This is a genomic window from Streptomyces sp. NPDC058373, assembly GCF_042723275.1.
Taxonomy (GTDB): domain Bacteria; phylum Actinomycetota; class Actinomycetes; order Streptomycetales; family Streptomycetaceae; genus Streptomyces.
Map to the genome: position 1 here is coordinate 1 of NZ_JBHXJE010000001.1, position 55411 is coordinate 55411.

The following is a 55411-nucleotide window of genomic DNA, read 5'->3' on the forward strand; positions in this document are numbered from 1 at the left end:
CTGATCGGGGCGGGCACCTGCTTGGTCCTGCGCATGATATTCGCCGGGGCGGTGGGCGTGGGAGCACCCCGCGACTGACCCGCCCGCCTCGCGCCCGGGCCTGGCTGTGCGCCGGGCCCGGGCGCGGCACTTTCGTCCTCAGGCTCAGGGAGCGGGATCCCCCTCGCAAGCCCCCGCGTAGTCGGCGGTGGGCGCGATCGGCGTGATGATGTCGATCAGGACACCGGCCGGGGCCGCCACGACGAAGTGGCGTCGGCCTGAGTGCTCGCCACGGGAGCGGAGTTCCGGTCGTCGCGCACACGTACCGCGTACCACGTGCGCCCTGGCGACGAGAGCACAAAGCCGAGGTTCCGGTTCCAGGAGGCCCGTCCGGGGCGCCGCCGGTACGCGAGCGGCGGCGCAGGACAGCCATGGCGCCGCACGTCAGGCCCCGCGGGCCCGCACCAACGCCTCCAGCAACCCCCGGCGGTCGTGGGTGGCGATGAGGAGCGAGGCCCCTTCGAGGGTGTCCACCGCCAGCTCCTCCATGCCCATCGGGATCCCCCAGGCCCCGCCCACCAGCCTCGGCCGGGTCATGCCGTTGCTCCGGCGCCGCAGCTCCCTCGCCTCCTCGGGGGAGAGGGAGGCCAGGTACGCCCTGAACTCCGCCGGACCAGGCTCGCGTTCGGCCTGCGCCAGGGAGGAGGGGCTCAGGGAGGCGACCGCGATCCGCTCACGGCCGACCCGCAGCTCCCCGCCCTCCAGCCGGATGCGGTGGTAGAGGTACTTGGAGAGCGGCACCGCCAGCAGGCAGACGAGCAGCAGCAGCGACATGCCGCAGACCACCAGCCAGACGGTGAGGTCGCCCGGCAGGAGCTGGAACCCCTGGTACGCGACCCAGACGGCGTAGCCGGCAAGGCAGACCCGCGTCCAGGTCCGGGGCGGGTTCTCGGCGTAGGTCACGGAAAGGTCCACCGAGGGGGCTTCCGGGGACGGGCGCTGACCTGGCTGCTCCATGGCGGGGACTCCTGTGCCGGCCGGGCGGACGGGGAGCGCTCAGCGTACGAACAGTCCGTGGCGGGGCGGTACCCGCCCCGGCCGGGGCCGCCTGCGAGCGTCCCCTCCTCCGGCGACCCCCTCAGTCACGACGAGGAGGTCGGCAGGTCCGGGAACGAGTGATGCTCGTGGGCGATCGCCCAGCGCCCGTGCTCCTTGCGGAGGCCCAGGGTCAGCCGCAGGCGGAACCCCGGGCACTCGGCCAGCTCCTCCGGAGTGCCGCAGCGCAGGAGGGCGTGGGCGAAGGCGACGTCCTCGCCCGCCGTGATGCTGGGGCGGCGTCTGCCGCTTCCGTCCTCTCTGCACTCCGACGGGATGGAGATGGTGCCGTCCGATCTGTTCGCCCTCGTCGGCGAAGCGGGCGGCGTGGAGCAGCTCGAAGCGTGGTTCACGGCTCACTGGGGCGGACCGGGCCGCCGGGAGGGCGGAGTGGGCGGCCTGTCTCAGCGGGCAGTGGGCCTGGAACACGGAGCCGGGCCGCAGCACCCCCGGCGAGGTCATCGCCGAGGTGCTGGGCGTCGCGGAGGCGGGGCTGCCCCGCTGAGCAGGGGGCGGCCCCGGGGGGTCAGCGGTTGATCGCCTGGATCTCCTGGACGGTCACGGCCTGGTCCGCGCCGAACGTGCCGTCGGGCAGGGGCTGTTCCTCGGCGACGCCGGTGCCCGTCCAGTGGATCTTCCAGGTGATGGTGGCCTGGAGCTGGAAGGTGCCGTCGCCGGAGGAGCGGAGGTAGGTGACGCCGCACGGCGGGGTGCGGTCGGCCTTGCCCTTGGCGTAGGGCTCGCCGATGCGTCCGTCGGTGATGGCGCACTCGCCGGAGCCGGGGTGGAGCTCGGCGTCGGCGGTGCCGGGCTCGATGCGCAGGGAGACGGGCTCGGCGGTGGTGGTGGCCTCCATACCCAGCAGAAGCACGGAGGCGGTGACCGAGACGGGCTTGAAGGTCGCGCCGTCCAGCCAGGCCCAGGTGGGCAGGTTGACCTTGGTCTCCACCTCGGGGGCGAGGCTCACCTCGGTGGAGGGGACGCGCAGTTCGGCGTAGGCGAGCTGGGCGAGCATCTCCGGGGTGATGGCCTGGGGGATGTCGGCGGGCGGGTCGTCGTCGGTGTCGACCCAGAAGTACGGCTCCTGGCAGTCGAGGGCGCCGGGGTCACCGATCCGGCCGTCGGGGATGAAGCCGTCCCACCAGTACCCCTCGCCCTCCTTCTCCTTGTTGAAGTCCTTGTAGGGGTTGCCGTTGACGTAGCGGTCGCGCTGTGCGGCGTCCCACTCGGGGCCGGTGGACTCGGCCTCCCAGATGGGCTCCAGCTCGGCCTTCAGCTCGTCGGGGCCGAGGGCGGGGGCGTAGTAGCAGGCCGGTGGCGTCCAGTCGGTGGCGGAGACGACCGGTCCCGCCGCCTGTCCGGAGCCGTTCTTGGAGTGGTCGTAGACGACGGCTCCGGCGGAGGCGTTGATGGTGCCGTCGTCGCCGCTGCCGCCGCCGACCTCCCCCTCCGAGCCGCTGTCGCCGCCGGGCACGATGTCGGCCCAGGCGGGCGCGGAGCCCGCGAGGAGGAGGAGGGCCGCGGCCAGCGCGACCCCTCTGAACTTTCTGCCTATGGCTGGCACTGCTTACTCCCCCGTGTGGAAACGATCTGCGAGGTCTGCCACGTCCCGGCGCCGTTCAGGTCGAGCCGGGTGTTGTAGAAGACGTAACTGTTCTTGCTGACCGGTGTTTTGCTGACCTTGTCGGTCTTGGCGTCCTTGCTGAAACCCTTGCTCTCGTCGGCGCAGAAGGAGAGCGTGGCGGCCTTCTTGCCGTCGAGGGCGACCTTGCGGTCGTAGTAACGGACCTCGCCGGTTACGGTCGCCTCGGCCTTCTCGAACTGGGCGACCCAACTGGCCGCCGCCTCCAGCGCCTTGCCGGTGTTGTAGTGGCCGAGGACGCTCTCGGGCGCGGTGCCCGCGATGACCGCGTTGACCCCGCGCATCCGCTCGGCGCTGTCGGCCAGCACCGCGTCCTTCACGGCGTCGCCGGTCTCGCCGCCCTCGAACGTCATGGTCAGGTCGGCCGGAAGCTCGATCTTCGGCCGGTCCGGGTCCGCCTTCGGGGAGGCGGTGGGGGAGCCGGACTCCTCGCCGCCCTCCTGCCCGGCGCCCGCGATCGGCTTGTCGCCCCCGCCATCGGAGCCCTCGCCCCCGCAGGCGGAGAGGGAGAGTCCGGCAGCGACGGCCAGCGCGGTCACGGCGAGAGGGATGGGGCGGCGGTTCACGGTCGGCTCCCGGAGGGACGAGGACGAAACCTGGGTGGCTGAGAAGGGACCGGGCCCGCGGGGCGGACGGCGGCCGGATCGGCGGGTACTGCGGCGCACGCGCGAGCCGCACGGGCGGCCGAAACCAACCTAGCGGCAGGAGACTTGGTGCCACCAGAGCCGTCCCGCACGGGTGCGCGCCCGCACCCTGTCGCTGGAGGGGACGTACGCCGTCGGCCGCCGGTTCCCCGGACCGTCGCCACCCCCTCCCCCTCCCGGCCGACCCCTACTGAGGTTAGGCTTACCTGAACGCCGACCGGTGCGGCCCTGCCCGAGCCCCTGCCCGGGCCCTGCCCGCACCCCGCACGGCCGTGGACGACGCACCGAGGAACAGGACCAAGGACGCCGAGGGAAGGCCCCGTCTCATGACCACCACGCCCACCGCTCCCGCCCGTACGCCCTTCCGGTTCTTCGGCGTGGAGGTACGCGGCACCCGCCGCCTCTCCCCCTCGCTGGTGCGGGTCACCTTCGGCGGCGAGGAGCTGGCGCTCTTCGAGTCGGGCGGCCGGGACCAGAGCCTCTCCCTGTTCCTGCCGCACCCCGGACAGCGCGAGCCGCGCGTGCCCGTGGAGGCGGGCGAGAACTGGTGGGCGGCGTTCCGGGCGATGCCCGAGGAGGAGCGGGCGGTGATGCGCTCGTACACGGTGCGGGCGCAGCGGCGGGCCGACGACGGGACGACCGAGATCGACGTGGACTTCGCGCTGCACGGCGACAGCGGACCGGCCTGCCGGTGGGCGGCGCACGCGCTGCCCGGCGACCGGGCCGTGGTGCTGGGCCCGGCGGTGACGGACAACGTGTCGGTGCGGTTCCGGCTGCCCGATTCGGCCGACTGGGCGCTGATGTGGGCCGACCCGACCTCGCTCCCGGCCACCGAGGCGATCCTGGAGTGGCTGCCCGCCGGGTTCCCGGTGCGGCTCTGGATCGAGGTGCCGCACGCCGCCGACCGGCGCGAGCTGGCCACGGCGGCCGACGCCGAGATCACCTGGCTGGTCGCGGACGAGGGCGCCCCCTCGGCGGCCGAGGCGGTCCGCGCGGCCGAGCTGCCCGCCGGTGAGCCGTACGTCTGGATCGCCGGTGAGGCGGGCCGGATGCGGACGCTCCGCCGCCACCTGGTGGGCGAGCGCGGTATCGACCGGCGCGCGGTGACCTTCGTCGGGTACTGGCGGGAGGGCGCGAGCGAGGAGCAGTTGCGGGCGGAGGCGCTGGCCTCGGCGACGCGGCGTACGGCCTGAGCGGTTCCGGCCCCGCCTGCCCCGAAGAGGGCGGGCGGGGCCGTTTGCCGTCCGCGTGACTGACGGCACGTCAGGTATGCACACCTTCTCCACGCGCCCACCGCAAACTCCGAACACCCGAGCAAGGGGCGCGAATGCGGACACTTCCGCCGCGATCGAGACCGGAACGTGAACGCCTTACGGCCAACGGCTGTGCATCCGGCCACAGTTGACGGAAATGACCCCCTGTGGACAGCGCGAGATGGAGATTAGGTTAGGCTCACCTAAGTTCATCGCCCCAGCGTGGTGCTCACCCCCCAGGAGCATCACCAGCCCCCTCACCGGGAGGACCGCTCATGAGTCTCCTCGCGCCCAGGTCTCACCTGCTGAACGACCTGAACGTGGAGGCGTACCGTCGCTCCGTCACCGAAGGTGTCGAGCGCGTGGCCGCTCAGTTGGCAGGTACCACCAGCCCGTTCACGGGTGTCACCCCGGCCGCGCTCGCCCCCGTGGTCGACGCCGTCGACCTCGACCGCCCGCTCGGCGACACCGCCGCCGCGCTGGACGAGCTGACCGACGTGTACCTGCGCGACGCCGTCTACTTCCACCACCCCCGCTACCTCGCCCACCTCAACTGCCCGGTCGTCATCCCGGCCGTGGTCGGCGAGGCGGTCCTCTCCGCGGTCAACTCCTCCCTGGACACGTGGGACCAGTCGGCCGGCGGCACCCTCATCGAGCGGCGCCTCATCGACTGGACGGCGGGGCGGATCGGGCTCGGCGAGGGCGCCGACGGCGTCTTCACCAGCGGCGGCTCGCAGTCCAACCTCCAGGCGATGCTGCTCGCCCGCGAGGAGGCCAAGGCCGCGCACCCCACCCAGCTGCGCGTCTTCACCTCCGACGTCAGCCACTTCAGCGTCCGCAAGTCGGCGACGCTGCTCGGCCTCGGTCCGGACGCGGTGGTGACCATCCCCACCGACCGCGAGCGCCGCATGCGGATCGAGGTCCTCGCCGCCGAGCTGCGCCGCTGCGAGGCCGAGGGCCTGGTCCCGATGGCGGTCGTCGGCACCGCGGGCACCACCGACTTCGGTTCGATCGACCCGCTGCCGGAGATCGCCGAACTCTGCGCCCGCCACAACACGTGGATGCACGTCGACGCCGCCTACGGCTGCGGCCTGCTCGTCTCCCCCACCCGGCGCGGGCAGCTCACCGGGATCGAGCACGCGGACTCGGTCACCGTCGACTACCACAAGTCCTTCTTCCAGCCGGTGAGTTCCTCCGCCCTGCTGGTCCGGGACGGCGCCACGCTGCGGCACGCCACGTACCACGCGGAGTACCTCAACCCGCGCCGGGCCGCCGAGGAGCGCATCCCCAACCAGGTGGACAAGTCGCTCCAGACCACCCGCCGCTTCGACGCCCTGAAACTGTGGATGACGCTGCGCGTGATGGGCGCCGACGGCCTCGGCCAGCTCTTCGACGAGGTCTGCGACCTCGCCGGCGAGGGCTGGGAGCTGCTCGTCGCCGACCCGCGCTTCGACGTCGTCGTGGAGCCCTCGCTCTCCACCCTGGTCTTCCGCTACCTGCCGGAGCAGCCCACCGACCCGGCGCAGATCGACCGCGCCAACCTGTACGCCCGCAAGGCCCTCTTCGCCTCCGGTGACGCCGTCGTGGCGGGCACCAAGGTCGACGGGCGGCACTACCTCAAGTTCACCCTTCTCAACCCCGAGACGAAGGCGTCCGACATCGCCGCCGTCCTCGACCTCATAGCCGGCCACGCCGAGCAGTACCTGGGAGAGTCCCTTGTCCACGCCTCTTGAGCGATCGTCCCGCCCCGCCCCCGCCGACAGCACGGCGCCCCGCACCGAGCCGCTGGACCTCCTCGGCATCGGCCTGGGCCCGTTCAACCTCGGCCTGGCCTGCCTCGCCGAGCCGCTGGACGAGGTCGACGCGCTCTTCCTGGAGACGAAGCCGGACTTCGACTGGCACTCCGGCATGTTCCTGGACGGCGCCCACCTCCAGACGCCGTTCATGTCGGACCTGGTCACCCTCGCCGACCCGACCTCGCCGTACTCGTTCCTCAACTACCTGAAGGAGTCCGGTCGGCTCTACTCCTTCTACATCCGGGAGAACTTCTACCCGCTGCGGACCGAGTACAACGACTACTGCCGCTGGGCGGCCGCCCGCCTCAGCTCGGTGCGCTTCTCCACCACGGTCACCGAGGTGACGTACGACGAGCAGAGCGCGCTCTACACCGTCACCACCGACCAGGGCGACACCTACCGCGCCCGCCACCTGGCCCTGGGCACCGGCACCCCGCCGTACGTCCCCGAGCCGTGCCGGGGCCTCGGCGGCGACATGCTGCACAACTCCCGCTACCTGGAGCACAAGGCGGCCCTGCAGGCGAAGAAGTCGATCACCCTGGTCGGCAGCGGCCAGAGCGCGGCGGAGATCTACTACGACCTGCTCGCCGAGATCGACGTCCACGGCTACCAGCTCAACTGGGTCACCCGCTCGCCCCGGTTCTTCCCGCTGGAGTACACCAAGCTCACGCTGGAGATGACCTCCCCGGAGTACATCGACTACTTCCACGCACTGCCCGAGGAGACCCGGTACGGCCTGGAGCAGAAGCAGAAGAACCTCTTCAAGGGCATCGACGGCGAACTCATCAACGCCATCTTCGACCTGCTCTACGAGAAGAACGTGCGCGGCCCCGTCCCCACCCGGCTGCTCACCAACACCGCGCTGAAGTCGGCCGCCTGGGACCAGTCCGAGGGGACGTACACCCTCGGCCTGCGCCAGGAGGAGCAGGGCAAGGAGTTCGAGCTCAGCTCCGAGGGCCTGGTCCTGGCCACCGGCTACCAGTACCGCACCCCCGACTTCCTGGAGCCGGTCCGCGACCGCATCCGCTGGGACGGGCGCGGCCGGTTCGACATCGCCCGCAACTACAGCATCGACACCACCGGGCGCGGCATCTTCGTGCAGAACGCCGGAGTCCACACCCACGCCCTCACCTCCCCCGACCTGGGCATGGGCGCCTACCGCAACTCCGTGATCCTGCGCGAGCTGCTGGGCACCGCCCCCTACGCCGTGGAGAAGTCGATCGCCTTCCAGGAGTTCTCCGTATGACCACCCCCCGCACCGCGAAAGTCCGCCCCGACCGGCTCGCGATACGCCCCCTCGACCTCGACGCCGACGCCGGCCTGGTGCACGGCTGGGTCACCCACCCGAAATCCGCCTTCTGGCTGATGCAGGGGCTCGGCGTGGACGAGGTCCGCACCGAGTACGCCGCCATCGCCGCCCACCCGCACCACGACGCCTTCATCGGGCTGTACGAGGAGTCCCCGGCCTTCCTCATGGAGCGGTACGACCCCGCCCACGTGGAGCTGGCCGGGCTGTACGAGGCGCGGCCCGGCGATGTCGGCATGCACTTCCTGTGCGCCCCGACGGACACGCCGCTGCACGGTTTCACCCGCGCGGTGATCTTCGCGGTGATGGAGTACCTCTTCGCCGACCCGGACACCGTCCGCGTCGTGGTCGAGCCCGACGTCCGCAACGCGGCCGTCCACGCGCTCAACGAGGCCGTCGGCTTCGAGATCGTCGAGAAGATCGCCAAGCCGGAGAAGGAGGCGTACCTGAGCGTCTGCACCCGGGACGCCTTCGAGGCGGCGAGAAAAGCACACGCGGGGGACGAGAAGCAGAAGGAGGAGGCCGGACGATGAGTGAGACCACTCCGACCGACCAGCTCGCCGCCCCCACCGCGCACCTCACCCCGGAGCTGTGGGCCGCCGCCGGGCGCCACCTGGTACGCAAGGGCCTCGCCGAGTTCTCCCACGAGCGGCTGCTGACGCCCGAGCCGCTGCCCGGCGCCGAGCCGGACGCGGACGGGCGGACCGCCCACCGGGTGGTGGCCGACGACGGCGTGACCGAGTACCGGTTCGCGGCGAAACTGCTGTCCCTGGACCACTGGGACATCGCCGCCGACTCGATCACCCGGCACGGCGAGGGGGGCGCCGAACTGCCGCTGGACGCACTCGACTTCATCCTCGACCTGCGGACCGCGCTCGGTATCGGCGACGCGATCCTCCCGGTCTACCTGGAGGAGGTCTCCTCCACCCTCTCCGGCGCCGCGTGGAAACTGGCCCAGGCCCGCCCGAGCGCGGCCGAGCTGGCGCGCGCCGGCTTCCAGGCGATCGAGACGGGGATGACCGAGGGCCACCCCTGCTTCGTCGCCAACAACGGGCGGATCGGCTTCGACGTCCGCGAGTACCACCAGTACGCCCCCGAGACGGCCTCACCCGTCCGGCTGCTCTGGCTCGCGGCCCGCCGCGACCGGTCGACCTTCACCAGCGGGGCCGGGCTCGACTACGACACCCTGGTCAAGGGCGAGCTGGAACCGGCGACGCTGGCGCGGTTCGCCGCCACCCTGGCCGACCAGGGCCTGGACCTGGCCGACTACCACCTGCTGCCGGTCCACCCCTGGCAGTGGTGGAACAAGCTGTCCGTCTCCTTCGCCGCCGAGGTGGCCCAGCAGCGCCTGGTCCTGCTCGGCGAGGGCGACGACGCCTACCTGGCACAGCAGTCGATCCGTACCTTCTTCAACACCAGCCACCCCGACAAGCACTACGTGAAGACCGCGATGTCGGTGCTGAACATGGGCTTCATGCGGGGCCTGTCGGCCGCCTACATGGAGGCGACCCCGGCGATCAACGACTGGCTGGCGCAGCTCATCGCGGGCGACGAGGTCTTCCGCGCCGCCCGGTTCTCGATCATCCGGGAGCGGGCCGCGATCGGCTACCACCACCGGCAGTACGAGCGGGCCACCGACCGGTACTCGCCGTACCGGAAAATGCTGGCCGCGCTCTGGCGGGAGAGCCCGGTGCCGACCCTCGGCGAGGGGCAGCGGCTGGCCACCATGGCCTCCCTGCTGCACACCGACGCCGACGGCGCCTCGCTGGCGGGCGCGCTGATCGCCGAGTCGCGGCTGGCACCCGAGGTGTGGCTGCGCCGCTACCTGGACGCGTACCTCACGCCCGTGCTGCACTCCTTCTACCAGTACGACCTGGTGTACATGCCGCACGGCGAGAACGTCATCCTCGTCATCGAGGACGGCGCGGTGGACCGGGTGATCTTCAAGGACATCGCCGAGGAGATCGCCGTCATGGACCCGGACGCGGTGCTGCCGCCGTCCGTGGAGCGCATCAAGGCCGAGGTGCCGGAGGAGATGAAACTCCTCTCGATCTTCACCGACGTCTTCGACTGCTACCTGCGCTTCCTCAACGCCGCCCTGGCCGGCGAGGGCGTCCTGGACGAGGACACCTTCTGGCGGACGGCGGCCGAGACCGTCCGGGCGTACCAGGAGTCCATGCCGCAGCTGGCCGACAAGTTCGCCCAGTACGACATGTTCGCGCCCACCTTCGCGCTCTCCTGCCTCAACCGGCTCCAGCTGCGCAACAACCAGCAGATGGTCGACCTGGCCGATCCCTCGGGCGCCCTCCAGCTCGTCGGCGACCTGGTCAACCCCCTCGCGGGCCGCTGAGCCCGCGTCCCCGCGCCACGGCGGGCGCCACCCGGGTACGGTCCCCGGGCGGCGCCCGCCGTTCCGTTCGTACCGACCCGGTGGGTGCGCGGGCCGGGGCGGGGCCGTACGGCGAGCCGGTACTGAGAGAATCTGCCGCATGGCGGAGATCACGCAGCGGGACGGTTCCTGGAGCTACGACGACGGGCGGATACGGATCGTGCCGGGCGCCAAGGCCCACCCGGTGCGGCAGGTGCTCGGCGAGGTGGTGGTGCCGCTGGCGGCGGTCGCCGGGGTCACCTTCGAGCGGGACCGCAAGGGCGGGCGGCTCAGGCTGCGCCTGCGTGACGGGGCCTGCCCGGTGGTGCGGGCCGCCGACGGGCGGCTGCCCGAGGGCGCGGACCCGTACCGGCTGGTGGTCGAGGCGGGCCGGGAGGACCTGGCCGAGTACTTCGTGGCGGAGGTGCGCCAGGCGCTGCTGCTGGAGCAGCTCCCCGAGGGCCCGGTGGACCGGTTCCTGCTGCCCGGCCCCGCCCTGCCGGTCTCGGGCGGCGGCGGGGACGGCACGGCCGCCTTCGACGGGCGCGAGGTGCGGCTGACCTGGAACTGGAAGGGCAAGGAGGCGAAGACCTCCGGCGGGCCGACCACCCTGCCGCTCGCCGGCCTCACCGGGGTCTCCTGGGTCCCCGCCCAGGGCCTGGAGAACGGCTACCTGCGCTTCCTGACCCGCTCCGGCGGCGGCAAGGCGGTGGCCGCCGAGCACGACCCGCACGCCCTGGACCTGTGGGGCCTGTCGAAGAAGGAGCACACCGCGGTCCTGGTGGCGGCGGCGGTCCTGGTGGCGCTGGAGGCCCGGGGCGCTCCCCAGGAGGAGCCCGCCCGGCTCGCCAAGGGCGAGGCTCCCGAGGAGCTGCCGGCGGCGCCCGCCGCCCCGGCCGCCCCCGCCGACGACCCGGACGCCCTGTTGCGCCGCCTGCGGGAGCTGGGCGAGCTGCACCGGGACGGGGTGCTGACGGACGAGGAGTTCAGCCTCGCCAAGCAGGCGGTGCTGCGGCGGTTGTGACCGGCCCCCGGCGCCCGCCCCGCCACCGCAGCCGCTGGAATCCCCCATTCCGCCCCACTTCCCCCTCGCCCGTGCCCGATATCGGGCAGGAATGTTGCGAAACCCTGCCGCGCGACCCAGTATCGACCCGTGCTCGAACGCCGTACGACCCATGACGACCTCATCGACCACCTGGTCCGCTCCACGCCGCTGAGCCGCGGCGAGGCCGGCCGGGTGGTCATGGACGTCCTGGCGTACTTCGACGAGACGACCGAGGAGTGCGTCCGCCGCCGCCACCGCGAACTCCAGGCCCAAGGCCTGGGCAACGCGGAGATCTTCGAGCGGATCGCCGAGGAGCTGCCGCGCAGAGCCGTGGCACCCCCGGCGCTCTCCCTGCGCCAGCTGCGGCGCATCGTCTACGGCTGACCGGCATTCCCGGCAGCCCCCGGCACCCTCATGCCGGGACCGTCGAGCACCCGAGCGGGCCCACCGGCCCGTCGGCACACGTCCAGGAGGGGTGAAACCTATGTGCGGAATCGTGGGATACATCGGCCGTCGCGACGACGTCGCGCCGCTGCTGCTGGAAGGCCTCCAGCGACTGGAGTACCGGGGTTACGACTCGGCCGGCATCGCCATCCACAGCAAGTCGGGCGCCAAGTCGACCGGGCTGAAGTCGGTCAAGGCCAAGGGCCGCGTCCGCGACCTGGAGGCCAAGGTCCCCGCCCGCTTCAAGGGGAGCGTCGGTATCGCGCACACCCGCTGGGCCACCCACGGCGCCCCGAACGACGAGAACGCCCACCCGCACCTGGACGCCGAGTCCAAGGTCGCCGTCGTCCACAACGGCATCTTCGACAACGCCTCCGACCTGCGCGCCCGGCTCACCGCCGACGGCGTGGTCTTCCTCTCGGAGACCGACACCGAGGTCCTCGCCCACCTCATCGGCCGCTCCGAGGCCGACACCCTGGAGGGCAAGGTCCGCGAGGCCGTCGGCCAGATCGAGGGCACCTACGGCGTCGCCGTGCTGCACGCCGACTTCCCCGACCGGATCGTCGTCGCCCGCAACGGCTCGCCGGTCGTCCTCGGCATCGGCGAGAAGGAGATGTTCGTCGCCTCCGACGTCGCCGCGCTGGTCTCCCACACCCGCCAGGTCGTCACCCTGGACGACGGCGAGATGGCCACCCTCAAGGCCGACGACTTCCGGACCTACACCACCGAGGGCTCGCGCACCTCCGCCACGCCCACCACCGTGGAGTACGAGGCCGAGTCCTGGGACATGGGCGGCCACGACACGTACATGCACAAGGAGATCTGCGAGCAGGCCGAGGCGGTCGACCGCGTGCTGCGCGGCCGGATCGACGACCGGTTCTCCACCGTGCACCTCGGCGGGCTCAACCTCGACGCCCGTGAGGCGCGCGGCGTCCGCCGGATCAAGATCCTCGGCTGCGGCACCTCGTACCACGCGGGCCAGATCGGCGCGCAGCTCATCGAGGAGCTGGCCCGCATCCCCGCCGACGCCGAACCGGCCTCCGAGTTCCGCTACCGCAACCCGGTGGTGGACCCGGACACGCTCTACATCGCCGTCTCGCAGTCCGGTGAGACCTACGACGTGCTCGCCGCCGTGCAGGAGCTGAAGCGCAAGGGCGCCCGCGTCCTCGGCGTGGTCAACGTGGTCGGCTCGGCCATCGCCCGCGAGGCCGACGGCGGGCTGTACGTGCACGCCGGGCCCGAGGTCTGCGTGGTCTCCACCAAGTGCTTCACCAACACCGTGGTCGCCTTCGGTCTGCTCGCCCTCCACCTGGGCCGCACCCGCGACCTGTCGGTGGCCGACGGCAAGCGGATCATCGCCGGTCTGCGCAAGCTGCCCGAGCAGATCGCCGACATCCTCTCCCGCGAGGACGAGATCGAGAAGCTGGCCGAGGAGTTCACCGAGGCCCGCTCGATGCTCTTCATCGGCCGGGTGCGCGGCTACCCGGTGGCCCGCGAGGCCTCACTGAAGCTCAAGGAGGTCTCGTACATCCACGCCGAGGCCTACCCGGCCTCCGAGCTGAAGCACGGCCCGCTCGCCCTGATCGAGCCGGCCATGCCGACCGTGGCGATCGTCCCCGACGACGACCTGCTGGAGAAGAACCGCGCGGCGCTGGAGGAGATCAAGGCCCGCGAGGGCAAGATCCTCGCCGTCGCCCACGGCGAGCAGGAGAAGGCCGACCACACCATCGTGGTGCCGAAGAACGAGGACGAGCTCGACCCGATCCTGATGGGCATCCCGCTCCAGCTGCTGGCGTACCACACGGCGCTGAAGCTGGGCCGCGACATCGACAAGCCGCGCAACCTGGCGAAGTCCGTCACGGTCGAGTAGCCCGCGCCCGGAGCCACACGGCGCCGCCTGAGTCCGGCCGGCCGCTCGCGGGAGCGGTCGGCCGGAACGGGCGGCGACCGCGCGCGGCGGGCGGCCACCCCTGGTGGACCGGTCGGCCCGGGCCCCGGTGACCGCCACGGTCCGCGCGCCGCACGGTCCGGGCCCGCCCCCGGTCCCGCCGCCCCGTCGGCCGTCACTCCCACGTCGGCGGCGAACGTCGGGCCGCCGCGGCACGCGCGAGGACCCGGCGGGGGGAGAACTACCCGGCGAGGCGGGCCCGCACCCGTGTACGGGCCCGAAAGGCCGCACTGAGTACGCCGGTTGCCCCGGATTCCGGTACGGCTCAGGGGATGACGACGACCGGCCGCCGCGCCCGCCGGGCCAGCCGCCCGGCGACCGAGCCGAAGAGCCGCCCGACCATGCCCTGGCTGGAGCCCACCACGATGGCGTCGGCCTCGTACTCGATGCCGACCTCCTCCAGCTCGTGGCAGATGTCGCCGCCGCGCTCGACCAGGATCCACGGGACGTCGCCGAGGTACTCGGCGCAGGCCAGCTCAAGCCCCAGCACCTCGGTGCGGTGGTCGGGGACGTCGACGAAGACGGGTGGCTCGCAGCCCGCCCACACGGTGGTGGGCAGCCGGTTGGCCACGTGGACGATGATCAGGCCCGAGCCGGAGCGACGGGCCATGCCGATCGCGTAGGCGAGGGCGCGCTCGCTGGATGTCGAGCCGTCGAAGCCCACGACGACGCCGTGCCGGAAGGCCGGATCGCAGGGCTGACGTGTTTCTTCCGCCGCCAGGGGCTGGGCCGAGGGATCGGCCACCTGCCGCTTGCGGTCCGCTGATTCAAAGGATTCGTGACCGGCCATCGGTGTCTCGGCGGGAAGGTCCTCGTGGGGGAGGGACGGCTGACGAAAGGAGTACCGGCTCCGGGGGGAACCCCGGCTCCGGAGGTCGAACGGCGGTACCGGTGGCGCCCGGGGGGAACGACGGCCGGCCGGTGGACCGGCCCGCTGTGTCCGGGAAGCATCTTCCCAACCACTCGCCCCAAGGGTACGGCGCCACTACTCCCGCGGTCAGACCTTGCTCGGCCCGTACCCAGAAGACGCCCGACCCATGCGCCGCTCTCGCGGACCGGCGCACGCCTCCCGCCGGGACGGGCCCGAACCGGCCCGTTACGGCCGCCCGGGCGCCACCGCCGGGCGGCGCGCTGGACGGAGCATGCCGGAGCGGCGCTCCGATCGCAACGGCCGGCCGGCCCCGCCGCCCGGGGGACACGGGGTCCCCGGGGCGGCCCAGCCGGACCCCTCCGGGAGTGACCCGGGCGCGCGCGGGGCGTTGAAGGGAGTACCCGCCGTCCCTGGGAGCACCCCGTGCCCGTCCCTCGCGCCCCTCTCCCCCACCCCGCCGCCCGGCCGCCCCTCCGGCAGGGCGGCCCGGCGGCGCCGGGACGCGGCACGCGGGCGCCGGAGGCCGCCTGTGGGGCCGCGGGAGCCCATCAGGGCCGTTCCGGGCGGCGACCCGCCTCCGCGGCGTCCCACGCCGCCTGCGCGCCCGCCGCCTCCACCGCGGCGCGGGGCGCCGCGGGCCGGAGCTCCTCGGCCGATCCGATGAGCGCGGCCGTGGGGTGGGCGGCGTTCGGCTGCGTCCTCGCGCCGGTGGTCCTCGTCGTCTACGGGGCGTCGGCGGGCGGGGCGTTCTGGGTGGCGCCGGTCCTGGCCGCGGTGACCGGGATCTGCCGGCTGCTGTTGCGCCGGTCGGAGCGGAGCGCGGGGGACCCGGGCGCGCCCCGGCGGGGGTCGCTCCCAGGTGACGGGGCAGGGGCGCACGGGGGCGGTCGGCGGCGCGTTTTTCGTACGCCGGAGGACTGACCGGTTCGCACGCACGCGCCCGTATGTTTTCAGCCAAGTTGACGAACCGTTGCACCAGGGTGGGTGGACCCCCGTCACCCCCGGCACGACCTGCGGCGAAAGGGTCACGCGGCGGCCGCGCACCCTACGGGGACCGGCCACCCGCCGCAGACGCACTTCCCAGTCGCGCCCTGGAGTGCGACGCTTCGTGATCGAATGCTTCACGCCACGTTGCCTTGTCGACATTCCGGCGTCTGCTCAACTGGTCACGGTGGCACCACGGGACACAGTAGATTCGATCATGACTGTCTTATGGCGGGGGACACGCGCAGGACCGAGGGGAAACGTGCAGGAGCGACAGATCCGACAGGACTGGAGTGACACGGCCACCGAGGGGGGCTTAGCGACATGAGCCACGACTCCACCGTCACGGCGGACCTCGCGGGCCGCAAACTCTCCGGGCGGCGCCGCAAGGAGATCGTCGCGGTTCTCCTCTTCAGCGGCGGCCCCATCTTCGAGAGTTCCATCCCGCTCTCCGTCTTCGGCATCGACCGCCAGGACGCCGGCGTGCCGCGCTACCGGCTGCTGGTCTGCGCCGGCGAGGACGGACCGCTGCGGACCACCGGCGGACTCGAACTGACGGCGCCTCAGGGCCTGGAGGCCCTCTCCCGGGCCGGGACGGTGGTGGTGCCCGCCTGGCGGTCCATCACCTCGCCCCCGCCCGCCGCCGCGCTGGACGCGCTGCGCCGCGCGCACGAGGAGGGCGCGCGCATCGTCGGGCTGTGCACCGGCGCGTTCGTCCTGGCCGCCGCCGGACTGCTGGACGGCAGGCCCGCGACGACCCACTGGATGTACGCGCCGACGCTGGCCAAGCGCTATCCCTCGGTCCACGTCGACCCGCGGGAGCTCTTCGTCGACGACGGCGACGTGCTCACCTCCGCGGGCACCGCCGCCGGGATCGACCTCTGCCTGCACATCGTCCGCACCGACCACGGCAGCGAGGCCGCGGGCGCCCTGGCGCGCCGCCTGGTCGTGCCGCCGCGCCGGGCGGGCGGGCAGGAGCGCTACCTCGACAGGTCTTTACCTGAGGAGATCGGCGCCGACCCGCTGGCCGAGGTCGTCGCCTGGGCGCTGGAGCACCTCCACGAGCAGTTCGACGTGGAGACGCTGGCCGCGCGTGCGTACATGAGCCGCCGGACCTTCGACCGGCGTTTCCGCTCGCTGACCGGCAGCGCCCCGCTCCAGTGGCTGATCACCCAGCGCGTCCTGCAGGCGCAGCGTCTGCTGGAGACCTCCGACTACTCGGTGGACGAGGTCGCCGGCCGCTGCGGCTTCCGGTCGCCGGTCGCCCTGCGCGGGCACTTCCGCCGCCAGCTCGGCTCCTCCCCCGCCGCGTACCGGGCCGCCTACCGTGCCCGCCGTCCGCAGCAGGAGCAGCGGCCCGAGCCGGTGCAGCCCACGCAGCCGGTGCAGGTCTTCGACGGGCCGGTCCCGCCGCAGCTGCGGCGGACGCCGCAGGGAGTGGGCGCCCATGGCCATCCGGACCCGGGCAGAGGGGGTCCGGACACCTACATCCAGGGACGCACGGCACTCCCCGGCCCGCGAGAGCGCCCGCTAGGCGGTGTCTGAGAATCCCGCACGGCGTCCGCGGCGTCCGGCAGCCCTCTCGCCGCGCCGGGCGAAGGCCGAGTAGCTCCGCTACGAGGACCTTCGTCCGGCGCACCGGGAGCAGGCACCGGGCGCCGCGGACACCGCACAGGGTTTCCCGGACGCCCCCTATAGGCTGACACGTATGAACGACCGCATGGTGTGGATCGACTGCGAGATGACCGGGCTCTCGCTGGCGGACGACGCACTCATCGAGGTGGCCGCACTGGTCACCGACTCGGAACTGAACGTGCTCGGCGACGGCGTGGACATCGTGATCCGCCCGCCGGACGAGGCGCTGGAGACCATGCCCGAGGTGGTGCGCAGGATGCACACCACCTCGGGGCTCCTCGCCGAGCTGGCCGACGGCACCACCCTGGCCGACGCCGAGGCGCAGGTCCTCGCGTACGTCCGCGAGCACGTCAAGGAGCCCGGCAAGGCGCCGCTGTGCGGGAACTCGGTCGGCACCGACCGCGGCTTCCTCGCCCGCGACATGGCGGCGCTGGAGGAGTACCTCCACTACCGCATCGTGGACGTCTCCTCGGTGAAGGAGCTGGCCCGCCGGTGGTACCCGCGGGCGTACTTCAACAGCCCCGACAAGAGCGGCAACCACCGGGCGCTGGCCGACATCCGCGAGTCCATCGCCGAGCTGCGCTACTACCGCGAGGCGATCTTCGTGCCGCAGCCCGGCCCGGACTCCGACACCGCCAAGGCCATCGCGGCCCAGCACGTGCTGACCTCGGAATAAGGCCCCGCGCAGCCGCCGGAAAAAGGTGGGCGCGAGCACCCCCTCGGACCCTGTACACTTTTTCTCGGCCGGTCGGAAACGACCGGACGCGGTGGGTGTAGCTCAGTTGGTAGAGCACCTGGTTGTGGTCCAGGTGGCCGCGGGTTCAAGTCCCGTCACTCACCCTGTGGCCTCGAGCCCCCGACCTGAGAGATCAGGTCGGGGGCTCGAGGCGTTCCCGGGCCGGCCCCGCCCGTGCGGACCGTGCTGCCGCCCGGCCACCGATGGGCGCGGACGCCCCGAAGCCCCCTCCCAGCCCCCGTACTCCCCGCGCGCCGCCGCCCGATCCACGTCACAGTGGGGAGCAGGCGTGACCGCAGCCCGGTGAGGGCACACCTCAGTCGTCAGGCGTACGAAGGGAGACCGGACGTGAGTGCTTCGCAGTCCGCCGTCGCCGCCGCTCTTCTCGACCGGCACGGCACCACCTACGCGAAGGAGGCGGGGATCACGCTCAAGGACACCCCGCAGCCGCTCTACCAGCTGCTCGTCCTGAGTTCCCTGCTCAGCGCACGCATCCAGGCACCGATCGCGGTGTCCGCCGCGCAGGCCCTCTTCCACGACGGGATGCGCAGCCCGCGCGCCATGGCCGACGCGACCTGGCAGCAGCGGGTCGACGCACTCGGCGAGGGCGGCTACCGACGGTACGACGAGCGGACCGCCACCCAGCTCGGCGAGGGCGCCGAACGGCTGCTGGTCGAGCACGGCGGCGATCTGCGCCGGGTGCGCCGGGACGCGGACGGCGACGAGCAGGCGCTGGTCTCGGGGCTGCGCGAGACCCCGGGCCTGGGCCCGGCGGGCGCGGACATCTTCCTGCGCGAGGCCCAGGCCGTCTGGCCCGAGCTGGCCCCCCGCTTCGACGCCAAGGCCCTCAAGGGCGCCGAACGCCTCGGCCTGCCGAAGGAGTCGAAGCGCCTCGCGCGGCTCGCCGGGGAGGCGGGTCCCGCCGTGCTCGCCGCGGCGCTCGTCCGGGCCGCGCTGGAGAAGAAGGTCGCGGACGACGTACTGGAGCACGCGGGCTGAGGGAAGCGGCACGCCCCGGCACCGCGTCCGGGGAGGCGGGGCGTCTCGCAGAGACGGGCCACCGCGCGCGTCCGCGCACGCGCCCGGCCGCGCGACGAGCCAGGCCCTGCCCGCCTCAGCGTCTAGGTGATGCTGTCTCGCACCGCCTCGTGCGGCTGCTGCGTGCCTGCCCGCGCACTGCGGCTCGGCGGGCACGGCTTCTCCCCCGGAAGCCATGACCGAAACGTCGCCGGGTGCTTCGTGGCCGCCCCTCACCGGCCGGTGAGCGGCAACGGCTGCCGTCCGGCCGAGGTGAGGCGGGGGCATCGCACCCGCCGCCTCCGGTCGCGCTCCCCCGGTACGTGACGCGGGACGACCCCGCCGCCGGGCACGCGCCGGCGCCGGGCGCCCCACGGGGTGCGGGGCTCCCGGCGCCGGTCAGGTCAGGTCAGGTCAGGTCAGGTCAGTAGTAGCGCTGGAGGTGGTACGTGAAGGTACCGGCCTTCTGGCAGCGGAGCACCCACGGGGTGGAGAGCTCCAGCGACGTCTTCTCGCCCTGGCAGGTGAAGGAGGTGCGGTAGGTCGCGAGGGTCCGCCAGGAGGCGGCGGCCCCGATGTCGCCCGCGGTCGCCGAAGCGGCGGTGGGCGCGGGTGAGGCGGCCTGGGCGGTGGCCGGTACCGCGAGGGCGGCGACGGAGAGAGCCGCCACGGCTGCACCGGCGAACCTCCGGTGGAACGTTCCCTGTCTGCGCATGCGTGCTTTTCCCCCAACGTGGTCGGCCTGCGTGAACGGGTGGTCCACGGCCAACCTAAACGGCCCGCCGGGAGGCGGACAATCGGGGCTCGCACCGATTGACCCGCCGGGCGGCGGGCGTTACGGACGGCCCGTCAGGTGGCCGGTCTCGGACGGGCGTCAGGCCGCCACGACCACCTCGGACCGGACCGCGCCGGCCCACTCCACGAGCAACCGCTCGTACGCCGCGCGCTCGGTGGCGGTGAGGCCGCGGCGGCGCATGAGGAGGGCGCGGATCTCGGCGTTCACCACGGCGGCGGGGCGGGGCGCGGCATCCGTACGGGTGTTCATGGGGCCGACCGTACTCCCGGGGTCCGACAACGAACGCCGCTCACTTTGCATGGGGATGGCGGGCCTGCTGGCGCAGCTCCTTCTCCACGGTGTGGCGGTCGAGCCCGGCGGCGGCGGCGAAGTCGCGGACGGCGACGTCGACCTCGGCCGCCGCGTTGAAGTAAACGCGCCGCTGCGCGTCCCGCTCCTCCTCGTCGAGGTGTTCGAGCCGGCGGCCCTCGTCGTCGGCGGAGCGCTGAAGTCTGATCAGGTAGTCGGGGAGTTCCACGCGAGGGATCGTACGGCGGCCGGACCGCCGGGGGCGGGAGGCTGGGGCGCGTGCCCCGTGGCGGGCGCCGCCGGACGGATGCCTCATCCCGAGGAGCGGGTACGGCCGTACGGCGGTTCTGCCCGGCCGGGCAGCGTGCCGCCGCGTCCGCTCAGGAGGACGCCCGCACCACCAGCTCCGTGTCCAGCACCACCTGGCGCCGCCCCCGCAGCCGGGGCGCCCCCGGCCTCCCCTCGGCGATCTCGGCGAGGAGGGCCTCGGTCATGGCGCGGCCCATCGCGGCGGTGGGCTGGCGGACGGAGGTGAGCGGGGGGTCCATCAGACGGGCGACGGCCGAGTCGTCGAAGCCGACCAGGGCGATGTCCTCGGGGATGCGGCGCCCTGCCTCGCGGAGCACCTGGAGGGCGCCGGCGGCCATCACGTCGGAGCAGGCGAAGACCGCGTCGAGGCCGGGGTGCCGGTCGAGAAGGAGGCGCATGGCCTGGCGGCCGCCCTCCTCGGTGAAGTCCCCGGCGGCGACGAGGCTCTCGTCCAGCCGGTACCCGGCGTCGGTGAGCGCCGAGCGGTAGCCGTCGAGGCGGCGCTGGGCGCCGTAGACGTCGAGGCGGCCGCTGATGGTGGCGATGGCGGTGCGGCCCCGGTCGAGGAGATGGGTGACGGCGGCGCGGGCGCCGGAGTAGTTGTCGGTGTCGACCGAGGCCAGCGGCTCGTCCTCGCTGCGGCGGCCGCTGATGACGGCGGGGATCTCCAGCTGGGAGAGGAGGTCGGGGAGCGGGTCGTCGGCGTGGACGGAGACCAGCAGGACGCCGTCGACGCGGTGGGCGGCGAGGTACTGGGCGAGGCGTCTGCGCTCGCGGGCGCCGTCGGCGAAGGTCAGCAGGAGCTGGAGGTCGGTCGGGCCGAGGGCGGCGCCGATGCCGCCGAGGATGTCGGAGAAGTACGGCTCGGTGAAGAAGCGGGTCTCCGGTTCGGGCACGACCAGGGCGATGGCATCGGTGCGGTTGGCGGCCAGCGCGCGGGCGGCGGTGTTGGGCACGTACCCCAGTTCGGCGACGGCGGCCTCGACGGCGGCGCGGGTCGTCTCGCTGACGCGGGGGGAGCCGTTGATGACGCGGGAGACCGTGCCGCGGCCGACCCCGGCGCGGGCGGCGACCTCTTCGAGGGTGGGGCGGCCCCCGCTGCGCCCGTTGCTCCGACCAGCCCTCATCCGTTGCCTCCCAGTAGTGGGCACGCGCCCGTGTCGTACCCCAGGATCGGAGGAGACCGTAACAGCCCGATAACCGACCGGACCTGTGGGCGTCCGGTGTCTTGACACTCCTGCCCGCAGCCGCGACTCTTCACGACATCACGGGTGGGAGCGCTCCCACCCTAGCTGCCACTCCAACACCCGTACATTCCCTGGTTCGACCCGGACGAGCCGACTTCAGCCGCACGCACAGCGGTTGACGGACCGGGACCGGACCGGCGTCAGGAGGAGACCATGCGTACGAGAACCCGTACGGCCCGCAAGGCGGTGGTCCTGGCGGCCGTCGCCGCCCTGGGGACCAGCCTGCTCGCGGGCTGCGCGTCGGACGACGAGCCGGAGGCGGCCGGGAGCGCCGCCGGGTCGGACAAGGGGAAGACCACGCTCACGGTCGGGGTCTTCGGTGCGTTCGGCCTCAAGGAGGCCGGGCTCTACGACCAGTACATGAAGGAGAACAAGGACGTCGTCATCAAGCAGACGTCCATCGAGCGGAACGAGAACTACTACCCGCAGCTCCTCACCCACCTCGGCACCGGCAGCGGCCTCGCCGACATCCAGGCCGTCGAGGCCAACAACATCGCCGAGATCGTGCAGACCCAGGGCGACAAGCTGGAGGACCTCTCCAAGGCGCCCGGCGCCGACAAGAGCGCCTTCCTGGAGTGGAAGTGGGAGCAGGGCACCACCGAGGCGGGCAAGACGGTGGCGCTCGGCACGGACACCGGGCCGCAGGGCATCTGCTACCGCAAGGACCTCTTCGAGAAGGCCGGCCTGCCGACCGACCGCGAGGAGGTCGGCAAGTTGTGGGCGGGTGACTGGGACAAGTACCTGGAGGCCGGCAAGGAGTTCCAGAAGAAGGCCCCCAAGGGCGCCAAGTTCGTCGACGGCTCGCCCGGTGTGATGGCGGCGGTGACCGGCAGCGCCGAGACCCGCTTCTACGACGACAAGGGCGAGGTCGTCTACAAGACCAGCCCGGCGGTGAAGGATGCCTGGGATCTGGCGGCCGAGTTCGCCTCCGAGGGGCTGACGGCCAAGCTCCAGCAGTTCACGCCCGGTTGGGACCAGGGCTTCTCCAACGGCACCTTCGCCACGGTCTCCTGCCCGGCGTGGATGCTCGGCTACATCCAGGACAAGGGCGGTGAGAAGGGCGCCGACAAGTGGGACGTCGCCCAGGCGCCGAAGCCCAGCAACTGGGGCGGCTCCTTCCTGACGGTCCCCTCGGCCGGCAAGAACAAGGAGGAGGCGGCGAAGCTCGCGGCGTGGCTGACCGCGCCGAAGCAGCAGGCGAAGCTCTTCGCGGAGCGCGGCTCCTTCCCGAGCGCGCAGGCCGCCTTCGACCTGCCGGAGATCGCCGACGCCAAGCACGAGTACTTCGACGACGCGCCGATCGGCAAGATCTTCGCCCAGGCCGCCGAGGGCGCCCCGGTGCAGATCCTCGGCCCGAAGGACCTGGTCATCGCGCAGAACCTGGCCGACGTGGGGATGCTCCAGGTCGACCAGAAGGGCAAGTCCTCCGAGGAGGGCTGGAAGGCCGCGGTCAAGGCGATCGACAACGCACTGGACCAGTGACCCACGATGGCGAGTGAATTCTCAGCGGCCGCGCCCTCCCCGGTGGAGGGCGCGGCGGCCCCCGCGAGCGGGGTCGCGGTGACCGGACCGCCGCCCAAGGATCCGGGCGGGGCCCCGGGGAAGGACCCGGCCGACGAGCGGCGGCGCGAGCGGCGCTCCCGCTGGTACCGGCGGGACGTGAAGTGGAGTCCGTACGCGTTCGTCGCGCCGTTCTTCCTCTTCTTCGCGGCGTTCGGGCTCTTCCCGCTGCTCTACACCGGGTGGGCCTCGCTCCACCGGGTGGAGCTGACGGCGCCCAACGACATGGAGTGGATCGGGCTGCGCAACTACACGCGCCTGCTCGACGACGAGTTCTTCTGGAACGCCCTCCAGAACACCTTCACCATCGGCATCCTCTCGACGGTGCCGCAGCTGCTGATGGCGCTGGGCATCGCGCACCTGCTCAACTACCGGCTGCGCGGCTCGATGTTCTTCCGGGTGGCGGCGCTCACCCCGTACGCCACCTCGGTGGCGGCGGCGACGCTGGTCTTCGTCATGCTCTTCGGGCGCGACTACGGGATGATCAACTGGTTCCTGTCGCTGGCCGGCTTCGAGCACATCGACTGGCAGAACGGCACCTTCACCTCGCAGTTGGCCGTCTCCTCCATCGTCGTCTGGCGATGGACCGGCTACAACGCGCTGATCTACCTGGCCGCGATGCAGTCCATCCCCTCCGACCTGTACGAGTCGGCGGCGCTGGACGGCGCCTCACGCTGGCAGCAGTTCGTCCACGTGACGCTGCCGTCGCTCCGGCCGACCATCCTGTTCACCGTGGTCGTCTCGACCATCGGGGCCATCCAGCTCTTCGGCGAGCCGCTGCTGTTCAACGGCGGCGGCGGGGCCACCGGCGGCGCCGAGCACCAGTTCCAGACACTCGGCCTCTACCTGTACGAGCAGGGCTGGACCAACCTGCACCTGGGCCGGGCGTCCGCCATCGCCTGGGCCATGTTCCTGCTGCTGATCGTGATCGGGCTGGTCTCTCTCGCGGTCACCCGGTGGCTGCGCCGAGGCGAGGGGAAAGCATGAGCATCGCACCATCGCCCGCCCGCGAGGAGTCCGCTCCCCGCTCCCCCGCCGCACCACCCGCGAAGCCGGGTGGCCGCACGCGCCGCAGCAAGGCCGGGCGCCAGCTGCACGGCGGCCGCATCACCTACGCCGTGCTGGCCCTGGTGACCGTGGTCTCGCTCTTCCCGCTGGTCTGGACGGCGATCGCGGCCTCGCGGAACAACACGCGGCTGGCCGAGACGCCGCCGCCGTTCTGGTTCGGCGGGAACCTCTTCAAGAACCTGGAGATCGCCTGGACCGACGCCAACATGGGGTCGGCCCTGCTGAACACCCTCATCGTGGCCGGCACGGTCTCGGTGGGCACGGTGCTCTTCTCCACGCTGGCCGGGTTCGCCTTCGCCAAGCTGCGGTTCCGCTTCAAGAACGCGCTGCTGCTGCTGGTGATCGGCACGATGATGGTGCCGCCGCAGCTCAGCGTCGTACCGCTGTACATGATGGTGGCCAAGCTCTCCTGGTCCGACCAGCTCCAGGCGGTCATCCTGCCGACCCTGGTCACCGCCTTCGGTGTCTTCTTCATGCGGCAGTACCTGCTCCAGGCGCTGCCCACCGAGATCATCGAGGCGGCCCGGGTGGACGGCGCCAACAGCCTCCGCGTCCTGTGGCACGTGGTCTTCCCGGCGGCCCGGCCCGCGATGGCGGTGCTCGGGATGCTGACCTTCGTGCAGTCCTGGAACGACTTCTTCTGGCCGATCATCGCGCTGACCCAGAACGGCAGCCCCACCGTGCAGGTGGCCCTCACCGGTCTGGGCCGGGGGTACATCCCCGACCAGTCGGTGATCATGGCCGGCGCGCTGCTGGGCACGCTGCCGCTGCTGATCGTCTTCGTGGTCTTCGGCAAGCAGATCGTCGGCGGCATCATGCAGGGCGCGGTGAAGGGCTGAGCAGCCCCGAGGGGAGTCCGCGCAGAACCGCGCGCACACCCCGGGCGGCGGGCCGACCACCCGCCGCCCGCCACCCCGCCCCTTCCCTCACAAGCGAGAACGGGAGTACGTCTTGACCTCAGTCCCCACCGCCGACACCTCCGCAGCGCCCACCTCGGGGGAGGTGCCCGAGGAGGCGGCCGCCCTGGCCCGGCAGGGCAGATTCCCCACCGGCTTCCTCTGGGGTGCGGCGACCGCCTCGTACCAGATCGAGGGGGCGGTGGCCGAGGACGGCCGGACCCCGTCGATCTGGGACACCTTCAGCCACACCCCGGGCAAGACGGAGAACGGCGACACCGGTGACGTCGCCGTCGACCACTACCACCGCAGCGCCGAGGACGTGGCGCTGCTGGCCGGGCTCGGCCTCAACACCTACCGCTTCTCCGTCTCCTGGCCGCGGGTGCAGCCGACCGGGCGCGGGCCCGCCGAGCGGCGCGGCCTGGACTTCTACCGGCGGCTCGTCGACGACCTGCAGGCACGCGGTGTGCGGCCGATGGTGACGCTGTACCACTGGGACCTGCCGCAGGAGCTGGAGGACGCCGGAGGCTGGCCGGAGCGGGACACCGCCCACCGGTTCGCCGAGTACGCGGCGCTCGTCGGCGAGGCGCTGGGCGGGCAGGTCGACCTGTTCACCACACTCAACGAGCCGTGGTGCAGCGCCTTCCTCGGCTACGGCTCCGGGGTCCACGCCCCCGGCCGCACCGACCCGGTGGACGCGCTGCGCGCCGCCCACCACCTCAACCTGGCGCACGGCCTCGGCGCGCAGGCGCTGCGGGCCTCGGTGCCTGCCGGGCGCACCCCGAAGATCGCGGTGAGCCTCAACCCGAGCGCGGTGCGGGCCCGTACGGCCGCGCCCGAGGACGAGGACGCCCGCCGCCGCATCGACGCGCTGGCCAACCGGGTCTTCACCGGGCCGATGCTGCACGGCGCGTACCCGGAAGACCTGTTCGCGGACACGGCGCGGCTCACCGACTGGTCGTTCGTCCAGGAGGGCGACGCCCGGACGGCGGCGCAGCCGCTGGACCTGCTGGGCATCAACTACTACGCCCCGGCGACCGTCTCCGGCGGCCGGGTGGACGGTCCGCGCGACGACGGCCACGGAGCGAGCGCCCACTCGCCGTGGCCGGGCGCGGACGACGTGACCTTCCACCAGTCGCCGGGTGAGCGCACCGACATGGGCTGGGGCGTGGACCCGACCGGCCTGTACGACCTGCTGCTGAAGTACTCGGCCGAGGCGCCGGGCGTGCCGCTGCTGGTCACCGAGAACGGTGCGGCCTATCCGGACGCGCCGGACGCCGGGGGCCGCTTCCACGACCCGGACCGCATCCGCTACCTGCACGGCCACCTGTCGGCGGTGCTCGACGCGATCCGCGACGGCGCCGACGTGCGGGGCTACTACCTCTGGTCGCTGCTGGACAACTTCGAGTGGTCCTACGGCTACGGCAAGCGGTTCGGCGCGGTCCACGTCGACTACGACACGCAGGTGCGCACACCGAGGTCGAGTGCCCACTGGTACGCGCGGGCGGTGCGCGACGGGGTGCTGCCTCCGGCCGACTTCACGCCGGGGCCTGACGCGGGCTGACCCCTCCGGGGCCGGGGCGGGTGGCGGCGCGGGTTCTGACCCCGTGCCGCCGCCCGCCCCTCGCGCGTGCGATCCGGGAGTGGGAAGGGTCGTGCCCCGGCCGGGGTGGGGGGATGGTGCCCGGCCGGGGCACGTTCTTTCCTGTGGGGGGAGTCGTGCTCCGGATCCCGTGGGGTACCGCCCGCTTACCCCGGGTGAGCGCCGGGATTCCTGAGCGGGCGGAACTTTTTCGCCCGGGCTTCGCGAGGGGGCGCGCAGACCGGGCTGATCCGGAGGTGTGGCTGGTCGACGGGTGTGGTGGTTGTCCGGGGCGTCGGCGGTGGGGCGCCGACGAGGAAGACGTTAGCCGCAACGCACCTCGCGAAAGGGGCGGATCGGGCAGGCGGGCCGGTTCTTAAGGCTCCCTTGAGGCAGCGCTGGGACACCGTTAAGGGGAATGGGGAACTCCGCGCGGGGCCCCGGCGGGACGGCGGCCACGCGGCCCGGACGCCCGGCCTACGGTTTACGGAACCGCGCCGCCCGCCCCTTCCGCTGCCCGTGCCGCCTGCCCCGGTGGTCCAGTGCCGGGCCCTCCCCGGTGTGCCGGAGCTGGATCCAGAGCCGGACCTCGGTGCCGCCCAGCACGGAGCGGCCGATGCGGACGTCCCCGCCGGTCGACTCGGCGAGGCGGCGCACGATGTCCAGGCCGAGGCCGGTCGAGCCGACGGCGGCCGGGGCCTGTCCGGCGCCGCCCCGGCCGCGCGCCAGCGCCGCCTCGGGGTCGGGGATGCCGGGGCCCGCGTCGGAGACCAGCACGATCACCGAGTGCGCGCCCTGCCCGCCGTCGTGCAGGTCGACCGCGAAGGGGGTGCCCTCCGGGGTGTGCCGGAAGACGTTGCCGAGCAGCGCGTCCAGCGCGGCCACCAGGTCGCCCCGGGCCACGGGGATGCGTACCGGCCTCTCCACGCCCGCGACCCGGGCGGTCCGGCCCTCGTCCTCGGCCAGCGCCGACCAGAACTCCATCCGCTCCCGGATCACCTCGGCCGCGTCGCACCCGGCCCCGGAACCGTCCGGCTGGGTACGGGGCTTCTGCTCGCGGGCGGTGCGGATGATGGCGTCCACCTCGCACTCCAGCTGCTCGACCGCGGCCCGGGTCTGCTCGGCGGCGGGCCCCTCGCCGAGCGAGGCGGCGTTGAGGCGGAGCACGGTGAGCGGGGTGCGCAGGCGGTGCGAGAGGTCGGCGGCCAGCTCCCGTTCGTTGGCGAGGAGTTCCACCACCTGGTCGGCCATGGAGTTGAACGCCACCGCCGCCTGCCGCAGTTCGGCCGGGCCCTCCTCGGGGACGCGTACGCCGAGTGACCCCTCGCCGAGCGCGTGCGCGGCCCCGGCCAGCCGCCGGGCGGGGCCCACCATCCGCACCCCGAGCCGGTCGGCGACCGCGACCGAGCCGATGACCAGGGCGACGGCGACCCCGGCCAGCATCAGCCAGGCGGCGGTGACGCCCCGGTCGGCCTCGGCCTCGGGGACGTAGACCTCGACGACCGCCGTCCGCGAGCCGCTCAGCGCCGTCGGCTGGAGGAGCAGTTGCCCCCCGGCGGTGGCGGTGGTGACGGCGCGGGCCAGCCGCCGGGTGGAGGCGAGGTCGCGGGCGGAGGCGCGGGCGGTGCCGACGGTCAGCGCGGGGCGGTCACCGTCGGCGGGGACGTGCACCGCCATGCGGCGCTCGGACCCGGCGGTGGTGAACTGCACCGCCCGCTCCAGCGCGGCGCGTTCGGTGGTGACCGAGAGGGTCGGGCCGAGCGCGGCGGCCTGGCGTTCGGCGTGCGAGACGGCACGGTCGCGGGCCGTCTCACGGACCACCAGGCCGAGCGGCACGGCGAACGCCATCACGACCATCGCGGTGACCGCCAGCGAGACCTTGACCAGCGCCCATCTCACGCCGGTGGCTCCAGCTTCACCCCGACCCCGCGCAAGGTGTGCAGGTAGCGGGGGGCGGCGGCGGTCTCACCGAGTTTGCGGCGGAGCCAGGAGAGGTGGACGTCGATGGTCTGGTCGTCGCCGTAACTCTGCTGCCAGACCTCGGCGAGGAGTTCCTTGCGGGGGACGACGACGCCGGGGCGCCCGGCCAGGTAGGCGAGCAGGTCGAACTCGCGGCGGGTCAGGTCGAGCGGGGTGGAGTCGAGTTCGGCCTGCCGGCGCAGCGGGTCGACGGCGAGCCCGCCGACCCTGAGGACCCGGTCGGGCGGGGCCACGGGGCCGGCGGCGCGGGAGCGGCGCAGCACGGCGGCGATCCGGGCGGAGAGGTGGGCGACCGAGAAGGGCTTGGTGAGGTAGTCGTCGGCGCCGTCGTTGAGGAGCCGGACGATCTCGTTCTCGTCGTCGCGGGCGGTGGCGACGATGACCGGGACGTCGGTGATCGAGCGGAGCATCTTCAGTGCCTCGGCGCCGTCGAGATCGGGCAGCCCCAGGTCGAGAACGACCACGTCGTACCGGAAGTGGGCGACCTCGCGCAGGGCTTCGAGCGCCGTGCCGACACTGCGTACGGTGTGGGACGCCTCGGTGAGGTGACGGATCAGCGCCGAGCGGACGAACTGGTCGTCCTCGACCACGAGCACATGGGGCATGGGCGGCACCGTACGCCATTCGGGGGACGCGGGACGCGTGGGCTTGACGAGGTGGGCGGGGCGACAACGAGGCAGCGGCTGCGGGAGGATGGCGCCCATGCGGAGAGGAGCGCTGCACGCCCTGGCGTGGACGGCGGCGACCGGGGCGGCGGTCGGGCTGTCCTGGTTCGGCGTGCACACCGTCCTCTCCGGCACCGTCTACGACCCCCCGCGCGCCCTCCCCCTCACCGAGGTCGCCCCCGAACCCCAGGCCGCCTCCACCCACCGCCCCAAGCCGACCCCCTCCCCCAGCCCGTCCCCCCACCGCACCCCGCCTTCCCCGACGCCGAAACCCCCGCCCTCCCCAGCCGCCCCGGCCCCCGAGCCCCCGCCCCCTTCCCCCGACCCCCCACCCACCGAACCACCGGCCGACCCCGCCACCGGCGTCAAGGGCTACACGGTCTCGGGCGGCCAGGCCGTCCTCGACATCGGCCCCGACTCCGCCGACTTCGTCTCGGCCACCCCCAACCCCGGCTGGACGATGCAGGTCTGGACCCGCGAGGAGAGCGGCGGCGCCTGGATCCGCGTGACCTTCACCCGGGGAGAGCGGAGTTCGTCGGTCTTCTGCTCCTGGAACGGCTATCCACCACGGGTGGACGTGGACGACCGCTGAAGCCAAGAAACCCCAAGCCCGACCGGCACTCGAGGCCACCCGGCGCCTGAGGACACTTGAGCCCGGCCGGCGTCTGAGGCCACCTGAGCCCGGCCGGCGCTTGAGGCCACTTCAGCCCGGCCGGCGCTTGAGGCCACTTCAGCCCGGCCGGCGATTGAGGCCACCTTCAGCCCGGCCGACCCTGGGCCACTCAGTCGAAGGCGTCCCCAGGCGGCGCCGGGGACGCCTTGGCCCCCGCGTCGGAGACGGCAACCGCACCCCCGGTGAAGTCCCGCAACCCCCGCCCGTGCTCGACCCGGCCGGGATGCGGATCCCCCGCCACCCGCCGGGTGAACTCCCCCACGGGCAACGGCTGCCCGGCAGCCACCAGCACCGCGTTCCCGAAGCGCTTGCCGCGCCACACCACCGGATCGGCGGCGAGGGCCAGTTCGGGGAAGACGGCGGAGGCGGTGGCGACCTGCCCGCGCAGATGGGCCAGGGGCGGCCCGTCGGCGAGGTTGGCCGTGTACCAGCCCTCGGGGCCGAGCACCCGGCGCACCTCCGTCAGGAACTCCGTACTGGTGAGGTGGGCCGGAGTACGCGCCCCGCTGAAGACGTCGGCGACGACGAGGTCCGCCCACCCGTCGGCGACCCGCCCGAGCACCTCACGCGCGTCCCCCTCCCGTACCTTGATCCGCGCCTGCGGGTCCACGGGCAGGACCCGCCGCACCAGCCTGACCAGGGCAGCGTCCTTCTCGACCACCTGCTGGGTGGAGCGCGGCCGCGTCGCCGCCGTGTACCGGGCGAGGGTCAGCGCACCCCCGCCGAGGTGCAGCACCCGCACGGGACGCCCCGCGGGCGCGACCAGGTCGATGAGGTGGCCGAGCCGCCGCTGGTAGGGGAAGGCGAGCCGAGTGGGGTCGGCGAGGTCGACGTGCGACTGGGGCGCCCCGTCGATCAGCAGCGACCAGGCCTCGGGCCGCTCGGTGTCGGGCCGCAGCTCGGCGCTGCCCCCGTCGACCGGCTCGATCACGGACTCCCGCCCGCCCCGGCGCCGCCCCTCACCCCGGTCGCGGTCCTTGCCCGCCCTGCCTCGTGCCATGCCCCCATTCTGCGGGGGCATGGCGAGGCGGGCGCGGGCGGGCCCCGTCGGGGGTCAGCGGCAGCGGTCGGCGGCCGCGATGAGGCGGGCCGCCTCGTCCAGGGCCGCCCGGAGCATCACCGGGTCGGTGACGGGCCCGCCGTCGCCGGGCGGCAGCAGCCAGCCGGAACCGGCCACCAGCGGGGCCGCACCCGGCCGGCGCGCGTGCCCCGCCGCCGTACACGCGCTGCCGGGCACGTCCCACCGGTCGGCGGTGCCGGGCGGCACCAGGAAGCCGAGGGTGTCGCAGCGGCCGACGAGCAGGACCGGGCCGACGGCCGGGTCGGCGCCCCGGCGGAGGATGTCGACCGCCTCCAGCCCCTGGCGGGCGGGGACGGTGACCAGGTCGCAGGGTTGACGGTCGTCGGCCTGGCCGCCCGCCGCGGGCGTCCAGGGGTCTTGGGTGTCCGTACCGGCGTCCAACAAGGAAATCCCTCCTCGCGGAGAGCAGCCACTTCGCTCCCCTCCGCAAGACCCAACGCGACGGAGCGTCAACGGCTACGGCAGCGGATGGCCGCAAAGGATGGCACTTCATGGCAGATCGCGGGAGAGATATCCCTTTTGTAGTCAAACCCTGTGTGCTGGGCCGGTTACAGAAGGTACGTTGCTGCTCCGTCGGAACACGGTCCGCAGCCGGCGGTCACCGTTCCGGCGTGTTCCGCAGGAGAGGGGTCGGCCATGACGTCGTCACCGGTGGCATCCTCCGCCCAGCCCCCGAAGCCCAACACGGTCTTCAGGGAACTGCGCGGACAGCTCTCACCGGCCGAGTTCGCCGCCGCGGTCCGCAGGGCGGGCCGCGAGATCGGCGAGCGCGTGAGCTGCGACGCCCGTTACGTGGGCCGGGTCGAGGCAGGCGAGATCCGCTGCCCCAACTACGCCTACGAGCGGGTGTTCCGGCACATGTTCCCCGGCCGGGACCTCACCGCGCTCGGCTTCACCCCGCGCCAGGCCGTACGGGGCAGAGCCGCCTCGCGCGGCGCGCACCCTCCTTGGGACACCCCGTACGAGTACCCGAACCCCCCGGATCCCCTGGTCTCACCCCCGGGTTCCGGGAGACAGATGCGCGAGGAGAGCGACGTGCAACGGCGCGCGTTCATGACCGGTTCGACCGCCACCGTGGCGGCGGCCTCCCTGGGTGTGCTCGGCACCCTCACAGGCGACGAAGGCACCATCCCGCACCAACGCGTCGGAGAGGCCGAGGCGGGCGCCGTCGAGCACGCCGTACGCACGATCCGCGAGCTGGACGACCGGCACGGCGCCGACGGGCTGTACCGCAGGGCCGCCCGCCAGCTCCAGACCGCGTACGCCCTGCTCGACGCGGGCACCACCCGCCAGTCCACCGCCGACCGGCTGCACGCCGGCGCCGGTGAACTGGCCATCTCGGTGGGCTGGCTGGCCCACGACTCCGGCCGCCGGCAGGAGGCCCGCTCGCACTACGCCGAGGCCCTCGCCACCGCCCGGATGTCCGGTGACCCGGCGCTGGAGGCCCACGCCTTCTGCAACACCGCCTTCCTCGCCCGCGACACCGGCCGCCACCGCGAGGCGGTCCGCGCCGCCCAGGCCGCCCAGCGGGCCGCCGCCAGACTGGGCTCGCCCCAGCTGCTGGCGCTGCTGGCGCTGCGCGAGGCGGGCGGCTGGGCCGGACTCGGCGACCGGAGCGGCTGCACGGGTGCGATGGCCCGGGCCGGGGAGCTCTTCGGCCGGGGACAGTGCGACGCCGACCCGGAGTGGATGTCCTTCTTCGGCGAGCCCGAGCTGGAGATGCTCCAGGCGCAGTGCTGGGGGGCGCTCGGCGACCACGGCCGGGCCGCGGGCCACGCCGGACGCGCCGCCTCGCAGGCGGCGGTCAGGACCCCGCACCTGACGCGCAACATCGCCCTCTACACCTCCGAGCTGGCCTCCGGCCTGGCCCGCGCCGGGCGCCCGGACGAAGCCGCCGACGCCGGGGCCCGGGTCCTCGCCCTCCTCGACGAGGTGCAGTCCAGCCGGGTCCAGTCCCGGCTGGCGGCCACCGCCGACCTGCTCGGCCCGCACCGCCGCCACCGCCCGGTGGGGGCCTTCCTCGACCGCCACGAGGCGCTGGCGCGGGCGGTGTAAACGGGGCGGCCGAGGCGCGGTCACGCCACGAGGTGGCCCGTGTCGTTCCAGGACTCCAGCGCCGGTTCGCCGTACGACCAGCCGAGCACCGAGAGCGAGGCGGGCGCGAGCCGGATCCGGGCGCCGAAGGAGACGGGCAGGCCGAGCCAGCGGGCGCCGAGGGCGCGCAGGATGTGGCCGTGGGCGAAGACCAGGACGTCCCGGTCGGCCGAGCGCGCCCAGGCGACCACCTCGTCGGCCCGGGCCCCCACCTCCTCCGGGCTCTCGCCGCCCGGCGCCCCGTCCCGCCAGACCAGCCAGCCCGGCTGCTGGGCGTGGATCTCGTCGGGGGTGAGCCCCTCGTAGTCGCCGTACCGCCACTCGGCCAGCGCGTCCCAGGGCTTCGCCCGCTCCCCGAAACCGGCCAGCTCGGCCGTCTCCCGGGCCCGGCCCAGCGGACTGGTCCGCACCTCGGCGTGGGGCACCCCGGCCCACGGCTCGGCGGCGAGCCGCCCGCCGAGCAGCCCCGCGTCGGCCCGCCCCTCGTCGAGCAGCGGAATGTCGGTCAGTCCTGTGTGCCGCCCCGACTGCGACCAGGAGGTCTGTCCGTGCCGGGCCAACAGGATGCGCGGTGCCATGAGGGGCCTTTCGCCGTACTTTCCTTGCTTCCCTTCATCATCACATCGACCCCGCCCGCCTACCTCGCGCCGGGCTCACGCCCGTACGCGGCGAGCGCTCGGTGACGGGGGGGGCGTCCGCCGGGCGCGAGCCCGGCTGGGGCCGGCGTGCGGTGCCGGGAAAGGTGTCGTCCGTGGCCCAGACCGTCGCCAGCGGAAGCCACTGGAAGAGGGTCTGGGAGGCTCCGGTCCCGGAGTCCAGGCAGCCCCGGTACCGCGCGTAGCGGTCCTCAAAAGCCGAGTCGGACGCCGTGGCCGCGGCCGGTACCCGAGCGGGCGGGGTCGTCACTGTCGTACTGCCTTTCGTCGGGGCGCCCCGCACCCCTGCCAGGCGGGGGCAGGGAGAGCGGGGACGGGCCGGATCAGTGGTGGACCGGGCGGACGTCCGGCCACAGCAGCGCCGCCGAACCCCAGGTCAGGCCGCCACCGAAGGCAGTGAGGACCACCCGGTCACCGGGTGTGAGCCGGCCCCGGTCGGCGGCCCAGGCCAGCGCCAGCGGGATGGACGCGGCAGCCGTGTTGCCGACCTCCGCGATATTGGCGATCACGCGCTCGGGCGGCAGGCCGAGCCGTCCGGCCACCGACTCCAGGATGCGGAGGTTGGCCTGGTGGCCCACGAACGCGTCGATGTCCTCGGGCGACCAGCCGACCGCCTCCGCGACCCGGCGGGCCGACTCGACCATCGTCGGCACGGCTCGGGTGTAGACCTCGCGGCCTTCCATCCGCAGGTACCGCTCGCCGGGCGGCACGGTGATCAACGCGCTGCCGGTGCCGTCGCTGCCCAGCTCTGTGTGGAGGACGGCGCCGTGACCGTCCGTCTCCCGGCCGCGTTCGAGCAGCGCCGCGCCGGCGCCGTCCCCGAAGATGACGGCGGTGCCGCGGTCCTGCGGGTCGACGATCGCCGAGTAGCGTTCCGCACCGACGACCAGGACGCTTTCGCAGGTACCGGCGCCGATCATGGCCGCGGCGACGGACAGCCCGTACACGAAGCCGGAGCAGACGGCCGACAGGTCGAAGGCGGCCACGCCGGTCAGGCCCATCGCCGAGGCCGCTTGCGGGGCGGTCGCGGGGCAGGCCCGGTCCGGAGTGGTCGTGGCCACCAGGACCAGGTCGCAGGAGGAACGGCCGGCCGATTCCAGGGCCGCCGACCCGGCGCCCGCCGCCAGTTCGGCGGTGCCCGTGCCGGCGTCCACGACCCGGCGCCGGGTGATTCCGGTACGGCTGCGGATCCACTCGTGCGAGGTGTCCAGCCGCTGTGCCAGGTCGTCGTTGGTGACCGTCCGCGCGGGCAGGCTGGTGCCCAGACCCGTCAGGACGGCGGGGATCCGGTCTTGGCTCATCTGCCCATCACCAGTACGCAGTTGGCGCCGCCGAAACCGAAGGAGTGGCTGACCGCGACAGCCGGGTCCTGGTGCCGTTCCTTCTCCACCACCAGGTCCAGCCCCGCGAGCTCGGGGTCCACGGCCACCGTGTGCGCGGTCGGCGGCACGACGCCCGTGGCCAGGGTCCGCAGGGTCAGCACGGCCTCGATGGCCCCCGCCGCGCCCAGGCTGTGCCCGAGCAGTGCCTTGTTCGCCGTGACGCTCGGCCGGTGCGGGAAGAGGCGGTTGATCAGTTTCCCCTCGCTGCGGTCGTTGTACGGGGTCGAGGTGCCGTGCGCGTTGACGTGGTCCACGTCCGACGGGGTCAGCCCGGCGTCCGCCAGCGCGAGGCGTACCGCCCTCTCGGCGCCGACGGCGTCGGGGTGCGGGGCGACCGGGTGGTGCGCGTCGGTGGTGAAGGCGTACCCGAGGACACGGCCCCGCGAGGTCGCGCCGCGCTCTCGTGCGGCGTCCTCGCGCTCCAGTACGAGGGCGGCCGCGCCCTCGGAGAGCACGAAGCCCGAGCGGTCCGCGGCGAAGGGCCGCGAGGCGTCGTGTGCCGCGCTGTCGGTGAGCGCGCCCATCGCGGCGAAGCCCGCGGCGATCACGGGCACCACTCCGGCGTCCGTACCGACGGTGATCACGATGTCGCAGGTGCCGGCGCGGATCAGGTCGCGGCCCACACCGACGGCCACCGCCCCGGAGGCGCAGGCCGCGACGACGGTGTGGCCGGGTCCGGTGACCCGGTGCCGGATGGCGATCGTCCCGGCGGCCATGTTGATGAGCGAACGGGGGTGCAGGTACGGCGAGACGGCGTCGGGGCCGCGTTCGGCCAGCCGGTCGTGTGCCGTGCTCATGGTGGCCGCGCCGCCGAGTCCGCAGCCGACGACGATGCCGACCCGGCTGCCGTCCCAGGTGGTGGGGTCGAGGCCGGCCTCGGCGATGGCCTGGTCGGCCGCGACGAGCGCGAACCGGATGAAGGGGTCCAGGTTCGCGGTGCCGCGGCCAGGCAGCAGTTCGGCGCCGAACGGCGCCACGGCGCGCGACTGAAGGCTCCGTGAGACCCCGGCGGTGGGCGCGAGCCCGGCGCGGGACCCGCCGCGCCGGATCGCGTTCCAGGTCGAGTCGGTGTCGGTCCCGACCGGCGTGATCATGCCGGTACCGGTCACGACGATGGGCGGTGCGCTCATGCGGACTTCTCGCCGTCCAGCGCCGTGGTCACCAGCTGCGCGAGAGCGGGGATGGTGAGCTCACCGAGGCTGGTCTCCTCGCTGCCGAGGTCGGCGCCGGTCTCCTCCTTGATCCGGATGACCAGCTCCGCGATGGCGAGAGAGTCGAGGTCGAGGGTGGCGAGGGTGGATTCGTCGGTCAGACCGTCGGCGTCGGCCTCCAGGTCCTCGACGACGATCCTGGTCAGGGTGGCGTGCAGGGACGCGGTCATGGTGTTCCTCCGTCAAGGGGCGTGTGGGCGGTACAGGTGGAGTGAGGGGTGGGCGAAGGGGACGGGCCGGGTCCGGCCGGGCCGGACCTGGGGTCCCGGACGTCCCTCAGGCGGCCTTCGCCAACTTGGGAGAGGGCTGCCGCGCGGTGATCGCGTTGTGGCGGCGGCCCTCGCCGAGCTCGTCGAGGACCGGCCGCAGGTCGGCCAGTGCGAAGGAGCGGCGCAGCCAGCGGTCCGCGCCGTCGTAACGCGGGGTGAAACCCGTCCGCCCGTGCACCGTGCGGCGGTTGTCGAGGATGATCATTTCGCCGGGTTCCAGCACGATGCCGCGCAGGGAGCCGAGTACGGCGTCCTCCAGCGCGGCGAGCGCCGCCCGCGCGGCGGGAGTGGTGCCGACCGTGCCGTGGAAGTCCACCCGCAGGTCCGGGTTGGCCTCCGCGCCGGAGAGCACCGGTATCGGCGGGGTCAGCACCTCCTCGTCGGTGTCGTGGACGAAGGACGTGCTGAACTTGGTCCTGAACTCCGGCCGGCGCAGCGTGGCCACGGTCTCCTCGTCCAGTTCCGGCAACACGTCGCCGATTCCGCCGGTCACGGTGGCGGCGAGTCCGTCGCGGTCGCCGCGCAGGCAGATCAGGCTCAGGAAGTGCGGGGCGGCGGGGTGGAAACCGTCCTCCGTGTGCAGTTCCAGCAGGATGGAGCCGCTGTTCTCCTGGCGGTCCTCGGCGCCGCGCTTGGGGCTGACGTCCTGGACCAGGTTGCCGTTCTTCTCGTCGCTGTACGAGATCGCGCGGCCCAGGACCGACATCGCCATCAGCTGGCTGAGGGTCGCCACGGCGACCGTGGTCCAGTCCGGCTCGTCCTCCGCCCGGTCGGGGGTGGCCGGCAGGCTGCCCAGCGGGAGTCCGCGCAGCAGGAGGGTGCCGCTCGTACTGCCCTCGTCGCGGAAGGAGATGAGCGCGCGCCGGACCTCGCTGGGCAGCGCGGCCGCCGCGAGTTCCACGGCGTGGAGGAGGTCGGTGCTGTGCAGTGAGCAGCCCGCGTACTGCGCGGCTATCTTCAGTGCGGCGGCTTCGACGATGCCGGACTCGGTCTCGCTCAGCACGACTCCGGACGTCCGCGCGTCGACGTACGCGAATTCTCTTCTCATGTGGGGCTTTCCTTTCTGCGGGATCGTGCCGCGCCCTCTGAAGCCGCCACCGGCCGGTGGTCGGCGGGCCGGGCGGTCGTGCCCGGGACGGGGCACGGCTGTGCGGCCGGTGTGGGGCGGCGGCCGAGCCGGTAGACGGCGGCGGGGCTGAATCCGCGCCATGCCTGCTCGCGCGGCAGGTGGTTCAGGAAGCGGGCCTTCTCCCAGTAGCGAGTGACCCGGTCCACGACTCGGCGCCCGGGCGTGAGGGCGATGTGGTGGACGTCGACGGCGACCGTGCGCGGTACGTCCTCGCCCGCCACGAGCTGGTTGACCATGTGGACGGCGAGCGAGCCGAATTGGGTCGCCGCCTCGGTGAGCTGCGGCACGCTGTAGTCGGGGTGGTCCAGACCGTGGCGGAGCTCGCGGTACATCTCGCCCGGGATGTGCGACCGGGGGACGATGCGGTAGATCACTTCCCAGGTGGTCAACGCGTCGGCGTCCTCGGCCAGCAGCTGGCCGTCGAAGATCCGCCGGACCCGCCGGTAGTCGAAGCACTGGGCCGCCAGCGTGCCCGCCATGTCCCAGCCGGTGACCAGCGGCTTGCGCTGGCGGCACGCTTCCTGGTGCAGGGCGATCTTGGCTCGCAGCCCGGACGGGGTGGTCACGTCGACCCCGTCCACGATGACCTCGGCCCGCCGGACCAGGTCCCGGACGTTGTCCCGGGTGACGCCCACGGGCACCACTTCGGCCCGGATGTGCGGGTTGATGGCGCGCAGGGTGTCGGCGCCCACCTCGGCCTTGTTGCGGCCCAGGTCGTCGATGGTGGCGTGCTGGCGGTTGAGGTTGTTCAGCTCGTAGGTGCCGACGTCCGCGAGGACGAAGTCCCGGTATCCCATGCGGCCCAGCGGCTGCACGGTGGCACCGCCGATGGAGCCGCAGCCCGCGATGAGCAGGGGGGTGTGGCGGATCTGCTCCTGGAGCGCCGCGGGGATCAGGCCGCGGTTGCGCTGGGTGAGGGAGGCGTAGTAGAGCTCCTCGTCCAGCTCGCGGGCTTCCCCGGGGGTACCCACGTCGGGCGGGTTGCTCTGGTCCGTGTGCCGGCTCATGCCCTGGCCTCCTGGAACGCGCTCAGCCGGGCCGCGACCGACCCGGTCCCGCCGGACGCGAGGATCGCGTCGAGGTGGTTCAGGGTGGGGCGCAGCGCGTCCGTGTCGGTGAGGACGAAGGGGTACGAGCGCTGCTGCTGGTCCCACATCGGGGCGAACAAATCGGTGGGGTCCGGCGCGCGTGCGGGCACGTCGAGACTCCGGGTGTGGAAGCCGAGCAGGGACAGCTGGAGGATGGCTCCGTTCGGCTTGCCGTCGCCGACGATCGCCGCTCCCTCCTCGGCCAGGGCGCGCAGGCAGCCCTCGGCCCAGCCCCGGTAGACCCACCAGGGCACGGAGACGGCGGCCTGCGAGCGGTCCATGGCGTAGTCGCGCATGAGCCGCTTGCCCTCCCACACCCGGTTCGCCGGGGTGGTCGCGCCGAGCTCGTCGGCGAGCCGCAGGCCGTAGTCGCGTTCGACGACGAACGGCAGGTGGGCGTCGTCCCCGAGCAGAGTGCGCTCGGGGCTGCGGGTGCGGGCCAGCGTGCCGTAGCCCCGCAGGCGCCCGGTCTCCTCCTCCACCACCAGGGTGTGCTGGTCGTGGAGGGCGTGGGTGTCGTACGGCTCGGCGTCGAGCTCCGCCGCGGCGGCGAGCTCTTCGTTGATCCAGCCGCGCTTCAGGTACTGGGCCAGCCGGAACCGGTAGACCTCGTGGAGGTACGCGGTGGGCAGCTGAGCTCCCCGCACGGTGACGGTGAGCAGGCCCTCGGGGCTGGCGGAGCGGAACAGCGGCTCGCCGTCCACGTGGCCGTCCAGGTCGGGCAGCCTCGTCCCGGCGGTGTCCCGCAGCATCCGCTCCCGGTAGGAGTCGGTGGTGGCGGTGGCCGTCGTGGAGGTGGCGGTGGTCACCGGACCTCCGGGACGCCGAACAGCTCGCCGGTGACGACCAGTGCGAGCGCCTCGGGGCTGCCTTCGTAGATCCGGGGGCCGTAGGCGTCGCGGAGGACCCGGTCCATGCCGTCCTCCCGCTGGAAGGCGGCGGCGCCGATGAGGCTCATGGCGGCGTCGGCGTTGTCGATGGCGGCGCGGTCGGCGACCATCTTGGCGACGGCGGGCTCGTAGGCCGGCGTCGGGATGACGGTGTCGGCCTTCAGCACGGCGTCCAGGTACAGGGCGCGCGCGGCGGACACCCGAGCGGACATGTCGGCGAGCTTGCGGGCGGACATCTGGTGCTCGAAGAGCAGCCGGCCGCCCTGCCGGCGAGTGCCGGCCCACGCGACCGCCCGGTCCAGGGCGTGCCGTGCGATACCGGTGGCGACGGCGGCGCAGGTGACGCGGGTGAGGTTGCCGATGGCGACGTTGAGGTCCCAGCCGCCCCGCTCGCCACCGACGACGTTCTCCTCGGGCACCCGGGCGTTGTCGAGGACCAGCTCGCCCGCGGGGGCGGTGCGGTAGCCCACCTTGTCGTGGATCTCGCCACGTGTGACGCCGTCCTGCTCCAACTCGGTGACGAAGCAGGTCAGGCCGGTCGAGCCGGGGGCCGCGTCCAGATTGGCCATGATCGTGGCGTACGTGGCGACCGGGGCGTTGGTGATGTAGCGCTTGGTGCCGCTGAGCAGGTATTCGCTGCCGGAGCGGCGGGCGACCGTCATGTCCTGGGCGTAGGGCGCCTGCTGCGGCAGCACCAGGTCGGTTCCGTTGTTCTCCTCGGCGACCGCGTTGCAGGCGAGGACCGGCTCGGGGCCGAGGAAGGCGGGGAGGTACTTCCCCTGGAGGTCCGGGTTCTCGCAGATCAGCAGCGGGGTCTGGAACAGGCCGGTGGCGCCGAAGACCAGTGCCATGCCCGGATCGGCGGAGGCCAGCTCCTCCAGGGTCAGCGCGAGGGCGAGCTGGCTCAGCCCGAGACCGCCGAAGTCGCGCGGTATGGGCATCCGCAGCAGACCGAGCGCGTGGCCCTTGCGGACGGTGTCCCAGTCGACCTGGCCCTTCTCGATCCGGTCGCGCTCGGCGGCTCCCGGGGCGACCTCCTCACGGGCGAAGGCGACAACCTCGTTGAGGAAGTCGGCCTCGAAGGATTCGAGCAGCGGGTGGGCGGCCGGGTTATGCGTGTACGTCATGGGGTTCCTTGTCCGGTGCGTTCAGTGCTGGAGGGTGAAGGTCGTCAGGGCCTGTCCGACGGCGAACGTCTGCATGACCGGCCCGTGGGCGCAGACGCGGCGGCTGGTGACGGTCCGCAGGAAGGTGCGGCGGCCCGCGGCGAGGTCGTCGAGGTTCGCGTAGCTGATGCGGAACACATGGGTGGGTTCGGCGTCGGTCAGGGCGCCCTGCGGGTCCAGCGTGAGTTCGGCGTCGGGCTCGGAGATCACCAAGCGGACGGTGGCACCTGCGGCCTGCCAGGCGGGGGCGGCCTTCGCGGCCGCGGACAGCGTGTTCGAGAGCTCTTCGGGCGAGACGGCCATGCGAATTCCTTCGCGTTCGAGGGTGGGATCACGTATGAGTACCGCTGCCGTGCAGGCTGGGAATTCCCCTGCGAGTTCGTGGTGAATTACCGACGGATACAAGGTCCGTGCGGAATGCGGGCCGACCGTGAGGCGGTCCGGAAATGTTCTTCCGGGGCTTTTCTTTCGCAGCACCGGACAAGCGGTTGATCATTAAGCTACAGATCCTTGACCGACCCTGTCCACGTATTCAATTGCGCCTCCACGGGAGCGGAACGCGCGCTCCAGCGGGCGGTAATCGGCTGTCCATCGCCGGGCGGGACGGGCCGGGGAACGAGAGCCGGCCCGAAGGCTCCGCGGGGCCCCGCGCAGGGCCCGGGCAACGCGAAGTGGGCCTGCAGTCGGGGGAGGCTGCAGGCCCACGTTCAGGGGTGGAACTATGCGGTTTCGCGGGCGTCCGGACACCTGGCCCGGCCGCCGGTGGCGCCGACGCCGGGCGCCATGGCCCGGCGACGGTTCAGAAGGAGCGGTCAGGCATCGGCGCCCTGCGGGGCACGGGTCAGCGACCGCAGCACGAGGGCGATCACGATGGCGATGGCGGAGCACACGGCCAGGGCCAGGAACCCGTCGCCGACGCCCGCGGTGGTCGCCTCCGCGACCGAGCCGCCGCCGTCGAGACTGCTGGCGGCCGAGGTCGCGAGGATGGTGCCGATGACGGCGATACCGAGGGCGGCGCCGGTCTCGTTGAACGTGTTCAGCAGACCCGAGCCGACGCCGGACTCCTCCAGCTTGACGTGCGAGGTGCCGATGCCGAACAGCGGGACGAAGCAGGCGGGCAGGCCGGCGCCGATGACGGCCAGCGCGACGATGGTCAGCGGGACGCTGTCGGTACCGGTCGCCAGGATGCCGGTGCCGACCAGTTGCAGGGCGGCCCCGGAGGCGTACATGCCGCCCAGGCCCAGAACGTTGGCCAGCGACGGCGCGATCACCGCGACGACGAGGGCGGCCAGGCCCATGGGGAGGAGCGAGAGGCCGGTGACGAAGGCGCTCATCTCGTGGACCCGCTGGAAGTACATGCTGGCCAGGAAGGAGCTGCTGATCATCACGCTGGCCACCAGGAGCAGGCCGACGCTGGACAGCCAGTAGGTGGGCTTGCGCAGCAGGTGCAGCGGAAGCAGCGGGTCGGCCTGGCCGATCTCCATGAAGGTCACCACGGCGAGCAGGACCACGGCGGCGCCGATGCTGATCCAGGCGTTCCGGTCGCCGAACCCCTCGTGCAGGCGGATCAGACCGAAGGACAGGGCGGCGAGTCCGGCGGTGGACACGATGGCCGACGGCAGCCTCAGCTTGCGGCCGCTGCTCGTGTGGAGGGCGGGCATGCTGCGCAGAGCGCCGATGAACGCGGCGATGCAGACCGGGATGTTGATGAGGAAGGCCCAACGCCAGCTGATCGCCGTGACGATCAGACCGCCGAGCACCACACCGATGGTCGCGCCGATCACGCCGAGGCCGCTCCAGGCGGTCAGCGCGATCTTCCGCTGCTCCTCGTCCTGGTAGACCGCCAGGATGATGGAGAGGGCGGCCGCGGAGAGCAGTGCGGCGCCCGCGCCCTGGACGGCGCGGCCCGCGACGAGCAGCTCCTGGTTGACGGCGATGCCGCAGAGCACGGAGGCGACGGCGAAGATGGAGAGGCCGGTCAGGAAGGTGCGTCGGCGGCCGAAGACGTCCGAGACGCGGCCACCGAAGAGCAGCAGGCTGCCGAGCATCAGGACGTACCCGCTGACGGTCCACTGCAGGGCGGTCTGGTCGGCGGGCAGCTGGGCCCCGATCGAGGGAAGTGCCACGTTCACGACCGTCGAGTCCAGCATGACCATCAGCTGGGCGACGCCGACCACCACCAGGGTGGTCCAGGGGGCTTTGCCGGGGGCCTGGGCCGGCGATTCTTCCGCGCCCGGCCCGGCTGTCTGGGGTGCCAGCGTCTGCTCGGTCACCACGTCTCCTTCGTCTGTCAAAGATTTATGCGAATGCATGGATCGAGCCGCACAGTACATGCATCCACATGCATAGACAAGGAGTGGTGGTGAACCTACGATGAGGAACGTGACAGAAACAGCTCTGACCGATCGATGGGTGGCCGTTACCCGCGCCTGCGCGGAGATCAACCAGGCCGCTGAGCGCGCGCTGGCCGAGAACCACGGCCTGTGCGCCAGCGCCTTCGAGATCATGGACGTGATGGCGCGCACCGACGGCTGGATCCGGGCCGGTGAACTCAGCTCCCAGGCGTCTCGCAGCCAGCCGCAGGTCTCACGTCTGCTGGCGCAGATGGTCAGCGGCGGCTACGCCGAGCGCAAGCCGTGCCCCACCGATCGGAGAGGTTTCGACGTCCAGCTCACACCGGCCGGCCGGGAGCTCTTCTCGCAGTCCGTCACCACCATGGAAGCGGTGCTGCGCGAGGTGGCCGAAAGCAGCGCGGAGGTGCGGGACGTCATGAGGCTGACGCCCGCTCGCCACTGATTTGTTCGCCGGCGCCGTTGGCCTATCTGGTAGCGTCCCGAGTCGATTGCGATTCTTTCACCGCCCTTCGCATGTGCCAAGGGCAGGCAAAGGTGGCTGACCGGGGGGCAGCCACGCGATGGCTGGACGGGCTCTGCCCGTCGGCGTCCCGAGCCGGTCTCGAACCACCCCCCCAAGAAGAAGCGAAGGCACGCGGCTGCGCCATGCCGCCACCGACTGTGCCTCCGCTGACGGCAGTTGGATATGGGGGGGGACCATGCTCAACCAGATGATGCCGCGAACTACCACCCGCGGCCCGGCAACCCGCCGGCCGCGGGTGCCGACCCAGCCCGGACCGCAGAGCGCAGGGGGCGCACGTGCCGCTTCCGCTCCACTCGGCGGGGCCCGGCCGGCGGCCCCCACGGACCCGGGAGTCTCCTTCCGGCTCCTCGGGCCGCTGGAGATCGTCACCGCCACCGGACCGCTACCGCTACGCGGCATGAACCAGCGAGCCGTCCTCGCTTTCCTGCTGCTCCATGCCAACCAGGTGGTCGCCACCAGCGACCTCATGCACGCCCTCTGGCCCGACGGGGACGCCCCGGCGACAGCCCGCAAGGTACTGCAGAACACCATCTCGGCGCTGCGCGGGGTACTGGCGCGCGGTGTCGTACCCACCCATGTCGCCTCCCTGGTCAACCAGGCCCCGGGCTACATGCTGCGCATGGCGCCGGAAGCCCTGGACCTGGCCCGGTTCCGGATTCTCGCCACCCGGGGCCGCAACGCGCTCGCCGCCGGACAGCCCGAGAGCGCCGCCCGCGCTTTACGCGCCGCGCTGGGCCTGTGGCGAGGCAGGGCCGGACAGGAACTCACCGAATCCGGCGTCGACTGGCCCCAGTTGGCAGCGGCGGACAGCGCCCGGACCGCGGCCCTCGAAGACTATTGCGAGGCCGAGCTCCGCAACGGGCAGCACCACAAGGTGATCGGCTGCCTGGAGGCAGCGACGGCCGCCGAGCCCTCCCGGGAACGCTCCTGCCACCTCCTCATGCTCGCCCTCTACCGGGCCGGCCACCAGGCCGAGGCGCTACGGGCGTACGAGCGGCTCCAGCAGCAGCTGAACAGGGACTTCGGCGTCCAGCCCAGCCGGGAGGTGCGGGACCTGCACCAGGCCATCATCGACCAGGACCCCGCCCTGCTTCCCTCCGAGGGCGCCGACAGCCGCGACATCGGTTCGAGCTCCCCGTCCGATCCCAGACTGGACCTGCTGTTCGCGCTGCTGGCCCTGGTGCAGCGCCAGCAGCGCCCGCACGTCGTGACGCTCGCCGGAGACACGGACGGAGGCCAGGGCCGGCTCCTCTCCGAACTCACGGGCAAGCTCCGCCAAGCCGGCCAGGTCACCGTCTGGCACGTCCGCACCGGCCCGGACGGCGCCGCACTCGGCGACGACCTGCGCGCCGCCCTGCGCCGCGCCACCCCGAACCGCCCGCTGGTGGTGGTCGCCGAGAACCTGCACCAGGTCGGGCGCGCCGTCCCGGCCTGCATCGGTGAGGTGCTCCGCACGGCGGGCCGCATCCCGCTGCTCGTCGTGCTGACCGCCCCCGCCGAACCCGAAAGCCTCTGGCCCGGCTGGAACGCCGCCGTCCCCTGGTCTACCACCATCCTCGTCTGACACCACCCATCCGCTGCTTGTACGGGGACCGGCACCGCCCGCGGGGGCCCAGCCTCCACCAGTTCCGCCGAGGATGCCCGCGCCTGGGCTCGGCCCGGCCTCCCCGGCATCCGCGGCCCAACCGGATCTGCCCGCCGCCGGGCCTACGGACCGGATGACCCCGGCCCGTAGGCCCGGCGTGCCGGGGGCCGGGCGCGGACGCGGTCCACTCGCAACACCACCGGGTCAGCGGAAATTTGCTCCCGCAATGGTCGTCGCCTCGCACCAAGACCGCCCGTCGGCCACCTGGACGGCTGAGCCGACACCCTGGACGCACGGCACGCGCGTCCGAAGAGTCCCCGCGCTCCACCGGCACCCACACCTGCCTGGCCCGGAAAGGAACAAGGGGTCCGACCCCGAAGAGCCAGACCCCTCATGACCCACATGTCCGCCAGGTTTGTCGACCTGGTGCCGAGTCAGCCGCTACACGGTAAAGCGGAACTCCAACACAACCGGCCTGACCTGCGGAAACGCGAAGTCGTCCCAGCACCGTCTCAGCACGGGATTCACGACAAAGTACAAGAGGGCTCAGGACTGGCAACGCTTCACAACAGGGCCAGCAAGAGCCCAACGTCTGTAGGACTTCTCCGCAACGTCTCCCGCCTTCGCGCTCACCAACTCCCGTGCCGAGCCTGCGATCCACCGCTCACAGCGGCCAAGCGGTCAGCAGATCGCTGGGGCCGTAGGTGGCATCGAGGCCCGGGCAGTCGACTCCGCTGCGCGAGACCGCCACGACTGGAACAGGTTCGCCGGTGAGAGCGGCCCGGTGTCGGTGGAGAGCCGCCAGGTCATGCCGGTCGAAGGGGGACTGCTCCAGCCACTTGATGGAGCCGACGAAGAGCAGCTCCTTGGCAATGGGGGCGCGGTCGGCCCCGACGATGTCGATTTCGACGTCGTTGGTGCGGGTCCAGTAGCCGCCCACTGCAGGGGCCGCGGGCAGCCCGTCATCGGGCAGTGTCCGCGCCAGGGCCTCGCGGACAAGGGGCTCGACGGCTCGGCCGCGCCAGCTGGTCCAGTTGCCCCGGATGCGCGCCAAGGTCAGATCGCCCCGGCCCCTCTCGATCTCTTCCATGGACGGGCCGAGCAAGTGCAGCCAAAACCGCAGGTAGGGGTCTGTCACCCGGTAGCGGCGATCCCTCGACGGACGCAGCGATACGGGCAGTTCCGCAGCGACGATCCGCTTATCCGTGAGCAGCTCCAGCGCTCGTTGCAGCGGCGTGGCCCCGATTCCGCCGGCCGCGCGAGCGATGTTGGTGAAGGTCCGCTCACCACTACCGATAGCCGCCAGCACCGTACGCGCCTGAGCCTGTGGGGGAAATTCGGCAGCCAGCGAACGTTCGGCCGACACAAGCAGGGCCGAGACCGGGTCGGTCAGCGCCTCACCGAGGAAGTCCCACAGTCCTGCGCCCCGCGGCCACTCCGCGCAGATCAGCGGCAGCCCGCCGGTGACCAGCGCGGCGTCGAAGGCCTCCGCGGGAGCCAGCCCGAGCATCCGCCCCACCTCGGCGGGGTTCAGCGGTCCCAGCACCATCTCCCGGCCGCGCTGATGGAAGGGGCGTCCATAGCTGTTCAGGGCCTCCATCATCGACGGATCGGAGCCGATGAGGACCAGCAGCACTGGCTTGGTCTCCAGTACCCGGTCCCAGGCCCGTTGCAGCATCCCCTCAAAGGCGCCACCGGCGTCCATCAGGTATGGCACCTCGTCGATGACCAGCACACTCGCCCGATCCGCGGGCAGCGCCGCAGCGAGCACATCGAAGGCGGCATCCCAGCTCTCCGGCCGCGCGGCGGCAACCAGCGATGCCAGCGGGAGCGTCGACGCCTGGGCGTCCCGGGCCAGCCGCGCCAGGTCATCCTTGGGGGACGCACCGGTCGCCGCGTAGAACAGGAACGGGGCTTCGGAGCGCTCCGCAAACCGCTCGACCAGTCGCGACTTACCCACTCGGCGCCGCCCGCGCAACATCACGCACCGACCGGGCCGCTCCCCGCCAACCCCTGTCGCCACCTTCTGGAGCTCTCGCTCCAACGTCGCCAGCTCCTGGCGACGGCCCACAAAGTTCACCACGCCTACCGCCTCCCAATCATGAAAGTAACACCGATGTTAGCAACATCGATATTAGTACATCGCCCGTGTCAGTCGTCGCTCAGTGTCACGAATCGCGTACCCGACACACCGGGGGCCGTGCGGCACCGGTCCGGTCGCGCCAAGCAGAGGTACAGGCCAGCTTCACGGTGCCGGACAGGGCCTAGGGGAAGCGCGCCCTGGACCCCCGGGGCCCGGAACGCGAGGAGAAGGTGCGGCGGATCTTCGCCCTGATACGGGAGGACATCAGGGACGAGGAGGACGAACTGCTGCCCTGGCTGCAGGACGCGCTGGGGCCCGCCTGGCTGCGCCGGCTCGGCGCGGCCTGGGAGGCCGTGCGCAGGAGCGCCCCCACCCACCCGCATCCCGCCGTCCCACGGCGACCGCCGGGCAACGCGCTCCTCGGGGTGCCCTTGAGCGGCTACGACCGGGTCCGCGACATGGCCGGTCCGAGCACGCTGGCGACCTCGGGCAAGAGGAGGATCGCCTTCCTCATCGAGTTGCTCGCCGCCGCCGCAGCCGCCACTGTGGTGCGTGGGCGCCGGTAGCGCGCCCGCTCTCTTCCGGTGGGATGGGACGGCGTCCCGGTGCCGGGACGCCGGCCGTCGACCCGGCAGGACCGTACACGGTAAGGCGGCTGGGGAGGATTTCCGTCGCATCCGTCGTTTTTTCCGGCGGTAGCGCGCGGTTGACGGGGTATCCGCCGCTCACTGGAACAAGCCCCTGGGAAAGGAACCCCACGATGACCACGCGTACCCGTACGACACCGAACGCCCGCACCCCGGTCCAGCAGGCCGCGATGATCGTCGGAGCGGTCTTCCTTCTCGTGGGGGTCCTCGGATTCATCCCGGGGATCACCACGGGCTACGACACCATGGAGTTCGCCTCCCACCACTCCGAGGCCAAGCTGCTGGGCGTCTTCCAGGTCTCGATCCTGCACAACCTGGTCCATCTGGCCTTCGGTGTCGCCGGGGTGGCCATGGCGCGCACCGCCTCCGCGGCGCGGACGTTCCTGCTGGCCGGAGGCGCCGTCTACTTGGTCCTGTGGGTCTACGGCATGTTCGTCGGGCACCACAGCAGCGCGAACTTCGTGCCGCTCAACGCGGCCGACGACTGGCTGCACTTCGTCCTCGGCGTCGGCATGATCACGCTGGGTACCATGCTGACCCGTCGCCGCACGAGCACTCCGGGGGTGTGACGCTCATGCCCGCCAGGAAGACGCTGCTCACCGCCGCGGGACTCACCGCCGGGGCCCTCGTCCTGCGCCGCCTGACCGCACGCGACCCGGAGCCCGCCGGCCAGGAGCGCTGGCTGGTGGTGACGGTCCAGCGAAACCCGGGCGAGGTCCAGCCCGGCAAGCTGCCGGCGCCCCTGCAGAAATTCGGCGACCGGATCGAGACGCGGATCAGCCCCGCGCCCGGCGACCGCGGCACCGAGATCGCCGCCCGCTTCAGGGAGCCGCAGCCCGAGGGCACCCACTCCGTCACCGCCCGGATCTCCGGCGACGATCCGCGGCAGGATCTGCGCCTGGCCCTGCGCGAGGCCAAGGCGCTGCTGGAGACCGGCGAGATCATGCGGGCCGACGCGCCGCCCACCACCCACGACACCCCCGGCGGGAAGCTGATCGGCTTGCTGAGCCGGCGCGCGGGTGGGGAGGGAGTGCTGTGAAGGCTCTGTGCTGGGAAGGCGTCAACAAGCTCTCCGTCGAGCAGGTGCCCGACCCGGTCCTGCGCAACGACCAGGATGTGATCGTCCGGCTCGTCGCGGGCACCACCTGCGGATCGGACCTCCACCTCATCGGCGGCTATATCCCGTTCATGCGGGCCGGCGACGTGATCGGCCACGAGTTCGTCGGCGAGGTTGTCGAGGTCGGGTCCGCGGTGCGGCGGCACTCGGTGGGCGACCGGGTGGTCGTCTGCTCGTTCGTCGGCTGCGGGCGCTGCTGGTACTGCACACACGACCTGTGGTCCTTGTGCGACAACACCAACACCAACCCCGGCATCGGCCAGGCCCTCTTCGGCGCCGACACCGGCGGCATCTTCGGTTACTCACATGCCATGGGTGGTCTGCGCGGGAGTCACGCCGAGTACGTTCGCGTCCCGTTCGCGGACTACGGCGCGTTCACCGTCCCCGACGGCGTCGACGACGCGAGCGCGCTGTTCGTGTCCGACTCGGTGCCGACAGGCTGGATGGGTGCGGACCTGGGCGGGGTGAAGCCCGGTGACGTGGTCGCCGTGTGGGGGTGCGGCGCCGTGGGGCAGATGGCGGCCCGCGCCGCGATCCTGCTCGGCGCGGAGCGGGTCGTCTCCATCGACCGGATCCCCGAACGGCTGGAGATGACGGAACGGTTCGTCGGCAGCGAGGTCATCGACTACTCGAGCACCGACGTCGGGGCCGAACTGCGGGAGCGCACCGGCGGGCGGGGCCCGGACGTGTGCATCGAGGCGGTCGGCATGGAGGCGCACAGCGACGGGCCGATGCATCTCTACGACCAGGTCAAGCAGCAACTGCGGCTCCAGACGGACCGCCCCACCGCCGTGCGGCAGGCCGTCCACGCCTGCCGCAAGGGCGGCACGGTCTTCGTGCTCGGCGTGTTCGCCGGCGCCGTCGACAAGTTCCCGCTCGGCGCGGTGATCAACAAGGGGCTGACCCTGCGGGGCGCCCAGATGCACGGCCAGCGCTACATCCCCATGCTGCTGGACCGCATCGCCGCCGGGGAGCTGAGCACGTCCCATCTGGCGACGCACAGCGTCACCCTGGACGAGGCGCCCACCGCGTACGACATGTTCAAGCACAAGTCCGACGGCTGCGTCCGCGCGGTCATCCGGCCCGGACACTGAAGGGGCGTTCCCGGCGACGGGGGCGGAAAGCGGCAGCCTTCCCGCCCCCGTCGCCGTCCCGCGGGCCGTGGAGGGTGACGGACGAGGTGCTCGGCCGGGGCGTCCTACACCGCCGGCCAGGGCGCTGACCGCTCCCGCCGGGGCCGGGGCCGGCAGGTCAGGCCACGTGGACGTCCGAGCCGTCCGGCGTGAGCGTCGCGGTCTGGCCGCGGCCGCAGTGCACGACCCGCTCTCCGAGGCCGCGCCGACCCATCTCGTCCAGGAACGCTCAGCGGCGACTTCGTCACGCTGTAGTCGTCGTAGTGATCGAGATCGGGGAGCTGGTCGACGGTGAGAGCCGGCTCCTTGAGTCGCTTCGTCAGCAGTCCGTATCCCAGGTGGGCGCGCTGCCCGCGGTGCAGGAAATTCGGGTCCGTGAGCGGGTCAGCGGTCCGTAGCGCAGCAGCAGGATGGCGTTGCCGACGAACTCTGGACCCGCACCGGCGTATCCCCTGACGACACCATGGTGCTCCTCTCGCGCGGCATCCTCCGGTAGAGGGGTAACCCGTCTCCGGCGCCCCACGCCCCGGGCGGGCGCCGGGCCGTGATAAACGGTCGCGAACGGGCACCCGCTGGCGTAGGGCGGGACCGTCCGCACCGCCGTCGGCGCCAAGAGGGGACAGCTGGATGAACCGTCTCGACCGTCTCGCCTTCCGGACGGCACGCGCCGCAGCCCGCCGGCGCGGCAGCCGGCCGGCCCTGCACCCCGACGGGGTAATCGTGACGGGCCGCATCGAGGTGCCCGCGCGAGCGACCCGCTGGGACGTACCGTGGCTGGACACCCCCGGCTCGCACGCGGTGACGGCGCGCTGGTCACGCGCCGCCGGGCTCCCCCGGCCCCTGCCCGACGGGGCAGGGCTGGCGCTCCGGGTGGCGGACGCCGACGGGCCCGGCCGCCCCCTGGACCTGCTCCTGACGACCAGCGGCCGTGGCCGCTGGTCCCGCCACGTGCCGCTTCCCCGCACGTCCGCCACCGCCGGCCCGTACTCCACGCTCCTGCCGTACGTCGTAGGTGGACGGCGTGGGGTCCTGGCGGTGTTCCCGGAGCCCGGGGCCCCGCGGGTTCCCGCCGACCCGGCGGTGGTGGGGGCCGCCGCCACCGCCGTGCGGCCCCTCGCGTTCAGGCTCTGCTTCGGGACGGGCGGGGCCTGGCGGCCTCTGGCTCGGTTGTCCCTGCTCGGCGAGGGGCCCGCCGCGCGGTCCCAGGACGGCGAAGCGTTCGACCCCTACCGCAACCTGCTGCCCGACCTCCGCCCCGTGGACCGCCTGCGCGCGCTGCGTGTCGCCGCCTACGCGGGTTCCCGCGCCGGAAGGCACGCGGGGGCCCCCGGCTGAGATCCGGCCGTCCCGGGGCCGGGTGCCTCAGCCGCCGAGCTTGCCGACCGCATCGTCCAGCGAGGCCGCCACCAGGGTCAGGTCCTGCGGGGCCGGGTACGCGGTGCCCAGCCGGTCCACGAGCTCCGCCCGTGTCAGCACCACCGCCGCGCCGCGGAGATCGTCGCCGTGGAGGGCGGCCTGTCCGGCCACTCGGGCGCGGCCCTCCAGAAGGACCAGGGCGGAGTCGTCGTCCGCCGCGTCCAGCAGCTCGCGGACCAGAGCCTCGTCGATCATCACGTGTTCCTTTCCCTGTTCTCGGTTCTCCGCTTTTGAGCCGCCGTCGCGACGCGGTTCAGCCCGTCCTTGCGGGCGGCGTCCCTGGTGCGGTCCACCAGGGACGCAACGGGCCCGAGGGCCGTGTTCGCCGTTGCCGACTCAACGCCGGGATGCGACCACGTCGGGGCCATCGCCTCCGCCGCCTTGACGGCCCTGGCCATCGCGGCGAGATTCTTGACGCCGGTGCCGCGACGGATGTGGATGAACTCGTAGCGTTAGCGTTCCTCGGCGCGTGCGTGCTCTTGGGCATCCTTGCGCAGCTGCAGCAGCCGGGGCGGGAACTTCGGGTCGTCGGTGTCGGTGTCGCCGTCGTCCAGTTCCGACAGCATCTCCTTCACCGCCTTCTGCTCCGTTTCACCGGCCGTAGGCGTCCCTACGGGGCAGGGGTCCGACATCGGGGTGGCGGCCGGGGCGGACGGCGGCGTGGCGCTGCCCGGGGCCCGGGCCGCCTCGTGCGGCCAGCGCGTCGGTGACGACTCCGGTGGCGAAGGCGTAGACGGCCTTGTGCAGCACGTCGATGACGAGTTCCGGGCGAGGCCACGTGGAGGGCGGGGCACCGACTCCCGTAGCCTTCTCGAGGATCTGGTCGTTGGTGAGGCGCACGACGGTGAACTTCGCCGAGGCGACCGGTCCGCGCAGTCCGGCATTCGCCATGACGGAGCGCAGAGCCGCCCGGAGCGCCGCTGTGACCTGGGCGGCGGTGGGCCCGGTACCGGGCGGGCCCACCGCCGCCCACATGACGCGGCACCTGATCCTCGGCATGACGGCTCCGCTGCTGATCGTCCTTGCCCGCCCCCTCACTCCGACGCTGCGCATCCTGTCCCCTGGCGTTGCCCGCCGGGGTCTGCTGGCCTTTGCGCACTCACGTCCCGCCGACTGGTTGATCTTCCCGCCGCTGGCGGCTCTGCTCGATGTCGGAGGACTGTGGCTGCTGTACCGAACAGAGCTGTTCTCAGCCATGCAGCGACGGCCCCTGCTCCACGCCGTGGTGCACGCCCACGTGCTGGCCACCGGGCTGCTGTTCACCTTCGCCGTGTGCCGGCTCGACCCGGTGCGCCGCCGCTGGGGCCTGCCCCTGCGCGGCGCGACCCTGCTGGCCGCCGGCGCCGCGCAGGCCGTGCTCGTCAAAATCCTGTACGCGGCGCCACCACCTGGCGCCACCTTCCGCGCCGCCGACCTGCACACCGGTAGCCAGGTCATGGGGGTTCCGCCTATTAGAAGCCACTTTCTTCACTGCCCGTCCTTCGGATCGCTGCGCTCCGGCGGTTCGGCTCGGGAACCGCCGCCTGCGGCAGCGTGGTCCGCGAAGGGTGGCTCCCAGATCGTTTTCCCTATCGGTGAACGGTTACATGGGGTTCATGACCCACATGCGGGATGTCGCCGGTCGTGTCCGCTCCTGGAGCCGGGCAGCGGACGCTGGAACGCGTACTGTCAGCGGCGCCGTGCCCGGCAGGATCAGCCGGGGCACGGACCGTCCGGAGTGCGCGCCGCCCTGGCTCGCTTCGCCGGACGTTTCCGCAGGCGGTCCGAGCGGTGCCCCAACCGCGGGGAGAGAATCGCCCCGCACACGTCGTCCGGCCCGCCCCGCGCATTCCTCGGCGGGGCGGACGCCGGTCGGCACCTGTGGAGTGCGGGGCTCCGCATGACCCGCTGTTCCCCTCCGCGACACTCGTACAACCGACCGTTTGCGGGGTACGGCAGCCCCACCCGGAAGCAGCGGACGCGGCCGCCGCTTCTCACGACCAGGCTGACACCGCCCGGCATGCATGCGGTGCGGGTTCAGGCCATCAACACCATTCAAGGAGGTTGCTGCTGTGGATCGTCACGCGAGCGAGGAAGGCACCCGCCTGCACAAGGTCGGGGAAGTCTTTCGGCGGATGAGCAGGGTCTATTCGCCGCGGGAAGAACGCCATCTCGGCGGGCATCTCGGGGCCGTTGTCGCCTTCGGCGCGTACACGGTGGCCTGGGGTGCAGTGGTCGCCGTGCGGAAGACGAAGCTCCCGGAACGCCCGGACACACAAGATCTCCTGCTGACGGCGACTGCCGTGTTCCGTCTGAGCCGGCTGCTCAGCAAGGGGTCCGTCACGAGCCCTCTCCGGGCGCCGTTCACGCACTACGAGTCAGCGACAGGACCCGCCGAAGTGAGCGAAAGCCCTCGCGGGGGAGGCGTCAGGTCGACCGTGGGGGAGCTGGCCACCTGCCCGTTCTGCCTGAGCGTCTGGTTGACGACGACCTTCACCGGGGCACAGCTGCTGTGGCCCCGTACCACGCGCACCGTGACGGGCGGCCTCACCGCCTTGGCGGTGGCCGACACCATGCAACTGGGATACGACTGCCTGCTGCAGAAGAACACCGAGTGAGGCGTACGCCGATGCACGCGTGCGGTCGCAGTTCGACACCCTCGTCCGGTGTGGCCCGTCGCACGGAGAGAAGTGTGGGCTACGACATGGCCTAGAAGACGCCGGTCGTACCCATCGACCTCTGCGCAGCCCGGCGCCTCGTTGTTGGGCCCGAGGACACCGCGGTCGCAGAACTGCTGCAGGCTGCCCGAGTGCCCGCTGGACAGGGGCGGTCTCGACACCGCCTTCGGTAACTCTGACCCGCCGGGTGATTTCCCTGCCGGGCTGCGGGCCAGTGGCCGCCTGGCGCTGCGGGCCATGACCTGAAGACCTACCAGGCGTGGCCCGACCGGTGTGCTCACCTGGAACCCCATGGCGTTACGCGCGGGGCGTGAGACGCCGGGGCCACCTTTCTTGCGGAGCGGCCCCATTCTGGCGGGCGCGGGCGTGCACCGTGTCCTCTTCTGCGTTCGTGTAGCTGTTGTCCAGGGCTGGCGGGGCGCCAACGGTGCTGCTGATCGTGATGACCGAGCTGATCCGCTCGGCACCGTGAGTGTGGAGTCGTCGGCTCGTTGCGCCGTCGGCGTGTAAAGCGGGTGAGTGCGTTGGAAGTGCGCGGGTACGCGGAACAAATCCAGTCCCCGGCCCCCGGAGACACACATGCCGTTCAATCCGCTTGAGCAGCGGGGTATCCCGCTGGACCGTCAGCTGCGCAACTGGCGCGAGCTGAACGTGACCCCGATCGATCCCGACCACTGTGACCCGTACACCCGGTGCCGCATCATCACGATGAACGGCATCGAGGTCGAAGCGATCATGTTCAGCCACCAGATGGCCCGGCACTGCCCGGACCTGGAAATCAAGCAGCAGCTGGCCCGTACCCGCTACATCGAGGCCCAGCAGCAGAAGGCGGTGAACTGGCTCCTGCCCGGGGTGTCCTCGGTCCTGGAGACGACGATCGCCTACGAGCAGGTGGCGGTGGACCTCACCGCGTGGGTGGCCCGGATGGAGCCGGATCCGTATCTGACCCAGGCGTACCAGTTCGGCGTCCTGGAGGACTTCGACCATCTGTACCGGTACGCCAACCTGTACGAGCTCATCGAGCACCGCAAGGCCGAGAAGATCGTCGACGGTCTGACCGAGGTCATGCCCGGCCGCCCCACTCCTCTGCATCACCGCGACCC

At 72.6% G+C, this 55411-nt stretch carries 52 protein-coding genes, 1 tRNA gene and 2 pseudogenes (1 of these 55 cut by a window edge); 29 read left to right on the forward strand and 26 right to left on the reverse strand.

All coding sequences use genetic code 11. From position 1 onward, the window contains the following. Window positions 1-423 precede the first annotated feature (423 nt). The 4 genes and pseudogenes from ACFWMZ_RS00005 to ACFWMZ_RS00020 form a co-directional block, all read right to left on the reverse strand. Window positions 424-996, reverse strand: coding sequence for a hypothetical protein (locus ACFWMZ_RS00005; RefSeq protein ID WP_383177109.1), 573 nt, complete (start codon window positions 994-996; stop codon window positions 424-426). Window positions 997-1121: 125 nt separating this feature from the next. Further along, window positions 1122-1304: pseudogene (locus ACFWMZ_RS00010) on the reverse strand (nuclear transport factor 2 family protein); the annotation flags it as partial. 296 nt (window positions 1305-1600) lie between these two features. Next, entirely contained in the window at window positions 1601-2638 is a 1038-nt protein-coding gene (locus ACFWMZ_RS00015; protein WP_383198856.1) for a hypothetical protein, read from the reverse strand. Continuing rightward, complete coding sequence (locus ACFWMZ_RS00020) at window positions 2626-3282, reverse strand: hypothetical protein (protein WP_383177103.1); 657 nt, start codon at window positions 3280-3282, stop codon at window positions 2626-2628. The genes ACFWMZ_RS00015 and ACFWMZ_RS00020 overlap by 13 nt, the downstream gene beginning before the upstream one ends. Before the next feature lie 404 nt (window positions 3283-3686). Between ACFWMZ_RS00020 and ACFWMZ_RS00025 the strand changes: the two genes are divergently transcribed. From ACFWMZ_RS00025 to glmS, 8 genes are all read left to right on the forward strand, one after another. Continuing rightward, the gene (locus tag ACFWMZ_RS00025; RefSeq protein ID WP_383177100.1) at window positions 3687-4553 is read left to right on the forward strand and encodes a siderophore-interacting protein; all 867 of its coding nucleotides are present in this window, start codon (window positions 3687-3689) and stop codon (window positions 4551-4553) included. A gap of 335 nt (window positions 4554-4888) precedes the next feature. Continuing rightward, window positions 4889-6346: a pyridoxal phosphate-dependent decarboxylase family protein gene (locus tag ACFWMZ_RS00030; RefSeq protein ID WP_383198858.1), complete on the forward strand. Its 1458-nt coding sequence runs from the start codon at window positions 4889-4891 to the stop codon at window positions 6344-6346. Then, window positions 6330-7655, forward strand: coding sequence for a lysine N(6)-hydroxylase/L-ornithine N(5)-oxygenase family protein (locus tag ACFWMZ_RS00035; protein ID WP_383177094.1), 1326 nt, complete (start codon window positions 6330-6332; stop codon window positions 7653-7655). The genes ACFWMZ_RS00030 and ACFWMZ_RS00035 overlap by 17 nt, the downstream gene beginning before the upstream one ends. Further along, complete coding sequence (locus tag ACFWMZ_RS00040) at window positions 7652-8248, forward strand: GNAT family N-acetyltransferase (protein WP_383177092.1); 597 nt, start codon at window positions 7652-7654, stop codon at window positions 8246-8248. The genes ACFWMZ_RS00035 and ACFWMZ_RS00040 overlap by 4 nt, the downstream gene beginning before the upstream one ends. Then, entirely contained in the window at window positions 8245-10065 is a 1821-nt protein-coding gene (locus ACFWMZ_RS00045) for an IucA/IucC family protein (RefSeq protein WP_383177088.1), read from the forward strand. Before ACFWMZ_RS00040 ends, ACFWMZ_RS00045 begins: the two co-directional genes overlap by 4 nt. A gap of 139 nt (window positions 10066-10204) precedes the next feature. Next, a complete protein-coding gene (locus tag ACFWMZ_RS00050; protein WP_383177085.1) occupies window positions 10205-11107 on the forward strand; it encodes a DUF4429 domain-containing protein in 903 nt (300 codons plus the stop codon). Window positions 11108-11236: 129 nt separating this feature from the next. After that, entirely contained in the window at window positions 11237-11512 is a 276-nt protein-coding gene (locus ACFWMZ_RS00055) for a hypothetical protein (protein WP_383177082.1), read from the forward strand. A gap of 100 nt (window positions 11513-11612) precedes the next feature. Beyond that, window positions 11613-13442, forward strand: coding sequence for a glutamine--fructose-6-phosphate transaminase (isomerizing) (gene glmS / locus ACFWMZ_RS00060; RefSeq protein WP_383198860.1), 1830 nt, complete (start codon window positions 11613-11615; stop codon window positions 13440-13442). Window positions 13443-13785: 343 nt separating this feature from the next. On the opposite strand, the gene ACFWMZ_RS00065 is transcribed toward glmS, so the two are convergent. Then, window positions 13786-14310 carry a universal stress protein gene (locus ACFWMZ_RS00065; protein ID WP_383177076.1) on the reverse strand — a complete coding sequence of 175 codons (525 nt, stop codon included), beginning with the start codon at window positions 14308-14310 and terminating at the stop codon, window positions 13786-13788. 1389 nt (window positions 14311-15699) lie between these two features. Here ACFWMZ_RS00065 and ACFWMZ_RS00070 point away from each other — a divergent pair. The 4 genes from ACFWMZ_RS00070 (at window position 15700) to ACFWMZ_RS00085 (ending at window position 18745) form a co-directional block, all read left to right on the forward strand. After that, the gene (locus ACFWMZ_RS00070; protein WP_383177073.1) at window positions 15700-16920 is read left to right on the forward strand and encodes a helix-turn-helix domain-containing protein; all 1221 of its coding nucleotides are present in this window, start codon (window positions 15700-15702) and stop codon (window positions 16918-16920) included. A 163-nt stretch (window positions 16921-17083) separates the two neighbouring features. Further along, a complete protein-coding gene (orn, locus tag ACFWMZ_RS00075; RefSeq protein ID WP_383177070.1) occupies window positions 17084-17686 on the forward strand; it encodes an oligoribonuclease in 603 nt (200 codons plus the stop codon). 91 nt (window positions 17687-17777) lie between these two features. Then, window positions 17778-17850 (forward strand) — tRNA-His (locus ACFWMZ_RS00080). 244 nt (window positions 17851-18094) lie between these two features. After that, a complete protein-coding gene (locus ACFWMZ_RS00085; protein ID WP_383177068.1) occupies window positions 18095-18745 on the forward strand; it encodes an endonuclease in 651 nt (216 codons plus the stop codon). A gap of 442 nt (window positions 18746-19187) precedes the next feature. Here the strand turns inward: ACFWMZ_RS00085 and ACFWMZ_RS00090 are convergent, their stop codons facing one another. The 4 genes from ACFWMZ_RS00090 to ACFWMZ_RS00105 form a co-directional block, all read right to left on the reverse strand. Beyond that, window positions 19188-19478, reverse strand: coding sequence for a hypothetical protein (locus ACFWMZ_RS00090; protein ID WP_383198862.1), 291 nt, complete (start codon window positions 19476-19478; stop codon window positions 19188-19190). A gap of 159 nt (window positions 19479-19637) precedes the next feature. Next, window positions 19638-19808, reverse strand: coding sequence for a hypothetical protein (locus ACFWMZ_RS00095; RefSeq protein ID WP_383177062.1), 171 nt, complete (start codon window positions 19806-19808; stop codon window positions 19638-19640). Between the two features lie 40 nt (window positions 19809-19848). Continuing rightward, the gene (locus tag ACFWMZ_RS00100) at window positions 19849-20076 is read right to left on the reverse strand and encodes a hypothetical protein (protein ID WP_383177059.1); all 228 of its coding nucleotides are present in this window, start codon (window positions 20074-20076) and stop codon (window positions 19849-19851) included. Window positions 20077-20227: 151 nt separating this feature from the next. Next, entirely contained in the window at window positions 20228-21283 is a 1056-nt protein-coding gene (locus ACFWMZ_RS00105; RefSeq protein ID WP_383177056.1) for a LacI family DNA-binding transcriptional regulator, read from the reverse strand. Window positions 21284-21556: 273 nt separating this feature from the next. On the opposite strand from ACFWMZ_RS00105, the gene ACFWMZ_RS00110 reads away from it, so the two are divergent. The 4 genes from ACFWMZ_RS00110 to ACFWMZ_RS00125 all read left to right on the forward strand — a co-directional run bounded on the left by ACFWMZ_RS00110 (window position 21557) and on the right by ACFWMZ_RS00125 (window position 26491). Next, on the forward strand, window positions 21557-22885 hold the full coding sequence (locus tag ACFWMZ_RS00110) for an ABC transporter substrate-binding protein (RefSeq protein WP_383177053.1): 1329 nt from the start codon (window positions 21557-21559) through the stop codon (window positions 22883-22885). Between the two features lie 6 nt (window positions 22886-22891). Continuing rightward, window positions 22892-23950, forward strand: a complete 1059-nt coding sequence (locus tag ACFWMZ_RS00115; protein WP_383177050.1) for a carbohydrate ABC transporter permease — start codon at window positions 22892-22894, stop codon at window positions 23948-23950. Beyond that, the gene (locus ACFWMZ_RS00120; RefSeq protein ID WP_383177047.1) at window positions 23947-24870 is read left to right on the forward strand and encodes a carbohydrate ABC transporter permease; all 924 of its coding nucleotides are present in this window, start codon (window positions 23947-23949) and stop codon (window positions 24868-24870) included. Before ACFWMZ_RS00115 ends, ACFWMZ_RS00120 begins: the two co-directional genes overlap by 4 nt. A gap of 112 nt (window positions 24871-24982) precedes the next feature. Continuing rightward, window positions 24983-26491, forward strand: coding sequence for a GH1 family beta-glucosidase (locus ACFWMZ_RS00125; protein WP_383198864.1), 1509 nt, complete (start codon window positions 24983-24985; stop codon window positions 26489-26491). A 495-nt stretch (window positions 26492-26986) separates the two neighbouring features. Here the strand turns inward: ACFWMZ_RS00125 and ACFWMZ_RS00130 are convergent, their stop codons facing one another. Next, window positions 26987-28408, reverse strand: a complete 1422-nt coding sequence (locus ACFWMZ_RS00130) for an ATP-binding protein (protein ID WP_383177041.1) — start codon at window positions 28406-28408, stop codon at window positions 26987-26989. Next, on the reverse strand, window positions 28405-29094 hold the full coding sequence (locus ACFWMZ_RS00135) for a response regulator transcription factor (protein ID WP_383177038.1): 690 nt from the start codon (window positions 29092-29094) through the stop codon (window positions 28405-28407). The genes ACFWMZ_RS00130 and ACFWMZ_RS00135 overlap by 4 nt, the downstream gene beginning before the upstream one ends. Window positions 29095-29191: 97 nt before the next feature. Between ACFWMZ_RS00135 and ACFWMZ_RS00140 the strand changes: the two genes are divergently transcribed. Continuing rightward, window positions 29192-29746, forward strand: a complete 555-nt coding sequence (locus tag ACFWMZ_RS00140) for a hypothetical protein (protein WP_383177035.1) — start codon at window positions 29192-29194, stop codon at window positions 29744-29746. A gap of 190 nt (window positions 29747-29936) precedes the next feature. On the opposite strand, the gene ACFWMZ_RS00145 is transcribed toward ACFWMZ_RS00140, so the two are convergent. Together ACFWMZ_RS00145 and ACFWMZ_RS00150 are read right to left on the reverse strand one after the other, a co-directional pair. Next, entirely contained in the window at window positions 29937-30827 is an 891-nt protein-coding gene (locus ACFWMZ_RS00145; protein ID WP_383181875.1) for a spermidine synthase, read from the reverse strand. A gap of 54 nt (window positions 30828-30881) precedes the next feature. Continuing rightward, window positions 30882-31289 carry a hypothetical protein gene (locus tag ACFWMZ_RS00150; RefSeq protein WP_383181877.1) on the reverse strand — a complete coding sequence of 136 codons (408 nt, stop codon included), beginning with the start codon at window positions 31287-31289 and terminating at the stop codon, window positions 30882-30884. A 255-nt stretch (window positions 31290-31544) separates the two neighbouring features. On the opposite strand from ACFWMZ_RS00150, the gene ACFWMZ_RS00155 reads away from it, so the two are divergent. Beyond that, complete coding sequence (locus tag ACFWMZ_RS00155; RefSeq protein WP_383181879.1) at window positions 31545-32963, forward strand: hypothetical protein; 1419 nt, start codon at window positions 31545-31547, stop codon at window positions 32961-32963. A 20-nt stretch (window positions 32964-32983) separates the two neighbouring features. Here the strand turns inward: ACFWMZ_RS00155 and ACFWMZ_RS00160 are convergent, their stop codons facing one another. The 10 genes from ACFWMZ_RS00160 to ACFWMZ_RS00205 all read right to left on the reverse strand — a co-directional run bounded on the left by ACFWMZ_RS00160 (window position 32984) and on the right by ACFWMZ_RS00205 (window position 43066). Beyond that, window positions 32984-33580, reverse strand: coding sequence for a histidine phosphatase family protein (locus ACFWMZ_RS00160; protein WP_383198866.1), 597 nt, complete (start codon window positions 33578-33580; stop codon window positions 32984-32986). Between the two features lie 401 nt (window positions 33581-33981). Beyond that, window positions 33982-34959, reverse strand: a complete 978-nt coding sequence (locus ACFWMZ_RS00165) for a beta-ketoacyl-ACP synthase III (protein ID WP_383181883.1) — start codon at window positions 34957-34959, stop codon at window positions 33982-33984. Further along, the gene (locus ACFWMZ_RS00170; protein ID WP_383198868.1) at window positions 34956-36170 is read right to left on the reverse strand and encodes a beta-ketoacyl-[acyl-carrier-protein] synthase family protein; all 1215 of its coding nucleotides are present in this window, start codon (window positions 36168-36170) and stop codon (window positions 34956-34958) included. Before ACFWMZ_RS00170 ends, ACFWMZ_RS00165 begins: the two co-directional genes overlap by 4 nt. Next, a complete protein-coding gene (locus ACFWMZ_RS00175) occupies window positions 36167-36421 on the reverse strand; it encodes a phosphopantetheine-binding protein (protein WP_383181887.1) in 255 nt (84 codons plus the stop codon). Before ACFWMZ_RS00175 ends, ACFWMZ_RS00170 begins: the two co-directional genes overlap by 4 nt. A 106-nt stretch (window positions 36422-36527) precedes the next feature. After that, window positions 36528-37568, reverse strand: a complete 1041-nt coding sequence (locus tag ACFWMZ_RS00180; protein ID WP_383198870.1) for a TauD/TfdA family dioxygenase — start codon at window positions 37566-37568, stop codon at window positions 36528-36530. Beyond that, on the reverse strand, window positions 37565-38656 hold the full coding sequence (locus ACFWMZ_RS00185) for a HesA/MoeB/ThiF family protein (RefSeq protein WP_383181891.1): 1092 nt from the start codon (window positions 38654-38656) through the stop codon (window positions 37565-37567). The genes ACFWMZ_RS00180 and ACFWMZ_RS00185 overlap by 4 nt, the downstream gene beginning before the upstream one ends. After that, entirely contained in the window at window positions 38653-39546 is an 894-nt protein-coding gene (locus ACFWMZ_RS00190; RefSeq protein ID WP_383181893.1) for a hypothetical protein, read from the reverse strand. Before ACFWMZ_RS00190 ends, ACFWMZ_RS00185 begins: the two co-directional genes overlap by 4 nt. Then, window positions 39543-40754 carry an acyl-CoA dehydrogenase family protein gene (locus tag ACFWMZ_RS00195; RefSeq protein WP_383181895.1) on the reverse strand — a complete coding sequence of 404 codons (1212 nt, stop codon included), beginning with the start codon at window positions 40752-40754 and terminating at the stop codon, window positions 39543-39545. Before ACFWMZ_RS00195 ends, ACFWMZ_RS00190 begins: the two co-directional genes overlap by 4 nt. Window positions 40755-40775: 21 nt before the next feature. Then, the gene (locus tag ACFWMZ_RS00200; protein ID WP_383181897.1) at window positions 40776-41096 is read right to left on the reverse strand and encodes a hypothetical protein; all 321 of its coding nucleotides are present in this window, start codon (window positions 41094-41096) and stop codon (window positions 40776-40778) included. 509 nt (window positions 41097-41605) lie between these two features. Continuing rightward, the gene (locus ACFWMZ_RS00205) at window positions 41606-43066 is read right to left on the reverse strand and encodes an MFS transporter (protein ID WP_383181899.1); all 1461 of its coding nucleotides are present in this window, start codon (window positions 43064-43066) and stop codon (window positions 41606-41608) included. A gap of 109 nt (window positions 43067-43175) precedes the next feature. Here ACFWMZ_RS00205 and ACFWMZ_RS00210 point away from each other — a divergent pair, with 109 nt between their 5' ends. Both ACFWMZ_RS00210 and ACFWMZ_RS00215 read left to right on the forward strand, forming a co-directional pair. Beyond that, complete coding sequence (locus ACFWMZ_RS00210; RefSeq protein ID WP_383181901.1) at window positions 43176-43589, forward strand: MarR family winged helix-turn-helix transcriptional regulator; 414 nt, start codon at window positions 43176-43178, stop codon at window positions 43587-43589. 478 nt (window positions 43590-44067) lie between these two features. After that, complete coding sequence (locus ACFWMZ_RS00215; RefSeq protein ID WP_383181903.1) at window positions 44068-45234, forward strand: BTAD domain-containing putative transcriptional regulator; 1167 nt, start codon at window positions 44068-44070, stop codon at window positions 45232-45234. Between the two features lie 685 nt (window positions 45235-45919). Here the strand turns inward: ACFWMZ_RS00215 and ACFWMZ_RS00220 are convergent. Beyond that, a complete protein-coding gene (locus tag ACFWMZ_RS00220) occupies window positions 45920-47338 on the reverse strand; it encodes an ATP-binding protein (protein ID WP_383181905.1) in 1419 nt (472 codons plus the stop codon). A 230-nt stretch (window positions 47339-47568) separates the two neighbouring features. Between ACFWMZ_RS00220 and ACFWMZ_RS00225 the strand changes: the two genes are divergently transcribed. The 6 genes from ACFWMZ_RS00225 to ACFWMZ_RS00250 all read left to right on the forward strand — a co-directional run bounded on the left by ACFWMZ_RS00225 (window position 47569) and on the right by ACFWMZ_RS00250 (window position 51570). Further along, window positions 47569-47904, forward strand: a complete 336-nt coding sequence (locus ACFWMZ_RS00225) for a hypothetical protein (protein WP_383183886.1) — start codon at window positions 47569-47571, stop codon at window positions 47902-47904. A gap of 194 nt (window positions 47905-48098) precedes the next feature. After that, a complete protein-coding gene (locus ACFWMZ_RS00230) occupies window positions 48099-48554 on the forward strand; it encodes a DUF4383 domain-containing protein (RefSeq protein ID WP_383183888.1) in 456 nt (151 codons plus the stop codon). 5 nt (window positions 48555-48559) lie between these two features. After that, window positions 48560-49024 carry a hypothetical protein gene (locus ACFWMZ_RS00235; RefSeq protein ID WP_383183890.1) on the forward strand — a complete coding sequence of 155 codons (465 nt, stop codon included), beginning with the start codon at window positions 48560-48562 and terminating at the stop codon, window positions 49022-49024. Beyond that, window positions 49021-50196 (forward strand): zinc-dependent alcohol dehydrogenase, encoded by a 1176-nt coding sequence (locus ACFWMZ_RS00240; protein ID WP_383183892.1) that lies wholly within the window; start codon window positions 49021-49023, stop codon window positions 50194-50196. The genes ACFWMZ_RS00235 and ACFWMZ_RS00240 overlap by 4 nt, the downstream gene beginning before the upstream one ends. Window positions 50197-50498: 302 nt before the next feature. Beyond that, entirely contained in the window at window positions 50499-50633 is a 135-nt protein-coding gene (locus ACFWMZ_RS00245) for a hypothetical protein (RefSeq protein ID WP_383198872.1), read from the forward strand. A gap of 229 nt (window positions 50634-50862) precedes the next feature. Next, entirely contained in the window at window positions 50863-51570 is a 708-nt protein-coding gene (locus ACFWMZ_RS00250) for a phosphodiesterase (protein ID WP_383183894.1), read from the forward strand. A gap of 27 nt (window positions 51571-51597) precedes the next feature. Here ACFWMZ_RS00250 and ACFWMZ_RS00255 read toward each other — a convergent pair whose 3' ends face one another. Together ACFWMZ_RS00255 and ACFWMZ_RS00260 are read right to left on the reverse strand one after the other, a co-directional pair. Then, window positions 51598-51846, reverse strand: a complete 249-nt coding sequence (locus ACFWMZ_RS00255) for a hypothetical protein (RefSeq protein WP_383183896.1) — start codon at window positions 51844-51846, stop codon at window positions 51598-51600. A gap of 396 nt (window positions 51847-52242) precedes the next feature. After that, window positions 52243-52650, reverse strand: a complete 408-nt coding sequence (locus ACFWMZ_RS00260) for a hypothetical protein (protein WP_383198874.1) — start codon at window positions 52648-52650, stop codon at window positions 52243-52245. Between ACFWMZ_RS00260 and ACFWMZ_RS00265 the strand changes: the two are divergent. The 3 genes and pseudogenes from ACFWMZ_RS00265 to ACFWMZ_RS00275 all read left to right on the forward strand — a co-directional run. After that, window positions 52649-53029, forward strand: a pseudogene (locus ACFWMZ_RS00265) (cytochrome c oxidase assembly protein); the annotation flags it as partial. The gene ACFWMZ_RS00260 and the pseudogene ACFWMZ_RS00265 overlap by 2 nt on opposite strands. A gap of 673 nt (window positions 53030-53702) precedes the next feature. Then, the gene (locus tag ACFWMZ_RS00270) at window positions 53703-54248 is read left to right on the forward strand and encodes a DUF1360 domain-containing protein (protein WP_383183902.1); all 546 of its coding nucleotides are present in this window, start codon (window positions 53703-53705) and stop codon (window positions 54246-54248) included. A gap of 639 nt (window positions 54249-54887) precedes the next feature. Next, window positions 54888-55411 carry the 5' portion of a hypothetical protein gene (locus ACFWMZ_RS00275; RefSeq protein ID WP_383183904.1) on the forward strand. 679 nt of this gene lie beyond the right edge of the window, so 524 of the gene's 1203 nt are visible here — the first part of the coding sequence; the start codon lies at window positions 54888-54890; the stop codon falls past the right edge of the window.

What these genes read in the sequence shown, in the direction of transcription:
- ACFWMZ_RS00040 (WP_383177092.1), top strand. Translation starts at nt 7,652, where the DNA reads ATGACCACCCCCCGCACCGCGAAAGTCCGCCCCGACCGGCTCGCGATA.
- ACFWMZ_RS00120 (WP_383177047.1), top strand. Translation starts at nt 23,947, where the DNA reads ATGAGCATCGCACCATCGCCCGCCCGCGAGGAGTCCGCTCCCCGCTCC.
- ACFWMZ_RS00110 (WP_383177053.1), top strand. Translation starts at nt 21,557, where the DNA reads ATGCGTACGAGAACCCGTACGGCCCGCAAGGCGGTGGTCCTGGCGGCC.
- ACFWMZ_RS00065 (WP_383177076.1), bottom strand. Translation starts at nt 14,310, where the DNA reads ATGGCCGGTCACGAATCCTTTGAATCAGCGGACCGCAAGCGGCAGGTG.
- ACFWMZ_RS00170 (WP_383198868.1), bottom strand. Translation starts at nt 36,170, where the DNA reads ATGAGCGCACCGCCCATCGTCGTGACCGGTACCGGCATGATCACGCCG.
- ACFWMZ_RS00160 (WP_383198866.1), bottom strand. Translation starts at nt 33,580, where the DNA reads ATGGCACCGCGCATCCTGTTGGCCCGGCACGGACAGACCTCCTGGTCG.
- orn (WP_383177070.1), top strand. Translation starts at nt 17,084, where the DNA reads ATGAACGACCGCATGGTGTGGATCGACTGCGAGATGACCGGGCTCTCG.
- ACFWMZ_RS00185 (WP_383181891.1), bottom strand. Translation starts at nt 38,656, where the DNA reads ATGAGCCGGCACACGGACCAGAGCAACCCGCCCGACGTGGGTACCCCC.
- ACFWMZ_RS00255 (WP_383183896.1), bottom strand. Translation starts at nt 51,846, where the DNA reads ATGATCGACGAGGCTCTGGTCCGCGAGCTGCTGGACGCGGCGGACGAC.
- ACFWMZ_RS00140 (WP_383177035.1), top strand. Translation starts at nt 29,192, where the DNA reads ATGCGGAGAGGAGCGCTGCACGCCCTGGCGTGGACGGCGGCGACCGGG.
- glmS (WP_383198860.1), top strand. Translation starts at nt 11,613, where the DNA reads ATGTGCGGAATCGTGGGATACATCGGCCGTCGCGACGACGTCGCGCCG.
- ACFWMZ_RS00180 (WP_383198870.1), bottom strand. Translation starts at nt 37,568, where the DNA reads ATGAGAAGAGAATTCGCGTACGTCGACGCGCGGACGTCCGGAGTCGTG.
- ACFWMZ_RS00155 (WP_383181879.1), top strand. Translation starts at nt 31,545, where the DNA reads ATGACGTCGTCACCGGTGGCATCCTCCGCCCAGCCCCCGAAGCCCAAC.
- ACFWMZ_RS00105 (WP_383177056.1), bottom strand. Translation starts at nt 21,283, where the DNA reads ATGAGGGCTGGTCGGAGCAACGGGCGCAGCGGGGGCCGCCCCACCCTC.
- ACFWMZ_RS00135 (WP_383177038.1), bottom strand. Translation starts at nt 29,094, where the DNA reads ATGCCCCATGTGCTCGTGGTCGAGGACGACCAGTTCGTCCGCTCGGCG.
- ACFWMZ_RS00235 (WP_383183890.1), top strand. Translation starts at nt 48,560, where the DNA reads ATGCCCGCCAGGAAGACGCTGCTCACCGCCGCGGGACTCACCGCCGGG.
- ACFWMZ_RS00175 (WP_383181887.1), bottom strand. Translation starts at nt 36,421, where the DNA reads ATGACCGCGTCCCTGCACGCCACCCTGACCAGGATCGTCGTCGAGGAC.
- ACFWMZ_RS00250 (WP_383183894.1), top strand. Translation starts at nt 50,863, where the DNA reads ATGAACCGTCTCGACCGTCTCGCCTTCCGGACGGCACGCGCCGCAGCC.
- ACFWMZ_RS00045 (WP_383177088.1), top strand. Translation starts at nt 8,245, where the DNA reads ATGAGTGAGACCACTCCGACCGACCAGCTCGCCGCCCCCACCGCGCAC.
- ACFWMZ_RS00165 (WP_383181883.1), bottom strand. Translation starts at nt 34,959, where the DNA reads ATGAGCCAAGACCGGATCCCCGCCGTCCTGACGGGTCTGGGCACCAGC.
- ACFWMZ_RS00070 (WP_383177073.1), top strand. Translation starts at nt 15,700, where the DNA reads ATGAGCCACGACTCCACCGTCACGGCGGACCTCGCGGGCCGCAAACTC.
- ACFWMZ_RS00030 (WP_383198858.1), top strand. Translation starts at nt 4,889, where the DNA reads ATGAGTCTCCTCGCGCCCAGGTCTCACCTGCTGAACGACCTGAACGTG.
- ACFWMZ_RS00260 (WP_383198874.1), bottom strand. Translation starts at nt 52,650, where the DNA reads ATGCCGAGGATCAGGTGCCGCGTCATGTGGGCGGCGGTGGGCCCGCCC.
- ACFWMZ_RS00005 (WP_383177109.1), bottom strand. Translation starts at nt 996, where the DNA reads ATGGAGCAGCCAGGTCAGCGCCCGTCCCCGGAAGCCCCCTCGGTGGAC.
- ACFWMZ_RS00095 (WP_383177062.1), bottom strand. Translation starts at nt 19,808, where the DNA reads ATGAACACCCGTACGGATGCCGCGCCCCGCCCCGCCGCCGTGGTGAAC.
- ACFWMZ_RS00195 (WP_383181895.1), bottom strand. Translation starts at nt 40,754, where the DNA reads ATGACGTACACGCATAACCCGGCCGCCCACCCGCTGCTCGAATCCTTC.
- ACFWMZ_RS00050 (WP_383177085.1), top strand. Translation starts at nt 10,205, where the DNA reads ATGGCGGAGATCACGCAGCGGGACGGTTCCTGGAGCTACGACGACGGG.
- ACFWMZ_RS00230 (WP_383183888.1), top strand. Translation starts at nt 48,099, where the DNA reads ATGACCACGCGTACCCGTACGACACCGAACGCCCGCACCCCGGTCCAG.
- ACFWMZ_RS00215 (WP_383181903.1), top strand. Translation starts at nt 44,068, where the DNA reads ATGAACCAGCGAGCCGTCCTCGCTTTCCTGCTGCTCCATGCCAACCAG.
- ACFWMZ_RS00115 (WP_383177050.1), top strand. Translation starts at nt 22,892, where the DNA reads ATGGCGAGTGAATTCTCAGCGGCCGCGCCCTCCCCGGTGGAGGGCGCG.
- ACFWMZ_RS00025 (WP_383177100.1), top strand. Translation starts at nt 3,687, where the DNA reads ATGACCACCACGCCCACCGCTCCCGCCCGTACGCCCTTCCGGTTCTTC.
- ACFWMZ_RS00145 (WP_383181875.1), bottom strand. Translation starts at nt 30,827, where the DNA reads ATGGCACGAGGCAGGGCGGGCAAGGACCGCGACCGGGGTGAGGGGCGG.
- ACFWMZ_RS00090 (WP_383198862.1), bottom strand. Translation starts at nt 19,478, where the DNA reads ATGCGCAGACAGGGAACGTTCCACCGGAGGTTCGCCGGTGCAGCCGTG.
- ACFWMZ_RS00200 (WP_383181897.1), bottom strand. Translation starts at nt 41,096, where the DNA reads ATGGCCGTCTCGCCCGAAGAGCTCTCGAACACGCTGTCCGCGGCCGCG.